General features: G+C 61.1%; 53 protein-coding genes (2 of these 53 running past the window's edge). 36 read left to right on the forward strand and 17 right to left on the reverse strand.

Going from position 1 to position 57,671, the window contains the following annotated elements; translation table 11 throughout:
* The 4 genes from ybeY to AC6JA3_RS10045 all read left to right on the forward strand — a co-directional run.
* Positions 1-437, forward strand: partial view of an rRNA maturation RNase YbeY gene (gene ybeY, locus AC6JA3_RS10030; RefSeq protein ID WP_089595199.1) — the 3' portion only. Its footprint begins 37 nt before the window's first position; 437 of the gene's 474 nt are visible here — the last part of the coding sequence; its start codon lies beyond the left edge, outside the window; the stop codon is at positions 435-437.
* On the forward strand, positions 434-1,765 hold the full coding sequence (locus AC6JA3_RS10035) for a hemolysin family protein (RefSeq protein ID WP_026540770.1): 1,332 nt from the start codon (positions 434-436) through the stop codon (positions 1,763-1,765). The genes ybeY and AC6JA3_RS10035 overlap by 4 nt, the downstream gene beginning before the upstream one ends.
* A 1-nt stretch (position 1,766) precedes the next feature.
* Positions 1,767-2,711, forward strand: coding sequence for a GTPase Era (gene era / locus AC6JA3_RS10040; protein WP_397334549.1), 945 nt, complete (start codon positions 1,767-1,769; stop codon positions 2,709-2,711).
* Between the two features lie 105 nt (positions 2,712-2,816).
* Positions 2,817-4,376, forward strand: coding sequence for an LCP family protein (locus AC6JA3_RS10045; RefSeq protein ID WP_347783348.1), 1,560 nt, complete (start codon positions 2,817-2,819; stop codon positions 4,374-4,376).
* A gap of 83 nt (positions 4,377-4,459) precedes the next feature.
* Here the strand turns inward: AC6JA3_RS10045 and AC6JA3_RS10050 are convergent, their stop codons facing one another.
* Positions 4,460-6,412 (reverse strand): M13 family metallopeptidase, encoded by a 1,953-nt coding sequence (locus AC6JA3_RS10050; protein WP_347783349.1) that lies wholly within the window; start codon positions 6,410-6,412, stop codon positions 4,460-4,462.
* Between the two features lie 249 nt (positions 6,413-6,661).
* Between AC6JA3_RS10050 and leuA the strand changes: the two genes are divergently transcribed.
* The 3 genes from leuA (at position 6,662) to AC6JA3_RS10065 (ending at position 10,068) form a co-directional block, all read left to right on the forward strand.
* Positions 6,662-8,401: a 2-isopropylmalate synthase gene (gene leuA, locus AC6JA3_RS10055; protein ID WP_347783350.1), complete on the forward strand. Its 1,740-nt coding sequence runs from the start codon at positions 6,662-6,664 to the stop codon at positions 8,399-8,401.
* A gap of 87 nt (positions 8,402-8,488) precedes the next feature.
* Complete coding sequence (gene recO / locus AC6JA3_RS10060) at positions 8,489-9,241, forward strand: DNA repair protein RecO (protein WP_026540765.1); 753 nt, start codon at positions 8,489-8,491, stop codon at positions 9,239-9,241.
* Positions 9,242-9,243: 2 nt separating this feature from the next.
* A complete protein-coding gene (locus AC6JA3_RS10065) occupies positions 9,244-10,068 on the forward strand; it encodes an isoprenyl transferase (protein WP_026546861.1) in 825 nt (274 codons plus the stop codon).
* Positions 10,069-10,083: 15 nt separating this feature from the next.
* Here AC6JA3_RS10065 and AC6JA3_RS10070 read toward each other — a convergent pair whose 3' ends face one another.
* From AC6JA3_RS10070 to AC6JA3_RS10080, 3 genes are read right to left on the reverse strand one after another with little or no spacing between them, the layout of a single operon-like run.
* Positions 10,084-11,157 (reverse strand): alpha/beta hydrolase, encoded by a 1,074-nt coding sequence (locus AC6JA3_RS10070; RefSeq protein WP_026546860.1) that lies wholly within the window; start codon positions 11,155-11,157, stop codon positions 10,084-10,086.
* On the reverse strand, positions 11,154-12,173 hold the full coding sequence (locus AC6JA3_RS10075) for an alpha/beta hydrolase (RefSeq protein ID WP_026540762.1): 1,020 nt from the start codon (positions 12,171-12,173) through the stop codon (positions 11,154-11,156). The genes AC6JA3_RS10070 and AC6JA3_RS10075 overlap by 4 nt, the downstream gene beginning before the upstream one ends.
* 9 nt (positions 12,174-12,182) lie before the next feature.
* On the reverse strand, positions 12,183-13,880 hold the full coding sequence (locus AC6JA3_RS10080; RefSeq protein ID WP_347783351.1) for an FAD-binding dehydrogenase: 1,698 nt from the start codon (positions 13,878-13,880) through the stop codon (positions 12,183-12,185).
* Positions 13,881-13,948: 68 nt separating this feature from the next.
* Here AC6JA3_RS10080 and AC6JA3_RS10085 point away from each other — a divergent pair, with 68 nt between their 5' ends.
* Positions 13,949-15,028 carry a quinone-dependent dihydroorotate dehydrogenase gene (locus AC6JA3_RS10085; RefSeq protein ID WP_223943175.1) on the forward strand — a complete coding sequence of 360 codons (1,080 nt, stop codon included), beginning with the start codon at positions 13,949-13,951 and terminating at the stop codon, positions 15,026-15,028.
* Between the two features lie 135 nt (positions 15,029-15,163).
* Here AC6JA3_RS10085 and AC6JA3_RS10090 read toward each other — a convergent pair whose 3' ends face one another.
* The gene (locus tag AC6JA3_RS10090) at positions 15,164-15,757 is read right to left on the reverse strand and encodes a DUF3043 domain-containing protein (protein WP_026540759.1); all 594 of its coding nucleotides are present in this window, start codon (positions 15,755-15,757) and stop codon (positions 15,164-15,166) included.
* Between the two features lie 115 nt (positions 15,758-15,872).
* Between AC6JA3_RS10090 and AC6JA3_RS10095 the strand changes: the two genes are divergently transcribed.
* The 5 genes from AC6JA3_RS10095 (at position 15,873) to AC6JA3_RS10115 (ending at position 21,060) form a co-directional block, all read left to right on the forward strand.
* Complete coding sequence (locus AC6JA3_RS10095) at positions 15,873-17,306, forward strand: dipeptidase (protein ID WP_026540758.1); 1,434 nt, start codon at positions 15,873-15,875, stop codon at positions 17,304-17,306.
* A gap of 175 nt (positions 17,307-17,481) precedes the next feature.
* Positions 17,482-17,871, forward strand: coding sequence for a HesB/IscA family protein (locus tag AC6JA3_RS10100; RefSeq protein ID WP_026540757.1), 390 nt, complete (start codon positions 17,482-17,484; stop codon positions 17,869-17,871).
* A gap of 183 nt (positions 17,872-18,054) precedes the next feature.
* Complete coding sequence (ctaC, locus tag AC6JA3_RS10105) at positions 18,055-18,927, forward strand: aa3-type cytochrome oxidase subunit II (protein WP_091551876.1); 873 nt, start codon at positions 18,055-18,057, stop codon at positions 18,925-18,927.
* Positions 18,928-18,937: 10 nt separating this feature from the next.
* A complete protein-coding gene (gene ctaD / locus AC6JA3_RS10110) occupies positions 18,938-20,662 on the forward strand; it encodes an aa3-type cytochrome oxidase subunit I (RefSeq protein WP_011774899.1) in 1,725 nt (574 codons plus the stop codon).
* Positions 20,659-21,060 carry a cytochrome c oxidase subunit 4 gene (locus AC6JA3_RS10115; protein ID WP_497920114.1) on the forward strand — a complete coding sequence of 134 codons (402 nt, stop codon included), beginning with the start codon at positions 20,659-20,661 and terminating at the stop codon, positions 21,058-21,060. Before ctaD ends, AC6JA3_RS10115 begins: the two co-directional genes overlap by 4 nt.
* A 99-nt stretch (positions 21,061-21,159) precedes the next feature.
* Here the strand turns inward: AC6JA3_RS10115 and AC6JA3_RS10120 are convergent, their stop codons facing one another.
* Complete coding sequence (locus tag AC6JA3_RS10120) at positions 21,160-21,453, reverse strand: HPr family phosphocarrier protein (protein ID WP_026546854.1); 294 nt, start codon at positions 21,451-21,453, stop codon at positions 21,160-21,162.
* 158 nt (positions 21,454-21,611) lie between these two features.
* Between AC6JA3_RS10120 and AC6JA3_RS10125 the strand changes: the two genes are divergently transcribed.
* A complete protein-coding gene (locus AC6JA3_RS10125; RefSeq protein ID WP_026540753.1) occupies positions 21,612-22,403 on the forward strand; it encodes a GntR family transcriptional regulator in 792 nt (263 codons plus the stop codon).
* 150 nt (positions 22,404-22,553) lie between these two features.
* Here the strand turns inward: AC6JA3_RS10125 and qcrB are convergent, their stop codons facing one another.
* The 4 genes from qcrB to ctaE form a co-directional block, all read right to left on the reverse strand.
* Positions 22,554-24,227, reverse strand: coding sequence for a cytochrome bc1 complex cytochrome b subunit (gene qcrB / locus AC6JA3_RS10130; protein WP_026540752.1), 1,674 nt, complete (start codon positions 24,225-24,227; stop codon positions 22,554-22,556).
* Positions 24,205-25,275 (reverse strand): cytochrome bc1 complex Rieske iron-sulfur subunit, encoded by a 1,071-nt coding sequence (gene qcrA / locus AC6JA3_RS10135; protein ID WP_026540751.1) that lies wholly within the window; start codon positions 25,273-25,275, stop codon positions 24,205-24,207. Before qcrA ends, qcrB begins: the two co-directional genes overlap by 23 nt.
* 97 nt (positions 25,276-25,372) lie before the next feature.
* Positions 25,373-26,161 carry a cytochrome bc1 complex diheme cytochrome c subunit gene (qcrC, locus tag AC6JA3_RS10140; RefSeq protein WP_026540750.1) on the reverse strand — a complete coding sequence of 263 codons (789 nt, stop codon included), beginning with the start codon at positions 26,159-26,161 and terminating at the stop codon, positions 25,373-25,375.
* Positions 26,162-26,249: 88 nt separating this feature from the next.
* Positions 26,250-26,888, reverse strand: a complete 639-nt coding sequence (gene ctaE / locus AC6JA3_RS10145; protein WP_035760670.1) for an aa3-type cytochrome oxidase subunit III — start codon at positions 26,886-26,888, stop codon at positions 26,250-26,252.
* 148 nt (positions 26,889-27,036) lie between these two features.
* Between ctaE and trpD the strand changes: the two genes are divergently transcribed.
* Entirely contained in the window at positions 27,037-28,101 is a 1,065-nt protein-coding gene (trpD, locus tag AC6JA3_RS10150) for an anthranilate phosphoribosyltransferase (protein ID WP_026540748.1), read from the forward strand.
* 12 nt (positions 28,102-28,113) lie between these two features.
* Here trpD and AC6JA3_RS10155 read toward each other — a convergent pair whose 3' ends face one another.
* Complete coding sequence (locus AC6JA3_RS10155; RefSeq protein WP_026540747.1) at positions 28,114-28,392, reverse strand: Lrp/AsnC family transcriptional regulator; 279 nt, start codon at positions 28,390-28,392, stop codon at positions 28,114-28,116.
* 71 nt (positions 28,393-28,463) lie between these two features.
* The gene (locus AC6JA3_RS10160) at positions 28,464-28,853 is read right to left on the reverse strand and encodes a DUF3054 domain-containing protein (RefSeq protein ID WP_026540746.1); all 390 of its coding nucleotides are present in this window, start codon (positions 28,851-28,853) and stop codon (positions 28,464-28,466) included.
* 191 nt (positions 28,854-29,044) lie between these two features.
* On the opposite strand from AC6JA3_RS10160, the gene AC6JA3_RS10165 reads away from it, so the two are divergent.
* The gene (locus AC6JA3_RS10165) at positions 29,045-29,485 is read left to right on the forward strand and encodes a VOC family protein (RefSeq protein ID WP_026540745.1); all 441 of its coding nucleotides are present in this window, start codon (positions 29,045-29,047) and stop codon (positions 29,483-29,485) included.
* A 64-nt stretch (positions 29,486-29,549) separates the two neighbouring features.
* On the opposite strand, the gene AC6JA3_RS10170 is transcribed toward AC6JA3_RS10165, so the two are convergent.
* A complete protein-coding gene (locus tag AC6JA3_RS10170) occupies positions 29,550-30,533 on the reverse strand; it encodes an Lrp/AsnC family transcriptional regulator (protein ID WP_026540744.1) in 984 nt (327 codons plus the stop codon).
* A 227-nt stretch (positions 30,534-30,760) separates the two neighbouring features.
* Here AC6JA3_RS10170 and AC6JA3_RS10175 point away from each other — a divergent pair, with 227 nt between their 5' ends.
* From AC6JA3_RS10175 to AC6JA3_RS10250, 16 genes are all read left to right on the forward strand, one after another.
* Positions 30,761-31,480, forward strand: coding sequence for an RNA polymerase sigma factor (locus tag AC6JA3_RS10175; RefSeq protein ID WP_051421514.1), 720 nt, complete (start codon positions 30,761-30,763; stop codon positions 31,478-31,480).
* Positions 31,481-31,558: 78 nt separating this feature from the next.
* Entirely contained in the window at positions 31,559-31,963 is a 405-nt protein-coding gene (locus AC6JA3_RS10180; RefSeq protein WP_026540743.1) for a tautomerase family protein, read from the forward strand.
* Between the two features lie 233 nt (positions 31,964-32,196).
* On the forward strand, positions 32,197-33,213 hold the full coding sequence (iolC, locus tag AC6JA3_RS10185) for a 5-dehydro-2-deoxygluconokinase (protein ID WP_347783353.1): 1,017 nt from the start codon (positions 32,197-32,199) through the stop codon (positions 33,211-33,213).
* Positions 33,210-34,172 carry a Cgl0159 family (beta/alpha)8-fold protein gene (locus AC6JA3_RS10190; RefSeq protein WP_026540741.1) on the forward strand — a complete coding sequence of 321 codons (963 nt, stop codon included), beginning with the start codon at positions 33,210-33,212 and terminating at the stop codon, positions 34,170-34,172. The genes iolC and AC6JA3_RS10190 overlap by 4 nt, the downstream gene beginning before the upstream one ends.
* A 6-nt stretch (positions 34,173-34,178) precedes the next feature.
* The gene (gene iolD, locus AC6JA3_RS10195) at positions 34,179-36,125 is read left to right on the forward strand and encodes a 3D-(3,5/4)-trihydroxycyclohexane-1,2-dione acylhydrolase (decyclizing) (RefSeq protein ID WP_026540740.1); all 1,947 of its coding nucleotides are present in this window, start codon (positions 34,179-34,181) and stop codon (positions 36,123-36,125) included.
* 40 nt (positions 36,126-36,165) lie between these two features.
* Complete coding sequence (locus AC6JA3_RS10200; protein ID WP_026540739.1) at positions 36,166-37,677, forward strand: CoA-acylating methylmalonate-semialdehyde dehydrogenase; 1,512 nt, start codon at positions 36,166-36,168, stop codon at positions 37,675-37,677.
* Positions 37,678-37,764: 87 nt separating this feature from the next.
* Positions 37,765-38,682 (forward strand): sugar phosphate isomerase/epimerase family protein, encoded by a 918-nt coding sequence (locus AC6JA3_RS10205; RefSeq protein WP_026540738.1) that lies wholly within the window; start codon positions 37,765-37,767, stop codon positions 38,680-38,682.
* An 88-nt stretch (positions 38,683-38,770) separates the two neighbouring features.
* Positions 38,771-39,784: a Gfo/Idh/MocA family protein gene (locus AC6JA3_RS10210; protein ID WP_026540737.1), complete on the forward strand. Its 1,014-nt coding sequence runs from the start codon at positions 38,771-38,773 to the stop codon at positions 39,782-39,784.
* Between the two features lie 9 nt (positions 39,785-39,793).
* Complete coding sequence (locus AC6JA3_RS10215; protein ID WP_026540736.1) at positions 39,794-40,669, forward strand: sugar phosphate isomerase/epimerase family protein; 876 nt, start codon at positions 39,794-39,796, stop codon at positions 40,667-40,669.
* Positions 40,666-42,102 (forward strand): sugar porter family MFS transporter, encoded by a 1,437-nt coding sequence (locus tag AC6JA3_RS10220; RefSeq protein WP_051421513.1) that lies wholly within the window; start codon positions 40,666-40,668, stop codon positions 42,100-42,102. Before AC6JA3_RS10215 ends, AC6JA3_RS10220 begins: the two co-directional genes overlap by 4 nt.
* Positions 42,103-42,338: 236 nt before the next feature.
* Positions 42,339-43,340, forward strand: coding sequence for a substrate-binding domain-containing protein (locus AC6JA3_RS10225; RefSeq protein ID WP_026540734.1), 1,002 nt, complete (start codon positions 42,339-42,341; stop codon positions 43,338-43,340).
* A 61-nt stretch (positions 43,341-43,401) separates the two neighbouring features.
* Positions 43,402-44,451, forward strand: coding sequence for an ABC transporter permease (locus AC6JA3_RS10230; protein ID WP_347783354.1), 1,050 nt, complete (start codon positions 43,402-43,404; stop codon positions 44,449-44,451).
* Between the two features lie 13 nt (positions 44,452-44,464).
* The gene (locus tag AC6JA3_RS10235) at positions 44,465-45,391 is read left to right on the forward strand and encodes an ATP-binding cassette domain-containing protein (RefSeq protein ID WP_026540732.1); all 927 of its coding nucleotides are present in this window, start codon (positions 44,465-44,467) and stop codon (positions 45,389-45,391) included.
* Positions 45,392-45,491: 100 nt separating this feature from the next.
* A complete protein-coding gene (locus tag AC6JA3_RS10240; RefSeq protein WP_026540731.1) occupies positions 45,492-46,490 on the forward strand; it encodes a Gfo/Idh/MocA family oxidoreductase in 999 nt (332 codons plus the stop codon).
* The gene (locus AC6JA3_RS10245) at positions 46,487-47,524 is read left to right on the forward strand and encodes a Gfo/Idh/MocA family protein (protein ID WP_347783355.1); all 1,038 of its coding nucleotides are present in this window, start codon (positions 46,487-46,489) and stop codon (positions 47,522-47,524) included. Before AC6JA3_RS10240 ends, AC6JA3_RS10245 begins: the two co-directional genes overlap by 4 nt.
* 50 nt (positions 47,525-47,574) lie before the next feature.
* The gene (locus AC6JA3_RS10250) at positions 47,575-48,609 is read left to right on the forward strand and encodes a Gfo/Idh/MocA family oxidoreductase (RefSeq protein ID WP_347783356.1); all 1,035 of its coding nucleotides are present in this window, start codon (positions 47,575-47,577) and stop codon (positions 48,607-48,609) included.
* 79 nt (positions 48,610-48,688) lie between these two features.
* Here AC6JA3_RS10250 and iolB read toward each other — a convergent pair whose 3' ends face one another.
* The 3 genes from iolB to AC6JA3_RS10265 form a co-directional block, all read right to left on the reverse strand.
* On the reverse strand, positions 48,689-49,582 hold the full coding sequence (gene iolB / locus AC6JA3_RS10255) for a 5-deoxy-glucuronate isomerase (protein WP_026540728.1): 894 nt from the start codon (positions 49,580-49,582) through the stop codon (positions 48,689-48,691).
* A 20-nt stretch (positions 49,583-49,602) separates the two neighbouring features.
* Positions 49,603-50,343, reverse strand: coding sequence for a GntR family transcriptional regulator (locus AC6JA3_RS10260; protein WP_026540727.1), 741 nt, complete (start codon positions 50,341-50,343; stop codon positions 49,603-49,605).
* Between the two features lie 476 nt (positions 50,344-50,819).
* On the reverse strand, positions 50,820-51,302 hold the full coding sequence (locus tag AC6JA3_RS10265; RefSeq protein ID WP_026540726.1) for a MarR family transcriptional regulator: 483 nt from the start codon (positions 51,300-51,302) through the stop codon (positions 50,820-50,822).
* A gap of 103 nt (positions 51,303-51,405) precedes the next feature.
* On the opposite strand from AC6JA3_RS10265, the gene AC6JA3_RS10270 reads away from it, so the two are divergent.
* Complete coding sequence (locus AC6JA3_RS10270; RefSeq protein ID WP_347783357.1) at positions 51,406-52,626, forward strand: FAD-dependent oxidoreductase; 1,221 nt, start codon at positions 51,406-51,408, stop codon at positions 52,624-52,626.
* 80 nt (positions 52,627-52,706) lie between these two features.
* On the opposite strand, the gene AC6JA3_RS10275 is transcribed toward AC6JA3_RS10270, so the two are convergent.
* Positions 52,707-55,100 (reverse strand): ATP-binding cassette domain-containing protein, encoded by a 2,394-nt coding sequence (locus AC6JA3_RS10275; protein ID WP_347783358.1) that lies wholly within the window; start codon positions 55,098-55,100, stop codon positions 52,707-52,709.
* Positions 55,101-55,231: 131 nt separating this feature from the next.
* Between AC6JA3_RS10275 and AC6JA3_RS10280 the strand changes: the two genes are divergently transcribed.
* The 3 genes in view from AC6JA3_RS10280 to AC6JA3_RS10290 are tightly spaced (at most 14 nt apart) and all read left to right on the forward strand, a layout consistent with a single transcriptional unit that may run on beyond the window.
* Entirely contained in the window at positions 55,232-56,368 is a 1,137-nt protein-coding gene (locus AC6JA3_RS10280) for a type III polyketide synthase (protein ID WP_026540723.1), read from the forward strand.
* Positions 56,365-57,072 (forward strand): class I SAM-dependent methyltransferase, encoded by a 708-nt coding sequence (locus AC6JA3_RS10285; RefSeq protein WP_026540722.1) that lies wholly within the window; start codon positions 56,365-56,367, stop codon positions 57,070-57,072. The genes AC6JA3_RS10280 and AC6JA3_RS10285 overlap by 4 nt, the downstream gene beginning before the upstream one ends.
* A 14-nt stretch (positions 57,073-57,086) precedes the next feature.
* A protein-coding gene (locus tag AC6JA3_RS10290) for an FAD-dependent oxidoreductase (protein WP_347783359.1) crosses the window boundary here: on the forward strand, positions 57,087-57,671 show its 5' portion. 546 nt of this gene lie beyond the right edge of the window; the window shows 585 of its 1,131 coding nt (coding positions 1-585); it begins with the start codon at positions 57,087-57,089; its stop codon lies off the right edge, out of view.

Below are 57,671 nucleotides of genomic sequence, written 5' to 3' on the forward strand. Positions count from 1 at the left end.
TGGACGAAGCCCAGCTGGTAACGTTGTCCCGCTTCATCTTCGAAAGGCTCTACATCCATCCGCAGGCGGAGCTTTCCATTCTCCTGGTGGACGAGCCTGCCATGGAGAAGCTCCACATCGAGTTGATGGATGAGCCTGGTGCCACTGACGTTCTTTCCGTGCCCATGGACGAACTGACCCCCGGAACTCCGGATAAGCCCACTCCGCAGGGCATGCTGGGGGACATTGCCATCTGCCCCCAGGTGGCCGAAGTCCAGGCACGCAACGCCGGCCACCCCACGCAGGATGAGATGCTGCTCCTGACCACGCATGGCATCCTTCACCTCCTTGGCTTCGACCACGCCGAACCTGAGGAAAAAGAAGAAATGTTCGGTTTGCAGCGGGAACTGCTGTCTGAATTCCTGGGCAAGGATGCCCCCATGGAGACCATGCAGTGACCTGGATCATCCTGGTCGGCATGGCGCTGGTTTTCCTCAGCTTTGTCGCCCTGCTGACAGCTGCCGAGGCTGCGTTCAATTTCCTGCCCCGGCATGAAGCCGAGCAATCAATAGTCCGCAGCAAGGGCAAAGCCCTCAGCGGGATACTGAAGGCCCCCATTGCCCATATGCGCGCGCTGCGTTTCTGGCGGGTGTGGTTCGAAATGGCCGCTGCCGTAGCCGTGGCTGTGGTGCTGCACAGCCTGCTGGACAACGTCTGGCTTGCAGGGCTCGCAGCCACCGGCATCATGGCCGTGATTGGCTTTGTGTTGGTCGGGGTGTCGCCACGGCAACTGGGCAGGGCACATTCCGGCCCGGTGGTCCGGTTCACGGCACCACTGATCCGTTTCCTCTGCTGGATTCTCGGACCCATCCCCGGCTGGCTCGTGGCTTTGGGCCAGGCAGTAGCTCCCGGCGCCCCCAGCGGCGACGACGCATTCGTCAGCGAAGAAGAGTTCCGCGAATTCGTGGACCGGGCGGCCGAGTCGGACATGATCGAGGACAATGAGGCCGAACTCATCCATTCCGTCTTTGATTTTGGCGACACTTTGGTACGTTCCGTCATGGTTCCCCGCACCGATATCGTCAGCATCGGCACGGGCTCGGACCTGGAGACGGCCATGGGCCTCTTTCTTCGGTCCGGGTATTCCAGGATTCCCGTCATCGGTGAAAATACGGACCAAATCCGTGGAATCCTCTATCTGAAGGACGTTGCAGCGGCCATGTACCGGGGCGAGCCCGGGCTGCAAGCGCACGACGTCGACTCGCTCGCCAGGGACGTCCGGTACGTCCCCGAATCAAAGCTCGTCAGCGACCTCCTCCGCGAATTGCAGCAGGAATCAACCCACGTGGCGATCGTGATCGATGAGTACGGTGGTACCGCCGGTCTGGTGACCCTTGAAGATCTCATCGAGGAAATCGTGGGCGAGATCGTGGACGAATACGATGCTGCCGCGGAAGAAGCGGTGGACCTTGGCGATGGAACATTCCGGGTCAGCGCCCGCATGAGCATCGATGACCTCGGCGAATTGTTCGACATCGATCTCGACGACGACGAGGTTGACACCGTGGGCGGACTCCTCGCCAAGGCCTTGGGGCAGGTCCCGATTGTGGGCAGTTCCGTTGATGTGGACGGAATATCGCTCAGGGCCGATAGGCTTGAGGGTCGCCGAAACAGGGTCAGCCATATCATTGCGGCAGCCATGCCAAAGGAAGACACTGACTTTGAAGACCTACTCGATGACGCCGACTCAACGCAACAGGGAGTTCCACGTGAGCAAGCAAAATAAGATGTTCGATGCCGATAGTGACTTCGGTGGCTTCCACGCAGGCTTCTCTGTACTGGTGGGCCGGCCGAACGCGGGCAAGTCGACTTTGACCAACGCCTTGGTCGGCCAGAAGGTGGCCATTACCTCGGCCAAACCGCAGACCACCCGGCATACGATCCGTGGCATCGTCCACCGCGACGATGCGCAGCTGATCCTGGTGGACACCCCTGGGCTGCACAGGCCCCGCACCTTGCTGGGTAAGCGCCTCAACGAACTCGTGGCTGACACGTTGGCCGAAGTGGACGCCATCGGATTCTGCCTGCCGGCCAACGAGAAAATCGGTCCCGGCGACAAATACATCGCAGCTCAGCTGGCTGCTGTGGGCAGGAAGCCGATCGTTGCCCTGGTGACCAAAACCGACCTTGTAGACCGTCAGGCATTGACGGAGCAGCTGCTCGCAGTCGCTGCCCTGGGACGGGACGTCCTGGGCGAGCAGGGCTGGGCCGACATTGTGCCCGTTTCCGCTGCGGACGGCTTCCAAGTGTCCACAGTCGCGGACGTCTTGATCAGCCACATGCCGTCGTCGCCACCGCTGTACCCGGATGGTGAACTGACGGACGAACCCGAGGCCGTCATGATTGCCGAACTTATCCGGGAGGCCGCCCTGGAAGGTGTCCGGGACGAACTTCCCCATTCCCTGGCCGTGGTGGTCGAGGAGATCGTTCCGCGTGAGGGCCGCACCGAGGACAACCCCCTCCTGGATGTTCGGGTCAACCTCTATGTTGAGCGACCCTCGCAGAAGGCCATCATCATTGGTAAGGGTGGAAGCCGGCTCCGTGAAGTTGGAACCAACGCCCGCAAGGGCATTGAGACCCTTCTTGGCACGAGGATCTATCTGGATCTTCACGTCAAGGTGGCCAAGGACTGGCAGCGCGACCCCAAGCAATTGGTCAAACTGGGGTTCTAGCGGCAGGGACACGCCCCGGCATCATGGAGACGCGATAAGGAACTTCCCAGACTCGGCAACTATGATTGCGGGAATCCACGTGTTTGAGGAAAGGTAAACCGAATAGTGCGACGTCGTGACGCCCGCCCGCAGGGCACCGGCACCGCTGACTCCATTGCGGGTCGCCATGGAGAGGATGCCGAAGGCACTCCCCGCCACATGAGGCCCCGCAAGGGCCTTCCGTTGTGGCTGAAGATCGTCACCGGCGTGGTCTCAGTGGCTCTGGTTGCAGGTGTTGCCTTTGCCGCATTTTGGTTCATCCGGTTGCAGAGCAATATCACCAAGGCTCCGCTGAGTGCAGGTGAAACCCGCGACAGCGGGGATGCCCTTGCCAACGACAAATCCGATCGCCTGCAAATCCTTATCCTCGGTTCCGATACCCGTGACGGGAAGAACTCGGAGTACGGAAGCACGGAAGACTCCACCGGCTACGGCCATTCGGACGTCATGATGATGCTGGATATTTCAGCAGACAACAAGCGTGTCAGCGTCATGAGCTTCCCGCGTGACTTGCTGGTGGATGTGCCCCAGTGCACGGACCGGACCAACAACCAGACGTTCCCCGCCCGCAGCGGCGTGATGATCAACGAGGCCATGGCTGAAGCGGGTATTGGTTGCGCCGTTGACACGGTGAACAAACTGACCGGCCTGGAAATCGACCACTTCATGATGGCTGACTTCAATGCCGTCAAGGAGTTGTCCCACGCTGTTGGCGGTGTCAATGTCTGCGTCAGTGACCCCGTATTTGATCCGGACTCACGCCTTCGCTTGCCGAAGGGTGATTCCTTGGTCGAAGGCGAACAGGCCCTGGCCTTCCTTCGGACCCGCCACGCTTTCGGCGATGGTGGCGATCTTGGGCGCATCAAGGGACAGCAGGCCTTCCTTTCATCCTTGACGAGGAAGCTTAAGGGCGAAGGAACGCTGGGCAACCCGCAGCGACTCCTGCAGATCGCCGACGTCGTCACCCAGAACCTCACCGTTGATGAGGGCCTCGCGTCGGTGCCTTCGTTGCTGACCATTGGCGGACGACTGAAGGACATCGATGTGTCCAAAGTTGCCTTCGTTGCCGTACCCACCCAGGCCGCAGCAGTGGATCCAAACAGGCTTGAGCTTGTTGAGCCACAGGCCTCACAGTTGTTTGCAGCCTTGCGTGCCGACCTTGACCTGACTACGCCCGGTGCGACGTCGTCTCCTGCCGCCACTGAAACTCCCGGAGCGCAGCCCACAGCCTCTACCCCCGCGGCCCCCGCCTATGACAAGGCCATCCAACCTGTCGCCGTCGCCAACGGCAGCGGCATTGCTGCACGTGCCCAGGAGATCATGGCCGTACTGACGGGCAATGGCTTCACCCAGGCTGTGTCCTATCTTGCAAACCCCGTGGACCAGACCGTGGTCTACTACGGAGCCGGCTTCGCGGACGTCGCCGCGGACGTCGCCGCGCTGTACGGCATTCCAGCTGCCCAGGTTCAGGAAGCGCCCGGCGTAGCAGGGGTACAGCTCTATGTCGGAACCGACTTCGGAACAGGCACCGCCTATGGAGCAACCTCGGTGCCCCCGGACGTGGTCAACCAGACCGCCAGCGACGCAGTCTGCCAAGAAGTCAATCCGCTGTACATCGACCAATAGGGCGGCACCAACGCCACCAACGCCACCGACGGGAAAGGCCGGGCCGGTTCTTCACGAACCGGCCCGGCCTTTTTCCTGCCGTTCTACCAGATGCTGACGCGGTCTCCGGGCTCCATCCACATGCCATCGGCTGGGCTGACCTCGAATGCTTCATGGAATGCGCCAAGGTTGCGGGCGATGGCATTGGTGCGGAACTCGTTGGGGGAGTGTGGATCCGTCGCCAGGCGGCGGATCGCCTCTTCACGCCGGATAACCTGCCGCCAACCCGCTGCCCAGGACATGAAGAAGCGCTGCTGGCCAGTGAACCCGTCGATCACGTCGGGCTCTTCGCCACCAAGACTGAGCAGGTACGCCTTGTAGGCAATGGTCAGGCCTCCGAGGTCACCAATGTTCTCACCGAGGGTGAGTTTGCCGTTGACCTTGTGTTCGGGCGCTGCATAAGGGGACAGGGCGTCGTATTGGGCCACCAATTTGGCGGTCAGTGCTTCGAAAGCGGTCCGGTCCTCTTCAGTCCACCAGTTGCGAAGTGCCCCGCTGCCATCGAACTGCGATCCTTGGTCATCAAAGCCGTGGCCGATCTCATGACCGATCACTGCCCCGATTCCGCCGTAGTTCACGGCATCATCTGCCTCCGCCGTAAAGAATGGCGGTTGGAGGATGGCCGCCGGGAAGACGATCTCATTGAGCATGGGGTGGTAATAGGCGTTGACGGTCTGGGGAGTCATGAGCCATTTGTTCAGGTCTACGGGTTTGCCAATTTCGTCCAGGTGGCGGTCGACATCAGCATCGTGGGCGCGCTCCACATTGCCCACCAGGTCTGATGGATCGATGACGACGGCAGAGTAGTCGATCCACTTTTCGGGAAAACCGATTTTTGGACGGAATGCTTCCAGCTTCTTGAGCGCCTCCTTCTTGGTTTCCCCGCCCATCCACGACAGGGAAGAGATGCTCTCACGGTAGGCCTCGATCAGGTTGGCAACCAGCGTCTCCATCCTCGCCTTATGGCCGGCCGGAAAGTGGCGCTCCACATATATCTGTCCGACGGCTTCGCCGAGGGCAGCTTCGACGACGGCCACGCCACGCTTCCAGCGCTCCTTGTTCCGGGGCGTGCCGCTGAGTGTGGTGCCATAGAACGCAAAGTTGGTGTTCACAAATTCGGACGAGAGGTATGGGGCCGCCGAGCTGAGCACCCTGAGCGTCAGCCATTCCTTCCATGTTTCCAAGGGCTCGGACTCCAGGAGCCCTGCTGCACCGGCGAAGAAGTCCGGGGTGCTGACAACGATCTCGCTGCGCTTGGTTGGGTCAACACGCGCTGCCTGGAACCATGTGTCCAGCAGCGGGAACAGTTCCGATGCCTCGGCTGCCGTCTTGAGGTTGTACGTCTTCTGGGGATCCCGCAGCGTGACATTGTCCCAATGGTGTGTGGCCAGGGCTGTCTCGAGGGCGAGGATGCGCGCCGCGGCTGCTTCGGAATCCGGGATATCTGCCAAGGCGAGCAACTTGGTGATGTACTCACCATAGGCCGATACGATTTCGGCAAACTTCTCTTCGCGGTAATAGGACTCGTCAGGCAGTCCGAGGCCGCCCTGCCCGATGTACAACAGGATGCGCTCGGGATTGCCGGCGTCGGGGGCCGGGTAGATGGAGAAGAGCCCGGAGACATCGGACCGGAACAGGCGGCCGATCAGGGCAGCGAATTCCTGGGTTGATTTCACGGCATGGACTTCCTCGAGCCGGCCACGGACCGGTTCTATGCCCTTTGCCTCTGCTGCTGCCTCATCCATGAAGCTCGCATAAAGCCCGCCAACCTGCTGCTCGACCCCGGTTGCCGACGCGCCTTTGCCTGCCGCTTCCTCGATGATCGCCTTGACGGCCAGTTCGGCTCCGTCCCGCAAAGCGGTGAACGTGCCTTCCAGCGGCCGGTCATCAGGGATGGTTGTGCTGTTGAGCCACGCGCCGTTGACGTGCTGGTAGAGGTCGTCCTGGGGCCGGACGCTGTGATCTATGTTCGAAAGAGTGATCCCCGACTGTGGCACTGTGGCTCCTTGTGTGGACACAGCAGCCGGCGTTGGCACCGTCGCTGCGTCTGCATAGTGGACGTTGCATGAGGTGTTGCACTGTCATCATACGCATCGTGTTACTGTGATTTTGTGCGTACGGCGATGCTTCTTCTTAGCTGCCGCGGCGGGGCCTGAAAGCTATCTGAAGCTGGGCCATCCTCGCCGCGGAGTTCCGTTGTGTCCGGCTAAGCTTTCATTTAGTTCTTACAGAAAAGGCCACACGTCATGCGTAATGCACAAAAGCCCTCCGGTATGCCGATTCACCGCTACCTGCCGTTCCAGGACCAAATCACCGTCGAAGTTCCTGACCGCACTTGGCCGGACAAAGTCATCACCAAGGCCCCACGTTGGTGCGCGGTTGACCTGCGCGATGGAAACCAGGCCCTGATCGATCCCATGAGCCCTGCCCGCAAGCTGAAGATGTTCCAGCTGCTCGTGAAGATGGGCTACAAGGAAATCGAAGTTGGATTCCCTTCCGCGTCGCAGACCGACTTCGACTTCGTACGCCAACTCATTGAAGGCGGCCACATTCCCGATGACGTCAGCATCCAGGTGTTGACCCAGGCGCGTGAGCACCTGATCGAGAGGACCTACGAGTCTTTGGTGGGCGCCAAGCAGGCGATCGTCCACCTGTATAACTCCACTTCCGTGCTGCAGAGGCGCGTGGTGTTCAACCAGGACGAAGACGGAATCCTGGATATCGCGTTGCAGGGCGCCCGCCTGTGCAAGAAGTACGAAGAGACGCTGGAAGATACCCACATCACTTATGAATACTCGCCGGAGTCCTTCACGGGAACCGAGCTCGAGTACGCCGCCCGCGTCTGCAATGCCATTGCCGATGTCTTTGAGGCCTCTGCGGACAACCAGGTCATCATAAACCTGCCGGCCACGGTAGAGATGGCCACCCCGAATGTCTATGCCGACTCCATCGAGTGGATGCACCGCAATCTGCATCCGCGCGAGGGAATCATCATTTCGCTTCACCCGCACAACGACCGCGGTACTGGTGTGGCTGCTGCCGAGCTTGGCTACCTGGCAGGTGCTGATCGAATTGAAGGCTGCTTGTTCGGCAACGGTGAGCGCACCGGCAACGTTGACCTGGTAACTCTGGGCTTGAATATGTTCGTGCAGGGCGTGGACCCCATGATCGATTTCTCCGACATCGATGAAGTCCGCCGTACGGTGGAGTACTGCAACCAGTTGCCGGTTCCGGAACGTTCGCCATACGGTGGCGACCTTGTCTTCACCGCGTTCTCCGGTTCGCACCAGGACGCCATCAAGAAGGGTTTTGAGGCCCTGGAGAAAGACGCCGCGGCAGCCGGCAAAACCATGGATGAGTTCACCTGGCAGGTCCCGTACCTGCCCGTCGATCCCAAGGACCTCGGACGCAGCTACGAAGCCGTTATCCGTGTCAACTCGCAATCAGGCAAGGGCGGGGTTGCCTACCTGTTGAAGAATGAGCACAACCTGGACCTGCCGCGTCGGGCCCAGATTGAATTTTCCGGAGTCATCCAGCGGCGCACCGACGCCGTGGGTGGCGAAGTCAGCGGCGCGCAACTGTGGCAGGTCTTCCAGGATGAATACCTGCCCTCCGATGAGGAGCAGGCCCAGTGGGGCCGTTACGCGTTGGGCAGCGTGAGCACCGAGACCGATGAATCCGGCGCCATGACAATGAACGCCAGCCTGCGGATCGACGGTGTGGAAGTTCGACGGACCGGGCACGGAAATGGTCCCATCGCTGCACTGCTGGACATCCTCCACCATGACGGCGTTGATGTCCGAGTGTTGGATTACAGCGAACACGCGCTGTCCGAAGGCGGCAGTGCCAGCGCCGCAGCCTACGTTGAGTGTGCCGTTGGCGAACGGGTCCTGTGGGGTGTGGGTATCGACCCCAGCACCACCACTTCGTCCCTCAAGGCTTTGATTTCTGCTGTGAACCGGGCTGTGCGGGACGCCCGGGCGTAAGGTATCCCACCGTGTGGTGACGGGAAATACCGTCACCACACGGTTCGGCAGTCGCCGAGCGGTCCAGTCATAGTGCGAAGATTAGTTGTGGCCAATCCGTCGTTTGCAGCACGGTCCTACAGGGACGATGCCGTGGTGCTCCGCACCCACAAGCTGGGCGAGGCGGATCGCATCATCACCCTCCTGACCAAACACCATGGGCAAGTGCGTGCCGTTGCCAAGGGCGTGCGGAGGACCAGCAGCCGTTTCGGAGCCCGCCTTGAGCCTTTCATGGTGGCGGATCTGCAGCTTGTCTCAGGACGCACTCTGGACATCGTCACGCAGGCCGTGGCCAAGGGTGCGTACGGCAGCAGTATTGCTGCCGACTATGGCCGGTTCACCGTAGCTGCAGCCATGACGGAAACCGCCGAGAAACTCACCGATGCCGATACCGAATCCGGGACCGCGCAGTACAACCTGCTGGTGGGCGCACTGGCCGCTTTGAGCCGTTCAGACCATCCACCCGAACTGATCCTGGACTCGTACCTGCTCAGGGCTTTGGCCACTGGAGGTTGGGCTCCCAGCTTTACTGATTGCGCCCGGTGCGGCCGGCCGGGTCCGCACACCGCCTTTGCCGCTCCTGTTGGTGGCATGGTGTGCAGCGACTGCCGCCCGCCGGGTTCGCCGGCGCCCGCTGCGGAGACTGTGGTGTTGCTTGGTGCTTTGCTGACCGGCAATTGGGGGGTTGCCGATGCCTCCGATCCGCGGCATCGACGCGAAGCTGCCGGACTGGTGGCCTCCTATCTGCAATGGCATTTGGAACGGGCGTTGAAATCACTCAAACACGTGGAGCGAAGCTGACAGTGGCACTTGGAAAGAAGAGCACGACGACGACGGCCAGGACGGCACCGGTTCTGGCCCCATACAAGCATTCCTCCGGTGCGGTGCCGCCCCGTATCCCGGAAGAACTCATTCCGCAGCACGTGGCAATTGTCATGGACGGCAACGGGCGCTGGGCAAACCAGCGCGGGCTGCCACGCATTGAGGGGCACAAAGCCGGAGAGCCGGCACTTCTTGATGTGATGGCCGGCGCGATCGAACTCGGAATCAAGTATGTCAGCGTGTATGCCTTTTCAACCGAGAATTGGAGGCGTTCGCCCGAGGAAATCCGTTTCCTGATGGGATTTAACAAAGATGTACTAAGACGCCAGCGAAACCAGCTTGACGAGTGGGGAGTGCGCATTCGTTGGGCCGGCCGGCGTCCAAAACTGTGGGGGTCGGTCATCAAGGAACTCGAGGAAGCCGAGGAATATACCAAGGCCAACGACACCTGCACGTTGACCATGTGTGTTAATTACGGCGGACGCGCCGAGATTGCCGATGCCGTCTCCGCCATCGCCCACGATGTCGCAGCGGGTCGCTTGAAACCAGGATCGGTGTCGGAGAAAACCATCCAGAAATACCTGGATGAGCCTGACCTGCCTGATGTTGACCTTTTCCTCCGCAGTTCGGGAGAGCAGCGGCTCTCCAATTTCCTGCTGTGGCAGTCGGCCTACGCTGAGTTCGTCTTCATGGACACGCTGTGGCCGGATGTCGACCGGCGGACGTTGTGGGACGCCGTCGAGATTTATGCCAAGCGCGACAGGCGCTATGGCGGTGCCGTGGATGCCGCCGCCGCGGGCAAGTAGCATGCCCCTGCTACATCAATAGGGGTACGCGGCCAGCCAGACAGCTACATCGCGATACGCCTGCTGCCGCACAGTGCGCCTTGACAGGAACACATCATGGAGTGCCCCCGGGTACCGGAAGACGGCGGTGCGGCGGGCCAAACCAAGCGCCCTCCGCGAGGTTTCCTCGACGTCGATGACCGCATCGGCACGCATCAAGTCAGGCGTCCATTCAGCTTGGATGCGTGTCCGGCCTGACAACAGGACCAAGACGGGTGCGTCGATATTGAGCTTTCGTTCCACGGCAGCGTGCCCGGCCAGGACGGCCTTGGTCCACCCGGCACGAATAGGGAACGAAGCCCGCGGGCGCCACAGGGGATCGAGGATCCATTCGCCATGTGCTTCATTGCTGACGCTCTCCCAATAAGCCGGCATCTCAGGAAAGCGGAACGGGCGCTTGGGATCGGTGCGTGCAAATGGTTCCACCAAGTGCATTGCGATGCTGCGGACGAGGCTGCTGCCCTGAAGCTCGAGCCATGGCGAATTCAAGACCAAAGTACCCAGGCGGCCCGGGTTGCGATCAGCCCAGAGCGCCGCTATGAGGCCGCCCAGGGAATGGGCCAACATGTGGATGGTCGGCGGCGCGGCGTTTCCGGTCCGAACAGCTACGTCCCGTTCCACCTCCAGCAGCGCCGCAGCCAGGTCCTCGTCGTAGGCATTGAGGTCCGTGACGTAGCCCGGGGTCTGCCCGGGCAAAAGGCTGCGGCCGAATTTCCGAAGGTCCAGTGCGTAGAAGTGAAAGCCCGACGCCGTGAGGTACTCCGCCAGCTCGGTCTGGAGGAAGTAGTCCGCCCAACCGTGCAGATAGAGGACAACCCGGGGTGCTCCGCCTGGGTCGGCCGCAACTGCCCGGCGCTTTCTCTTGGTGAAAGTTGACAGGAAGTCCAGGATGCCATTCTGGGAAGCCTGGGGTGCGGGTGGGGCGTACCGGATGAGGGTGGCATGGACGGGGCCTTCGTCGTCAGGCTTCAGTGGAAGGTCAAGGCATTCGTAACCGTGGCCCAGGACGTCCCGTCGCCATTGGGTCGGGCTCTCCTCTGTGGTGTTCATTCGTCCCCCTGATGAATGTCCGCCGGCACATCGGCCTGCATGAAACCTTTGATCCAGCGCGCGAGCCTGGCGTACGCGTCCTTCCGCACAGCAGGTGCCGAAAGGAAAACGTCGTGGAGGCCGCCGTCGATGCGTTCCAAAGTTACGCTCCGGCCCAGTGCCATGGCCCTGAGCGCAATGACGCTGACATCCAGCACGGCATCCGAACGGCGCATGGATTCGCGCCACACCATTCCATTGGCGCTGGCCGAAGATGTCAGGACAAGGACCGGAATATCCAGGTTCAGCCCGCGGGCAACCTGTGCATGTCCGGCGAATACGGCGCTGAGCCAGCCGGCGCGGACCGGGAAAGCCAGCGGCGGACGGTACTTTTCATCCAACGCCCATTCACCCTCCGCAGTGCTGCTGATGCTCCGGAAGTAAAAACCCCTCTCCGGCAGCCTCAGGACGGTTTCGGGCCGTAGTTTGGCAAGGGGAGCCACCATTGCCTGCGCCGTCCGCCGCACCAGCGAACTGCCGTGCATTTCCAACCAAGGGCTGTCAAGGATCAGGAACTGGACGGACTTCGGATGGCGGCTGGCCCACAGTGCGGCGATCAGTCCTCCCGTCGAGTGCCCCATCAGGGTCACTTTGCCCGAAAGCGAAGAACCGGCGTCGTCCTTGATGACGGCAAGCGCCTGGTCAATTTCGGCATCGTAGTCCATCAGGTTTGCCACGTAGCCGCCGGGCATGTCGCTCTGCAGGCTTCGGCCGTGATTGTGCATGTCCAGGGCGTAGAAATCGTAGCCTTGCCCGGCCCAGAACCTGGCAAGTTCGGTGTTGAAGAAGTAGTCGCTCCAGCCATGCAGAAACAGGACGGCGCCGTAGGAACGCGGAACCATGTCAGTTGGTTCAGTTGGGTGTTCTTCGGCCCTGTGCCGTATCAGGGTGGCATGGCGGATCACACCGTCAGGTCCTGAGGCATCAATGCCGCAGGATTGGAAGTCTGTTCCCAGGATGTCAGCCGTCCACTCCATGGCTTTAGCTTAGACACTGGCGGCCGCATCCCGCCCGGCTGCCCTCCCTGTGAACAGGCAGCCGCCAAGGAACGTGCCTTCCAGTGCCCTGTAACCGTGGATGCCACCACCGCCGAACCCTGCGGCCTCACCTGCCGCATAAAGCCCCGGGATGGGCAGTCCGTCGGCATCAAGGACCCGGGAGCGCAAGTCAGTTGCGAGGCCGCCCAGGCTCTTCCTCGTCACCACGGAAAGCCGGATTGCCATAAGGGGGCCATGGGAAGGGTCTGTGAGGCGATGAGGGGGAGCGACCCGCATCAGTTTGTCCGTGGCGAACCGGCGCGCTGCCCGGATCGCGGCAAGTTGGGGATCTTTACCAAGGCCGCTTGTAACTTGGCGGTCGCGGGCTTCGATCAATGATTCGAGCTTCGTCGCTTCGATGAAGGAGTTTCCCGCGAGGTGGTTCATCTGGGAGGCCAGTTCCGACGGCGATGATGCCTGGATGAAGTCGACGCCTTGATCGATGAAGCGCTGGATGGGCGTGTCGCTTGTTGGTCGTAAGCGGGATGCGAGCAGCCGGAGGTCTTTTCCTGTGAGATCGGGGTTCTGTTCCGACCCGGAGAGCGCTAGTTCCTTCAACGCGATGGTTCGGTTCAAGACGAACCATGAATATCCATGTCCCGTTCCCACGATGTGGCGCAGTGCTCCCAGCGAGTCAAAGCCAGGGAAGAGCGGTGCCGGTAATTGGCAGCCTTGGGCATCCAGCCACAGGGACGAAGGCCCGGGCAATATCCGGATTCCGTGCGCGGGCCAGACGGGGTCATAGTTGTGGATGCCTTCGGGGTAGTGCCACATCCGGTCGCCATTTATTAGGGCAGCTCCAACGGCCTCGACTTCCGGGAGGAACCGGCCGTCAACGGAGGCGGGCACTCCGCTCAGCATGTCAGCAGGGGCGTTGCCACCGGGCCATTGGCGGCGGACCGCTTCGTGGTTACCGCCGATGCCTCCCGTAGTGACCACCACAGCTCCGCCATGTGCCGTGAAGGCACCGACAGGCAGCCGCGAGGATGCCTGGCCCCGCACCGCCGTCGAGCTTTCAAGAATCTCGCCCGTCACGCCGGTGACCCGGCCTGCGGTCATGTCCACGGCAAGGGCGCGGTGCCTGAAGTGCAGGCTGATGCGGCCGGCTCGAACGCCCTCCATCACCTTCGCGAGGAAGGGTTCCACCAACGCCGGGCCCGTTCCCCAGGTGACATGGAAGCGGGGGACAGTGTTGCCATGGCCCTGGGCTCCGTAGCCTCCGCGTTCAGCCCACTGGACCAAGGGAAAGATACCGACTCCAAGGCTCCTGAGCCAGGCACGCTTCTCGCCCGCTGCGAAGTGGACATAAGACTCTGCCCACTGGCGGGCATTATTGTCCTGAACCCGGTCGAAGGCAGCTGAGGCAAACCAATCGGAGAGGGCAAGCTCGGCGCTGTCCCTTACGCCAAGCCGCCGTTGTTCGGGGGTGTCCACCAAGAAAAGGCCTCCGAAGGACCAATGGGCCTGGCCTCCCACTGAGGCCTCGGGTTCCTGGTCCAGCACAGCCACCGTCTTGCCGGCGGCATAGGCTGTGGCTGCGGACACCAGGCCCGATAAACCGGCACCCACCACCACGAGATCGGCGGTGATGCCGGCAGTGGTCCTGTTGATGCTCACATGATCTGCGTCACTATTAGTCGGCGGCATGCGTACATGCTAGCGGCATCGTCGGTCACGGGTTTGGTGAGTCGTCCGGAAACCGGAAAACTAGGACCATGCGTGTTTACCCCACATTCTTCAAGCTGGCCTTCTCCTGGATGGATGCCGAAAAGGCCCACAAAATCGGCTTCCAAGGGATCCGGGCGGCCCACCGCTCCGGCGCCGGCCGAATCCTTGCCCGGCTGACGGCACCTGAAGCCTCACTCCGGACAGAGGCGTTGGGCCTGACCTTTCCCTCGCCGTTCGGCCTGGCAGCTGGCTTTGACAAGGAGGGCCACGGCATCGAGGCCCTGGCTGAGCTCGGTTTTGGACACGTAGAGGTGGGCACCATCACCGGGCAGGCTCAGCCGGGCAACGAGCAGCCCCGGTTGTTCCGCCTTATTGAGGACCGCGCAGTGGTGAACCGCATGGGATTCAACAACGACGGCGCCGCGGCCGTTGCGCCGCGGCTCAAGTCCGCGCGGGCTGCCCTGCAAAGAAAACACCCGGACATCCGCCCGGTCATCGGTGTCAACATCGGCAAGACCAAAGCGGTTGAGCTCGAGGACGCCATTGAGGACTACCTCGTCAGTGCGCGCACCCTGGCACCCGCGGCCGACTACCTGGTAGTCAATGTCAGCTCTCCCAACACCCCTGGTCTCCGCCTGCTGCAGAACGTGGAAACCCTTCGGCCGCTCCTGCGTGCCGTGGGAGACGCCGCGGATGAAGCCGCAGGGCGGCACATTCCGTTACTGGTGAAGATCGCCCCTGACCTGTCCAACGAGGACATTGACGACGTCGCCCGGCTGGCGCTGGATCTTAGGCTGGACGGAATCATCGCCACGAACACCACCATTTCACGCGAGGGACTTGTTTCGGATGCGGCCAAGGTTCAGTCGCTGGGTGCCGGTGGCTTGTCGGGCGCTCCCCTTAAGCAGCGTTCCCTCGAGGTACTGCGCAGGCTCAAGGACGCGGTCGGTGATCAGCTTGTTCTCATCGCAGTAGGGGGAGTGGAGAGCGCCGCTGACGTCCAGGATCGCCTGAATGCAGGCGCGACCCTCGTCCAGGGCTACACAGCCTTCCTTTACGAGGGCCCCTTCTGGGCGTCCCGCATCAACAAGGGCCTCGCTAAAATCCGTTCGAACGCGGGACGGTAGGTCCCCGTGTACGGGCCGGCGGGTCCCTAACGCGGCGGCGAACGTCCACGCGTCCCTGCAGAGCAGGAGCCCAACGTAAAGGAAGACCCCGGACCAATGGTCCGAGGTCTTCCTGTTTCTGTTGGAGTGGGGGCGCTAGGCCGGGTATTGCCCGCGCTTCACCTGGGGCTTGGGAAGCCGGAGCTTACGGAACTGAAGGGCGCGCATGCAGCCGTACCAGACGGACCCGCGTTCCACCTCGCCGAACTTCGCGGTGAGCCGCTTCCGCAGCTGACGGGAAAGAATGAAGACGTCAACGAAGACCGCCAGGAACATGATCCAGAACCCAATGAGGACGTAGCTGATGCCGGCGCTCGTGGGAGGAATGATCAGGGAAATCACCACGAACAACAATGCCCCGAACATGAGGTACTCGCCCAGGCTGAACCGTGCGTCTACGTAGTCACGTGTGTAACGCTTCTGGGGTCCCTTGTCGCGAAGGGGCAGGAATTTCTCGTCGCCTGTATCCAGGGCCTGCCGCATTTTCTGGCGCTGGTCCTGGATGGCTACCCGCTCCGCAGCCTTGGAGGCCTTGCGGTCATTGGGAACCAGCGGGCGCTTGCGTGCTGCTTCCTGGTCCTTCCGCTTGGGGGTGGGGGTGCCCTTTCCGGCACCTGCCTCCGTGGCGGTGGCGTAGGCCTGGTCTACTACTGATTGAGCGCTGGGCTCTTCCTTTTTGCGTCCGAACACCCCTACAGAATACCCCTCGCGGAGGTGGCGCAGGTTACGTGGACCGCTTGCCGGGACCGACGGCGGCTGGCCGCGCCTGCCATCGCCGCCGAAACCACGGCGGTAAAGTGTGGCCATGACTTCAGCACATGCGGAGATCCCGCAGAACAAGCAAGGGCACGCCGGCACTACTGAAGTGGAGGCACTTACCGTAGCCGTCAACGATTCCTTCAACACCACTTTGGAATCCCTGAAAGACCTCGTCAGCATTCCGGGCATTGCCTGGGCAAGCTTCGACCCCAAGGAACTGGACCGCAGCGCCGAGGCTGTGGCCGCATTGGTCAAAGCGACGGGCATGGACGATGTCCGGATACTGCGGTGTGACAAGGCCGACGGCACCCCAGGTGGCCCGGCCGTCGTCGCGCGCCGTCCGGCCGCGGAGGGTAAGCCGACCATCCTGCTGTATGCCCACCACGATGTCCAGCCTCCGGGCGACAGCAGCCTGTGGAACTCTGAGCCCTTTGTGGCCGAGGAGCGTGAGGGCAGGCTGTACGGTCGCGGTGCGGCTGATGACAAGGCCGGAATCATGGCGCATCTGGCTGCCTACAGTGCCGTGACCAAAGTCCTGGGCGACGGATTTGGCCTGGGTGTGACGTTCTTCTTCGAAGGTGAGGAAGAAGCCGGCTCGCCCACCTTCCGGACCTTCCTGGAGGAGCACCAGGAGCTTCTGCGTGCCGATGTCATCGTGGTGGCGGACTCCAGCAACTGGAAAGTCGGTGTTCCCGCGCTGACAACCAGCCTCCGGGGGCTCGTGGATGGCACCTTCGAGGTACGTGTCCTGGACCACGCAGTCCATTCCGGAATGTTCGGCGGACCCGTGCTCGATGCTCCGACCTTGATCTCGCGGCTTATCGCCACCCTGCATGATGACGACGGCAATGTTGCCGTTGATGGTCTGGTGGCCCGTGACGACGTAGCAGTGGATCTGGCCGAAGAGGACTACCGGGCGGACGCTTCAGTGCTCGACGGCGTGAAGCTCGCCGGCAGCGGGACCATCGCTTCCCGCCTGTGGACCAAGCCTGCTCTGTCCATCATCGGCATGGACGTACCGTCAGTCGATGTTGCCTCCAATACCCTGATTCCGGCCGCGCGGGCAAAGTTCAGCATGCGCTTGGCTCCGGGCCAGGATCCGGATCTTGCCATGGAGGCGCTTAAGGCACACCTTGAGTCCCATGCGCCATTTGGGGCCAAAGTGACGTTCACTCCGGGGGAGCGGGGGAATGCCTTCTCCACCGATACTTCCTCGGCAGCTGCAAAGGTAGCCCTGTGGGCACTTGGCGAGTCATGGGGTGTCCAGCCTGTGGAAATGGGCATTGGCGGTTCCATTCCGTTCATTTCAGATCTCACGGACCTCTATCCGGACGTCCAGATTCTGGTGACGGGAGTGGAAGATCCCGATTCCCGGGCACACAGCGCCAACGAGTCCCTGCACATCGGAGACTTCCGGCACGCAGTACTGGCTGAAGCGTTGATGCTGGCCAGGCTTAATGCTGAGGGACTCGGGGACTGACCACTGCTCTCCCAAGGGAGGCAGGCAGGGAACAACACAATGCTGGGCGTGGTTACGTCAAGAGTTATAGCTAAGCGTCTGTGCGACGTAGCATTAGGTATAACCCGTATGTAATTGGGTAAGGGCGTGCAGCGTTCCGGCGCCGCCGCCAGGAGCTTCATAAGAAGGTAGGCCAATGAGCACTGCAACCAACGAAAACAGCACCGGAGAACAGCTCGTCGCCAACGACGAACTGGCCACGCACGAGGTCAATCTGACCGACGTCGCCGCAGGCAAGGTCCGCAGCCTCCTGGAACAGGAAGGGCGCACCGACCTTCGGCTGCGCGTTGCAGTCCAGCCTGGCGGTTGCTCCGGTCTGATCTACCAGCTCTACTTCGATGAGCGACTGCTTGATGGAGACGCTGTACGTGACTACGACGGCGTTGAGGTCGTAGTGGACAAGATGAGCGTTCCCTACCTCAGTGGTGCCAGCATCGACTTCGAGGACACCATTTCGAAGCAGGGCTTCACCATCGACAACCCGAATGCCGGCGGGTCTTGCGCCTGCGGTGATTCGTTCCACTGATGTGAGCCATCGCCGCATGTCGGCGCCACTTCGGATGGGTTTTAAACCAATCGGAGCCACGGCGCTGACATGTGCGCGAAAACCGCCTGATAGCGGTAAGCTCTACATCGGGTAGTAAAACTTTTAGTGTGCCCGGTGAGCCTTCGGCCTGCCGGGAGACAGCAACAAGAGGAAGGGCCGTCTGTGAGTTCGCAGAACCGAACCGGCAGCCGACGCATAAAGATCACATCGATCACTGGCTTGGCACTAGCCGGCGCGTTGGTTTTGACCGGATGTTCACCAGAGGTAGAGAAGGGTTGGCTGCCTACAGAGCGCGGCACGACCAACCACACTGACCGGATCATGGACCTCTGGGTCAACTCATGGATCGCCGCCTTGGCAGTCGGTATTATTACGTGGGGCCTCCTGGTCTGGTGCATCATCGCTTACCGACGCCGCAAGGGCACCACGGGATTCCCGAAGCAGCTCAGCTACAACCTGCCGCTTGAGGTCTTCTACTTGACCATCCCGCTGTTCATGGTGCTGGTGTTCTTCTACTTCACCGACCAGGACCAGCGTGCGATCGATGACCGCTCCCAGCCGGCCGACGTCGTTGTTGACGTCCGCGGCAAGCAGTGGGCCTGGGACTTCAACTACAAAAAGGGTGAGGTCGTCAACGAGGACCTCCACGAAGCCGGCGTTCAGGCCCACCTGACCGGCAACGAGGTCGACAAGGAACTGCTCCCCACGCTGTACTTGCCTGTTGGCAAGTCCGTGGACCTGGAGCTGAACTCCCGCGACGTCATCCACTCATTCTGGGTTCCCGCCTTCCTTCAGAAGCGCGACATGATCCCCGGCAAGACGAACTACATCAGGTTCACCCCCACGAAGGAGGGCACCTTCGATGGCAAGTGTGCCGAACTCTGTGGCGAGTACCACTCCGAAATGCTTTTCCGCGTCAAGGTTGTCTCCGAGTCTGAGTTCCAGACACACATGGACAAGCTTCGCCAGGAAGGCAACACGGGCCTCCTCGGTGCGGAATACGACCGCAACCCGAACCTGAACGAAACCAAGTAAGGGGAGCGACGTGGCTACGTACACTCAATCCGCACCGGGGGTCCTAGAAGCTCCCGTAGTTCCTAAATCCAAGGGACGCATTGTCGTCAACTGGATTACCTCCACCGACCACAAGACCATCGGGTACATGTACCTGATCGCGTCCTTCGTGTTCTTCTGCCTCGGTGGCGTCATGGCGCTGCTGATCCGCGCTGAACTGTTCGAACCCGGAATGCAGATCCTGCAGACCAAAGAGCAGTACAACCAGATGTTCACCATGCACGGCACCGTGATGCTCCTGATGTTCGCGACACCGCTGTTTGCCGGCTTCGCCAACGTGATCATGCCGCTCCAGATCGGTGCCCCCGATGTCGCCTTCCCGCGACTGAACGCCTTGGCCTTCTGGTTCTTCCTGTTCGGTTCCACCATCGCGGTGTCCGGTTTCATCACCCCGCAGGGTGCAGCCTCCTTTGGCTGGTTCGCCTATGCGCCGTTGTCGAATACCACATTCAGCCCCGGAGTCGGTGGAGACCTTTGGGTCTTCGGCCTGGCGCTGTCCGGCTTTGGCACCATCCTTGGTGCTGTCAACTTCATCACCACCATCATCTGCATGCGAGCCCCTGGCATGACCATGTGGCGCATGCCGATCTTCACCTGGAACACGCTTGTTACCGCGATCCTGGTGCTGATGGCCTTCCCGCCGCTGGCCGCCGCACTGTTCGCACTTGGTGCAGACCGCCGCTTTGGTGCCCACATCTTCGATCCCGAGAATGGCGGTGCAGTCCTCTGGCAGCACCTGTTCTGGTTCTTCGGCCACCCCGAGGTGTACATCATCGCCCTGCCGTTCTTCGGCATCGTTTCGGAGATCTTCCCGGTCTTCAGCCGTAAGCCGATCTTCGGTTACAAGGGTCTCGTATACGCGACCATTGCCATCGCGGCGCTGTCCGTCACTGTATGGGCACACCACATGTATGTGACCGGCTCCGTACTGCTGCCGTTCTTCGCCTTCATGACCATGCTGATCGCAGTGCCTACCGGCGTGAAGTTCTTCAACTGGATCGGTACGTTGTGGCAGGGTTCCATCACCTTTGAGACCCCCATGCTCTGGAGCATCGGCTTCCTGGTGACGTTCCTCTTCGGTGGCCTGACGGGTATCATCCTGGCCTCGCCACCGCTGGACTTCCACGTTTCAGACTCCTACTTCGTGGTGGCCCACTTCCACTACGTGGTCTTCGGCACGGTGGTCTTCGCGATGTTCGCTGGGTTCTACTTCTGGTGGCCCAAATGGACTGGAAAGATGCTCAACGAGCGACTTGGCAAGATCCACTTCTGGCTGCTGTTCCTCGGCTTCCACGGCACCTTCCTGATCCAGCACTGGTTGGGTGTAGAGGGCATGCCGCGTCGTTACGCCGACTACATGCCACAGGACAACTTCACCTGGATGAACCAGTTCTCCACGATTTCCTCCTTCGTTCTGGGTGCTTCGCTCCTGCCGTTCTTCTGGAACGTCTACATCACCTGGCGCAGCAACAAGAAGGTCGAAGTGGATGACCCGTGGGGCTTCGGTGCTTCCCTGGAATGGGCAACATCCTGCCCGCCGCCGCGCCACAACTTCACCTCCTTGCCCCGTATCCGCTCTGAGCGCCCGGCACTGGACCTTCACCACCCTGAGTTGGCCCAGGTCCACACCGCCGAGGCCCCGTCACCCGCAGCAGCTGTTTTGGGTAATGCCGACCAAAGGGACGTCAGCAAATGAAAATTGAATCGTGGCTCTTCGGAGCCGGAGTCTTCTTCTTCGTCCCGGTAGCCATCGCTTACGGCTTCCTGACGGAATGGAACGAATGGGTTGGTGTCCTTGGCATCCTCCTGGTCGGTGGCCTTGCCGGCATGATCGGCGCCTACCTGGGCTTCACTGGCAGGAGGATTGGGCTGCGTCCTGAAGACCGCCCTGACGCAGAGGTGCACGAAGGTGCCGGAGAGCAGGGACACTTCAGCCCCTGGAGCTGGTGGCCCTTGGTTCTTGGTCTGGCGTGTGCCGGTGGATTCCTCGGCCTCGCAATTGGTTTCTGGGTGACCTACGTCGCGGGCGGCCTTGCCATCGTGGCATTGATTGGTTGGGTCTTCGAATACAGCCGTGGAGACCACGCGCACTAGTTCGCATCAGCACCAGTAAGTTTTATAAGAAATGGGCCCCGCCATCCGGCGGGGCCCATTTTGCATACCTGCGATCGACTGCGGCTGCCAGATACGAGCTCAGCGGGCTTCTGTGGCCTCCAGGACGGCCGAAAGAGCTGTCAGTGCGTTCTCGGCTGCTGCAACGCTTTGCCCCGCTGCGAGGGAGTCTGGGGCGACCTCGAGTAGGACCTCACACCCGTGCCCGAAGTCCTCAGTCATGACTTCCAGCAGGGAACGCGCGTCAACCGGCCGACCATCGTGTTTGCGTATGGTGACCGCCAGCCCCGTGTCAGTCACAGCACGCACGAACACTGCTGCTGCCCGGGCATGTAATCCAACTTCCGCGGCAACGATGGCCCTCGACTCCGGCAACCTGGCTCCTTTGGTGAGTTGACGGATGGTCCGTCGCAAAATTGTCCATCCAAGCCTAGCTTCCAAGAACCGCCTGCTCCATACAGGGCTTACGTGGTCTAGACCTGAAGCACCGCTGAATTATCCTTGAAGCATGACTCAATTGTCGGACTGCTGCAGTGCCTGAGGCAGCAAGCATCGCGGGCGAGATTGATCGAACCAGCGGTACTCCAATTTATGTTCAGCTCCGTGAAATCCTTCGGGCGTTCATCGCGCAATCCTGCCCTCCGGGTTCTGCGCTCCCATCAGAGCGGGATCTCTCGGACCGTTTCGGTCTGGCACGGATGACGGTGCGTCAAGCCATTGACGCCCTCGTGGGTGAGGAGGTCCTCGAACGCGTAGTGGGGTTGGGAACTTTCGTCAGGAAGCCAAAACTGGACCTCCAAGTAAAACTGACATCATACAGCGAGGAAATGCAGCGGCGTGGCATGGTCCCTGCGGCGAAAGTCCTGAGCTTCGAGCAGATCTCGGCGAGTGCATTTCTTGCCCGGGAGCTTCAGCTGGAGGAAGGCACCCCACTGGTCCGGTTCAGGAGATTGCTGCTTGCAGACAATGAACCGATGAGCGTGGATGAGAATTTTATTCCGGCGCACCGGGTTCCGGGCCTGTTGGACGAAGCACCTCCAACGTCCCTCTACAACGTACTGAGCGAACGCTTTGGTTTGGTGATGGAGTGGGGCGAAGACATGATCGAGGCCACGGCGGCCTCCCCTTCCACTGCACGGCTGCTCAACGTCGACGTCGGAGCTCCCTTGTTGAAGATCCAACGCCATGCATTCGTGGCACGGGCGATGGTGGACTATTCCGTGTCCTACTACCGGGCCGACCGATACAAGCTCTGGGTGCCCCTGCAGCGCCCAGGCGTCAGGCCCACCCGCAATTACTCCTCCGGGTACCGTACACAGCCCTAGCAGGCACCGGAACGTTCCCAGGGCAAAACCAAGGCCGCGTTAGAGATCCTGACTGCAGTAACACGATGGCTATAAAGAACACCATGGCTATAAAGCAAATGGGAAGGGCCCGGTCCAATGGACCGGGCCCTTCCCATATTTACCCAAGCGTTAGTGGCTCAGGCTCTTTTGGTCTTCGCCAGCTTCAATGGCTTCATGGTGGCCATGCGCGTGGGCGGCTTCGAGCTCTGCCGGTGTTGCCGGAGCAACACGGTCCTCGAAGAACCACTTGGACAGCGCCGCACGCCGTTTTTCCTTGCGGGTGACAACGCCATGCTCGTTCGGTTCTGCCGGCAAGGGAGCCGGTGACTCGAACCCAACAAGCTTGTAGCGCTTGTACTCGTCCAGCGGAGCGTGGACCTCAATGAACTCACCGTGGGGGAGACGGACAATGCGTCCCGTTTCCCGGCCGTGCAGGGCAATCTCACGGTCCTTGCGCTGGAGAGCGAGGGCGATGCGCTTGGTCACTACGAAGGCGATGATCGGGCCAATGAAGAACAGTGTCCGCAGCCAGTAGGTCACATCGTTGAGCGAGACGTGGAAGTGCGTGGCGATGAGGTCCGAACCAGCAGCCGCCCACATCACGCAGTACCAGGTGAAACCTGCAACGCCGATCGCCGTACGGGTGGGGGCGTTGCGGGGACGGTCGAGAACGTGGTGCTCGCGGTTGTCCTTGGTGATCCAACGTTCGATCCACGGGTACATGAACAGAACGGTGAAGATGATGCCTGCGGGTACAAGGGCAGGAAGGAGGACGTTCAAGGTCAGCACACGGCCGAAGATGATCCATTCGAAGTGGAAGTCATTGACGACGCCAGGCATCAAGCGCAGAGCACCGTCAACGAAACCGATGTACCAGTCAGGCTGGGTACCTGCCGACACAGGGGAGGGATCGTAAGGGCCGTAGTTCCAGATCGGGTTGATCGTGAACGCCGCAGCCATCAGTGCCAGAACGCCGAAGACGATGAAGAAGAATCCACCGGCTTTGGCAGCGTAAACCGGGCCAAGCGGGTAGCCCACGACGTTGCCGTCGTTGCGTCCCGGGCCGGGGTACTGGGTGTGCTTGTGGACAACCACCATGAACAGGTGGATCACGATCATCAGGAGGATGAGCGCAGGAACAAGCAGGATGTGCAGCACGTAGAGACGGCCAATGATGGCTGTGCCGGGGAATTCGCCTCCAAAGAGGAAGAACGAGATGTACGTTCCGATCACCGGAATGGACTTGATAACGCCATCGATGATGCGCAGGCCGTTGCCGGAAAGCAGGTCATCGGGGAGCGAGTAGCCAGTGAAGCCGGCTGCCATTGCCAGGATGAGCAGCACACCGCCGACTACCCAGTTCATTTCACGCGGCTTGCGGAAAGCACCCGTAAAGAACACGCGCAGCATGTGGACACCCAGGGAGGCCACGAACAGCAGTGCCGCCCAGTGGTGTACCTGACGCATGAACAGACCGCCGCGGACATCGAAGGAGATGTTCAGGGACGAGCTGTATGCCACGGACATTTCTACGTTGTACAGCGGAGTGTACGAACCCTGGTAGTGGGTTTCCGCCATGGACGGATCGAAGAAGAAGGTCAGGAAGGTACCTGACATCAGCAAGATGACGAAGGAGTACAGCGCCACCTCACCGAACATGAATGACCAGTGGTCGGGGAAGACCTTCCGGCCGAACTCACGCAGGATGCCGGAGCCACCCACACGCTCGTCCACGAAGTTGGTGAAACTACCAACCTTGGTCTTCGGAACGAAGGGGGCTTCAGCTGTTGATGAGGCGCTCATGCTCGTCACGCTCCCAGTAACTCGGTCCTACAGGTTCTCTGAAGTCGCTGGTGGCGACGAGGTAGCCCTCTGCGTCAACTGCGATCGGCAGCTGGGGGAGCGGACGGCTGGCCGGCCCAAAGATGACCTTGCATTCCTGCGTGAGGTCAAATGTGGACTGGTGGCACGGGCACAGAAGGTGGTGCGTCTGCTGCTCGTAGAGAGCAACGGGGCAGCCAACGTGCGTGCAGATCTTGGAGTAGGCAACGATTCCGTTGTAGCTCCAGTTTTCGCGGCCCTCGGAGGGGTTCAAGGAGTTCGGGTCAAGGCGCATCAGCAGGACGACGGCCTTGGCCTTTTCGTTCAGCTTGCCCTCGTGGAGCTCGTTGAGACCTTCAGGGATGACGTGGAACGCTGAACCAATGGTGACATCGGAGGCCTTGATGGGGGTGCCATCAGGGTCGCGGGTCAGGCGCTTGAGCTTTCCGCCCTCCGGAGCCCACATGGTGTGTGCCAAAGCGTCGTCCGGGCGGGGGCCCAGGTCGCCGAAAATGGCGAGAGCAGGCAGCGGGGCAAGCGCAACGGCACCAAGAAGGGTGTTGCGGATCAGCGGGCGGCGCTTGATGCCGGTTTCCTCGACGATGTCGTCGACGATCCGGACAGCTGCCTGGCGATCCTCTTCCGTACGAATGGCGTGGCGTTCTTCAGAGACTTCGTGATCGGGCATGAGGGCCTTGGCCCAGTGCACGATGCCGGTGCCGATGCCAAGCATGGCAAAGGCCGTACCCAGTCCCAGAAGAAGGTTCTGGGTACGGATGGTCGCAATGGTGGTGTCGTCGCCCAGGTCGATGGCGAAATACGCCACCAGGAAGACCAGCGTGCCAATGACGGAGGTGCCAAACAGAATGGCTACCTGACGCTCGGCTCGCTTTGCGGCTACCGGGTCCGTGTCAGCCAGGCGCAAACGATGCGGAGGAAGCCCAGGATCCTGGAACTTCTCCACCTCATTCTGACCAGCCGTAGCTACGGTGCCCGAGTGGTTCGGACTGCCGTCACTATGGTTGCCCATAATTCGCCTCATCCTTCTCTCGTTGTCTCGGCCGGGGCCGAGTTATTTTCAGTTTCAAACTGCTGACAGTGCAGCAGAAGTTTTTGTCGTGTCCGGATCAGGACGTGCGGGACGTCAACCAGATGGTGAATGCGATGATGACACCCAGGCCGGCAATCCAGACGAACAAACCTTCGGATACGGGACCAAGCGATCCAAGATCCGCTCCACCGGGAGAACCGTTGGCTTCGATGGTCGTCAGGAAGGTGATGATGTCGCGCTTGTCTTCAGGGGTGATGTTGGAGTCATTGAAGACAGGCATGTTCTGCGGGCCGGTGACCATGGCCTCGTAGATGTGCTCCGGGCTGACACCTGCAAGTGCAGGAGCGAACTTGCCTCGGGTCAAGGCACCGCCGGCAGCGGCTGCGTTGTGGCACATGGCGCAGTTCACGCGGAAGAGTTCGCCACCGTTGGCGGCATCTCCCTTGCCGTCGAGAAGGTGCTCTTCGGGAATGGCCGGTCCGGCGCCAAGGGAAGCAACGTAAGCGGACAGCTGCTTGGTCTGCTCTGCGTTGAACTGGGCGGGCTTCTGCTGGGCCTGCGGTCCACTCATCTGCATGGGCATACGACCGGTGCCAACCTGGAAGTCAACGGCTGCAGCACCCACGCCGACCAGCGAGGGGCCGTCCTGGGTTCCGGACGCACCCATGCCGTGGCAGGTGGCGCAGTTGGCGGCAAAGAGCTTGCCGCCTTCTTCTACGTCACTGGCGCTGAAGCTTGTGGTGTCGGCCTTGGCCTGATTGACAGTTGTGGCAACGGCGTAGAGCCCACCAGTGAGGAGGAGGCCCATCAACAGCAGCGCAATGGCTGCCAGTGGGTGACGTCGCTTCTGCGATAGTGCCTTCACGTGGTGGTTCCTTTATTCGATCCTGCGTCGGCTCCGCGAGCCGCTTCTTGAAATTCTGCCTCTTGTAGAAAAAGAGTCAAAGCCGGGCTTACTTGAGGACGTAGATGACCAGGAAGAGGCCGATCCACACAACGTCGACAAAGTGCCAGTAGTACGAGGTGACGATCGCCGACGTCGCTTCAAAGTGTCCGAACTTCTTGGCTGCGAATGCGCGTCCAATGATGAACAGGAAGGCGATCAGGCCGCCAATGACGTGCAGGCCGTGGAAGCCCGTCGTCATGTAGAAGGCGGAGCCGTAGGCGTTGGAGGACAGGGATACGTGCTCGGAGACGAGCATGGCGTATTCCGTGGTCTGTCCGGCCACGAAGAAGGCACCCATAATGAAGGTCAGGACAAACCATTCAGACATGCCCCAGCGGGTGAATTGGAGTGGCCGTCCGGTGCGGCGCGGCTCCAGCCGCTCGGCGGCAAAAACGCCCATCTGGCAAGTAAACGAACTTGCCACAAGGACGATCGTGTTGACGAGCGCAAACGGGAAGTTGAGCTTGGCCGTCTCCTCGGCCCACATCAGTCCGGATGTGGAGCGCAGGGTGAAGTACATGGCAAAGAGGCCGGCGAAGAACATCAACTCACTGGACAGCCAAACAACGGTTCCAACAGAAACCAGGTTGGGGCGGTTCAGCGTCGGGTGCGCCGGGGTACTGGGGGCATGGGTCGCAGATGTCACAAGGACATTATGTCTGTAAAAGTCCAGAGTTCCCAATGCAAACCACCGATTCGGGAGACTTTTTCTACAAAGACGCGAAATCGCGCGGAAAAGTTCCCGGCTGTGTTCACATTGGTCATCGGCGTGGCAGGGTCGATAGCATCAGTGGGTGACTTCTCCGGCATCGGCACCTGCAGCCAGCAATACCTGGCCAGGGCTCATCTCAGCATTGATCAATGGCGACGACCTTGCTGCGGGCAATACAGAGTGGGCCATGAACATGATCATGTCCGGGGAAGCGACTCCGGCACAGATTGCAGGCTTCCTTGTGGCCCTGAGATCCAAGGGCGAAACAGTCGAAGAACTCGCCGGCCTGGTCGAAGCCATGGTCCAGCACGCCAACCCCATTGGGATTTCCGGGGAGAAACTGGACATCGTAGGGACTGGTGGCGACCGGCTCAATACCGTCAACATCTCCACGATGGCAGCGCTTGTTGCGGCAGGTGCCGGCGCCAAGGTGGTCAAGCACGGAAACAGGGCAGCATCCTCGACCTCCGGTTCGGCCGATGTGTTGGAGGCCCTGGGCGTTCGCCTGGATCTTTCCATCGAGCAGGTCGCCCGGAACGCAGAAGAGGCAGGAATCACATTCTGCTTCGCGCAGGTTTTCCATCCTTCTTTCCGGCACACAGCTGTGCCGCGCCGCGAGTTGGCCGTACCAACGGCCTTTAACTTCTTGGGACCCTTGACCAACCCCGCGCACGTTCAGGCCTCGGCCGTCGGAGTGGCAAATGTGCGGATGGCTCCGCTGGTGGCCGGCGTGCTGGCCCGCCGGGGGAGCCGTGGACTGGTGTTCCGTGGTGATGACGGGCTCGATGAACTCACACCAACCGGGCCGTCCACTGTATGGGAAATCCGGAACGGCGTCGTCACGGAACAGGTATTTTATCCAGCCGACCTTGGCATCGGCCCTTCCACGGTTGCCGATCTGCGCGGAGGCGATGCTGCGGCGAACGCCGGAGTTGTCCGCGACATCCTTGAGGGAAAGACAGGTCCTGTGCGGGACGCCGTGCTCCTCAACGCGGCCGCGGGCTTGGTTTCCTTTGACCTGCAGGCCGAGGGGACACTCACCGAGCGCATGCGCAAGGCCTTCGCCAGTGCTGCTGAGTCGGTTGACTCCGGCAAGGCTTCCGAAGTCCTCGCACAATGGACTGAACTCAGCCGGAGTGAAGGCTAGGCAGGCGCGCGCCTACTCGAACCCGAGGGCAAACGCCGCGTCGAGGTCGTGCTGCGAATACGCCCGGAAGGCGATGTGGGTGGTGGTGTGGACCACGGAACCCACTTTGGACAGTTTGTCCGCGATAACGTCCGCCAACTCTTCGTGCTTGGTAACTCTGGCCACGGCTATGAGGTCCCATTCGCCCGTGACGGAGTAGACCTCACTGATGCCTTGGATGGCAGAGATCTGCTCGGCGGTCTCCGGGATGCGTGAGGCATCTGTTTTGATCAGGACGAAAGCGGTGATCACGTGGGGCCTTTCCGAAAATGCATCATTGCGGACTGCTTCAGCCTAGTGCATTTGCAGGTGGCAGGCCCTGTTCAGGGGCGGCGTTGCCGCGTTCGGGCCACCCTCGCCGCGAAAGCCACGATGAGCCGGTAGCCGAGCAGGAAAACCGCAAGGCTGACCAACGCGACGAGCACGAAAGGCAGCACCACCGTTTGGCCGGTCACAGCCCTGAGCAGCATTCCCACCAGTACTGTACTGACCCACACCAGGACGCCAGTCGGCCATGCGGCCAAGGGTGAGCGCCAGGCGCGGGCTGCGAGCCAGGCCAGCGCTGCTCCGGCCAGGAAGGGCCACGCTGTGGTGAAGGCGCCGGCAAGAATATCCCCGCGCGCATGCGCGTCCCTGCCAATGGCTGCGAAGACAAGGATCAACAGGACGTCTGCAATGGCCGCGGGAATCCACAGCCGTGATGGTGAAAGCATGCCTATGACATTATCCGGGCTTGCACCCGGGAGCGAAGCCGGGCCCGTTTGCGTGGTGCGGGCATTTACCCCCCTGTAAATGGTGTACGACGGCGGCTGAAGGATTTGGGGGACAGGTGCCACCTGCCGCTGTTAGCATTGCGGCACTGTGACCAAACCAACACCATCAGCCGTCCAGAAGGAGACCGTCCATGACAACCCGACTCAATCCCTACATCTCATTCCGGGATAACGCCCGGGAAGCGATCACCTTTTATGAATCCGTTTTCGGTGGCGAACTGAATATCAGCACCTTCGGCGACTACCAGGCGAGCCAGGATCCTGCCGAAGCCGACAAAGTCATGCATGCCATGTTGGAAACCCCGGGCGGATTGACCCTCATGGCGGCAGACACACCCAACGGCATGTCTTTCAATCCTGGAGACAACATCTCAGTGTCATTGAGCGGCGAAGCGTCTGACGAAGGTGAACTCCGGGGCTTCTGGGACAAGCTGGTCGACGGCGGCACTGTCACTGTTCCCCTTGAGGCGGCGCCCTGGGGCGATACGTTCGGGATGTGTATCGACAAATTCGGTATCGGCTGGCTGGTCAACATTGCCGGCACCCAGCAGGGGGAGCCGCAGACTGCATAGTGTCCGGTGGGGCAAAAATGCTTGCCCCACCCACCGCGGGGAGCCGGGCATGTTGCCGAACAGTTCATGCGGTCCGCTTCCCGCTGGGATCAAGCCGGTGGCCCATGTGTTTTGGGGTCCGAAGGACGATTGACCGGTCCATGATTTCGGCAAAGGGCAGTCGCTCTCCCAATTGCCGCTCAAGAAGGGTCATGTCTTCGACCCGGCGAAGCCACACCGTCATGATGATGGAGTACATCCCGCCCGTAGTTGTGACCATCCGCACCTCTTCCAGGGTCGACAACCTCCGGGCCACTACTTCCACCTTGGTGGCGGGGACCCGCATGAAGTACCAGACGTTCACTGGCCAAGGGGTGTAGGACCTGGCGACTTCCAGCCGCAAGGTCAAGCGGTTTTCGGCAACGACCGCGGCCAGGGCGTTCCTCGCCTTCGCAGGACTTATCCCAAGCGTGTTGGAAATGTCTGCAACGGGGATGCGGCCATCGAGCTTGAGGAGCAGTGCCAATTGTTTCTCGTGTTCGGCAGTGATCCCGCGGCCCGTCGATGTGGGCTCCGGGAGGTTACGTTCCAACAGCCGGGATTCCGTGTCGTGGAGTGACCGGAGCCGCCACTGCTTGGCGTCGGACAAAAGCTTGATGGCCCTGTGCGTCCGGGTGCTGCGGATCCCCTCGACGGTGCAAAGCCGTTCGAGCAGAAAGTAGCTCAGCTCGGCCTCTGTGGAGCACAGCAAGGTAACAAGCAGGTCCCTTCCCCCGGCGGTTTGGTGGATGGTCATCACCTGTGGATCGCCGGCGAGTTCTTCTGTGGCGCGGAGGATGCTGGCTGGCGCACAGTCGATCTCTACGACGGCCCCGGAGTATTTGGTCCCCAATCCAGGGTAGGACGTCACCCACGCCAATCCGGCTTCCTTCAGTGCGGTCCACCGCCTCGAAAGCGTTGCGGCATCGGCCCCGACTATAGGAGCAAGCGCTGCCCATGGGGCGCGGGGACGGATCTGCAGTGCGTGCAACAAGCGGAAATCCCGCTCGTCGAGTTCATATTCCTGCATTGACTCCCTAATTCTCGCTAGAAACGTGCATTCTGTGCGTATCTAATCATTGACTGCCTAGTTTGGGTGCGCTCAACACTCCATTCCGAAAGGCAGAAATGTCGCACCAACCCGCAACTCCGGCAGTGCAACCCCCAGCGCCGGGGGTTGGTACATCCGCCGGGCGGGTTGGACGGGCAGGCCGGACTGCGACTACGCCACATCGCGGGGATCCGCATGAGTTTCACTTGGTTGACCTGGTCCGCCGGGGGGACCTCGCCGCGTTCAGCGAACTGTATGAATCCCATCTTGCGGTGGCCGGCTATGTAGCTCGTGCGGAGACTGACAACGCCAGCGACGCGGAGGATGTGGTGGCCGAGGCATTCGCCTCGGTACTGGAGGCTTTGCTCGCCGGCAAAGGGCCAAGGGAGTCCTTTCAGGCCTACCTGACCACTACGGTCAGGCGGATGGCCCACCGCAGGAATGTCCGCAGCAGGCGGAATGCGACCCTGGGCTACGGCAGCGCCATGGATGATCTGGTCCTGGACGACAACTCGACCATCAAGGCCTTTGAGGCTACCGTCCTGATGCGCGCATTCCGTTCCTTGCCCACGCGCTGGCAGGCCGTTCTCTGGTGCGTCGAAGTTGAAGGCCTGAAACCTGCGGCTACCGGCCGGGTGATGGAGTTGAGCCCCAACGGAGTTTCCTCATTGCTGATCAGGGCAAGGGAGGGTTTGCGCCAGGCGTACCTGCAGGAACACGTGGCACAGACTCCCGATGACCCCTGCATCGATTATTCCCGGCACTTCGGCAAATACGTGCGGAACGCAGTCCGTAAGGCCGCGCGGCAACGCATAGCCAGTCACGTGGTTGCGTGTGCCCGCTGTGCTGATGTTCTGGTTTACCTCAAAGAGATCGACGAAGCCATGAACGAGCGGCCCAAGGGTGATGCCGCGACGGTGAGCTGACGCGGGAGAAAGCAACGCATCTTGTCCCACCCTTCGTAGTTTGTTAGTATGACAGGACAAACTTCCAGAGGGGTAAAAATGCCATTGGTTCGAATCGACCTCAACGCCGGCAGGAGCCCGGAAGAGCTGGGGCAAATCAGTAGAAGCATCCATGAGGCAATACTCGCCGAGTATCGCATTCCGGAGCGCGACTACTTCCATATCGTCACCGAGCATGCGCCGGGTCAAATTTTCGCCCAGGATGCGGGGCTCGGGTTTGAGCGTTCGTCGAATGTCGTCATGATCCAGATCTTCACCCAGGAAGGCCGCAGCCGTGAGGCCAAGCAGTCCCTTTTTGCGGCCATAGCGGCGCGATTGGGTGAGGTTGGCGTTGCGGGCGAGGATGTCTTCCTTGGCTATGTCGAAAACACGGCTGGTGATTGGTCCTTCGGCTTTGGCCGCGCCCAGTACCTCACGGGGGAGCTTGCGGTTCCCGCCAAATAGCCGGCCCACCCAAGCCAGGCCGCCGGAACCATATTCCGGGGGTCGGGGGGTTTGGCCTGCGGTCACTTTATGGAGCGACCAGGTTTCGTTGTAAATATGTCAGTACAAACCTTTGACAGGACATAAAATCTGGTGCAAAGTAGTCATGTGGCCCCGCTCACTGAGGGGTGGCAAGGCATTGGGGCCCAGCGCTCAAAGGTTCAGAGCTCACAAGAGAAAGGTCAACGATCATCGTGACCCACGAACTGCTTACGATCGGGCGCATCAGCGTTGATATCTACCCGAACGACATTGGCGTCGACCTGGAGGATGTTACGTCCTTCGGCAAATACCTTGGGGGGTCACCTTCCAACGTGGCCGTCGCCGCCGCACGTCATGGTCGCCGGGCGGGAATCATCACCCGAACCGGCGATGACGCTTTCGGCAACTACCTTCACAGGGAGCTGCATAAGTTCAAGGTGGATGATTCCTTCGTCTCGCCGGTCAAGGAGTACCCCACGGCCGTCACGTTCTGTGCAATCAAGCCGCCGGAAGACTTTCCCCTCTACTTCTACGGCCGATTTCCCACGGCTCCGGACCTGCAGATCAAAGCTGATGAGCTTGATCTCCAGGCCATCCGGGATGCCGGGATTTTCTGGTCAACCGTCACAGGGCTGTGCCAGGAGCCAAGCCGCGGGGCGCACCTGGCAGCGCACCAGGCCCGCCCGCGGGCAGGACTCAAGGATGGCCAATTCACCATCCTGGATCTTGACTACCGTCCCATGTTCTGGGCCTCGGAAGAGGAGGCCCGGGCGGAGGTTTCCAAGATTCTTCCGCACGTCACCGTTGCTATCGGTAACGACAAGGAATGTGCTGTTGCCGTGGGAGAAGGCACCCCCGATGAGCAAGCCGACCGCCTGTTGGCGGCCGGCGTCGAAATTGCCGTGGTCAAGCTTGGGCCGGAGGGTGTTATGGCCAAGACGCGCACCGAACGCGTCGTTTCGGTTCCTGTCCCCGTGGAAACCCTGAACGGCCTGGGCGCAGGCGATTCCTTCGGGGGCGCTTTCTGCCATGGATTGTTGTCAGGCTGGCCGCTTTCGGAAGTCCTGGATTATGCCAATGCCTCGGGCGCGATCGTGGCATCACGCCTTTCCTGTGCCGATGCCATGCCGACGCCGGATGAAGTCACCTCGCTGCTGGCCGACCGTGGCCGGCCTGTACCCGGCACAGGTCTTTCGGCGTCCAGTCTTGCAGAAGGAGCAGTGCGATGAGCCTGAATGAGGACCCCCGCCGTTATGAACACTTGAGCCGTGTCCGGTTGGAAGATCCGGAGGCGGTAGCCCGGGCTGCGGCCACCCGACGCAGACACCCAGGCCTCAAGCACGGTAAGCAGAATTTCATCGTTGCCGCTGATCACCCGGCCCGGGGTGCCTTGGCCGTTGGTACCCAGCCTATGGCCATGGCCGATCGGCGCGATCTGTTGGATCGGCTGCAGGTTGCCCTGGCGAACCCTGCCGTTGATGGCATTTTGGCCTCACCTGACATCATGGATGACCTCCTGCTGCTCGGCGCTTTGGAGGGAAAACTCGTCTTCGGGTCCATGAACCGCGGGGGACTGGCCGGACTGGTCAATGAATTTGATGACCGCTTTACCGGGCATACCGCTGCAGCGCTGGAAGCACTCGGAGCCGATGGCGGCAAAATGCTGACACGCATCTGCCTGGGTGACCCGGACACCGTGGCCACCTTGGAAGCAACGGCCAAGGCGATCGACTCTTTGGCTGAGCGGAAGCTCATTGCCATGGTTGAGCCCTTCCTTTCGGTGCGTGATTCCCATGGCAAAGTACGTAACGACCTCCGCGCAGATGCGGTTATCAAGTCAGTGGGCATAGCAGAAGGATTGGGTTCAACCAGCGCCTATACCTGGATGAAGCTGCCTGTGGTCGATGAGATGGAACGCGTCATGGCCTCCACCACGCTGCCCACCGTGCTGCTGGGTGGAGACCCCACCGGGACCCAGGACGAGATCTTCACCAGTTGGCAGGCAGCCCTTGCACTGCCCGGAGTCCAGGGACTCACGGTCGGGCGGACCCTTCTCTACCCCGCTGACGGCGATGTCGCCGGCGCCGTCGCGACTGCCGCCTCCTTGCTGAACAACAGCGGGCCCCGGTCCGTCGCTTCAGAAGACCGGGGCATATCAGACCGTATCCCAGTGAAAGTATCGGAGTAGCCAGCAATGGGTACAACAACCCGTCGAATGACTGTGGCGCAGGCCGTAGTCGAATTCCTGTCCAAGCAATACACCGTGGATTCCATTAACGGCGTGGAGTACCGTGAGCGGCTCATTCCGGGAACGTTCGGCATTTTCGGCCACGGCAATGTGGCTGGTGTGGGCCAGGCATTGAAGCAGTACCAGGCTGCGGACCCTGGAATCATGCCTTACTACCAAGGCCGTAATGAGCAAGCCCAGGTACACCAGGCTGTCGGCTACGCCCGGCATACGCGCCGCCGCCAGACGTTCGCGATCAGCACCTCGATTGGTCCGGGGTCTTCAAACCTTTTGACCGGTGCTGCATTGGCTACCACCAACCGCCTTCCCGTGCTGTTGTTGCCGAGCGACACCTTCGCAACCCGCGCGGCAGACCCGGTTTTGCAGCAGCTCGAGCTCCCGTATGCGTACGACATCACTGTCAACGATGCCTTCCGTCCACTGTCCAGGTTCTTTGACAGGGTTTCCCGCCCGGAGCAGTTGTTTTCTGCATTCCACCACGGCCTGCGCGTCCTGACGGACCCGGCTGAGACCGGCGCAGTGACCATTTCGTTGCCGCAGGATGTCCAGGCCGAGGCGTTCGAGGTCCCTGAGGAATTCCTGTCCGAGCGCGAATGGCGGATACGCCGCCCCGAAGCGGAGGATGACGATATCAGCCGTGCGATGGAGGCTATCCGCGCCGCCAAGCGCCCGCTGATCATTGCCGGCGGTGGTGTCCTTTACGCCTACGCCAACGAGGAACTTGCCAAATTCGCCGAGTTGACGGGTATTCCCGTAGGAAACACTCAAGCCGGTGTCGGCGTCCTTCCGTGGGACCACAAACAATCTGTCGGTGCAATCGGTTCCACCGGTACGACGGCGGCCAACGCCATTGCAGCCGAGGCGGACCTCGTCATTGGCATCGGCACGCGTTACGAGGACTTCACCACCGCGTCCCGCACCGCGTTCCAGAACCCTGACGTGAAGTTCGTGAACATCAACGTGGCGCCGATCGACGCCTACAAGCACGGCACCACGCTGCCGATCGTCGCTGACGCCCGCAAGGCCCTGGTTAAGCTCAACAGTGCCCTGGGCGGTTACCGGGTCGGTGCCGATCTCGAAGAAAAAACGGCAAGCGAAAAGAAGCGCTGGAACGCAATCGTGGACGAGGCTTTCGAGACCCGGCACACGCCGTTGCCGGCCCAAAACGAAATCATCGGGGCCACGAACAACGCCATGGACGACCACGACGTAGTCATCTGCGCCGCGGGTTCGTTGCCCGGTGACCTGCACAAGATGTGGCGGGTCCGGGACCCGTTCGGGTACCACGTGGAATACGCCTATTCCTGCATGGGCTACGAGATTCCAGGCGGCCTGGGCGTCAAGCGCGCAGCGCTGGCCGAAGCTGCAGCGGGCGGCGTCGACAGGGATGTGGTGGTCATGGTGGGGGACGGTTCCTACCTGATGATGCACACCGAACTGGTCACCGCCGTCGCCGAACGCATCAAGCTGATTGTCGTGCTCATCCAGAACCACGGCTATGCCTCCATCGGTTCGCTCTCCGAGTCCCTCGGCTCGCAGCGTTTCGGCACGCAGTACCGCGTCCTGGACGCTGAGCGGCACAGCTTCGACGCCGGTGAGAAGCTTCCCATCGACCTCGCCACGAACGCCGAGTCCCTCGGCGCGAAGGTCATCCGGATCGAACCGGGAGAGCACGTCATCGAAGCCCTCGGCGCCGCCATCAAGGAAGCCAAGGCTGCCCCGGAAACGGGCCCGATCGTGATCCACATTGAGTCCGATCCTCTGCTGGACGCGCCGGACTCCGAGTCATGGTGGGACGTTCCGGTCTCAGCTGTTTCTGATCTCGAATCCACCCAGCAGGCCTACCAGACCTACACCCAGCACAAGAACCGCCAGCGCAAGCTGCTCGGCTAACCGCAGCTCTTAGAGCCACAGACCATTAGGAAGTCCGCACATGTCGACGACGACCACATTGACCACCATCCACCACTTCATCAACGGCGCCGAAACCACCGGCGAAGGCGACCGCACCCAGCCGGTCTACAACCCCGCGACGGGCCAGGTATCCGCGGAACTGCGCCTGGCCAACGAGGCAGACCTGAATGCCACCGTCGCAGCGGCCCGCAAAGCAGCTGACTCCTGGGGCGACATTTCCCTGGCGAAGCGCACCGCAGTGCTGTTCAAATTCCGCGAGCTCGTCGCAGCGCACGTGGATGAGCTCGCCGAGCTGATCACCGCCGAGCACGGCAAGGTCCTCTCCGATGCCAAGGGCGAGATTGGCCGCGGCCTGGAAGTGATCGAGTTTGCCTGTGGCATCCCGCAGCTGCTCAAGGGTGACTACTCGGACCAGGTCTCCACCGGGATCGATGTCTTCTCCTTCCGCGAGCCCCTGGGCGTCGTCGCCGGCATCACGCCGTTCAACTTCCCCGTCATGGTCCCGCTGTGGATGGCACCCATGGCAATCGCCACCGGTAACGCCTTCATCCTCAAGCCCTCCGAGCGTGATCCGTCCGCCTCGATGCTTCTGGCTAAGCTGTGGAAGCAGGCAGGGCTGCCCGATGGCGTGTTCCAGGTTCTTCATGGCGGCAAGGAAACCGTGGACGGATTGCTGACACACCCGGACGTGGACGGCATCTCCTTTGTCGGCTCCACCCCGATTGCCCAGTACGTTCACGAGACCGCCACCAAGCACGGCAAGCGCGTGCAGGCTTTGGGCGGGGCGAAGAACCATGCAATCGTGATGCCCGACGCCGACCTCGACAACGCCGCCGACCACCTGGCCGCTGCCGCCTTCGGTTCCGCGGGGGAGCGCTGCATGGCTATCTCAGTTGCCGTCGCCGTCGGCGATGCTGCAGACTTGATCGTCAAGAAGGTCGAAGAACGCGCCCTGGCAGTGAAGGTCAAGAACGGGACAGAACCCGACGCCGAAATGGGTCCGGTCATCACCCCGGCCTCCAAGGAACGGATCGTCAAGATCGTCACCGAAGCCGAAACCGCCGGTGCCGCCATGGTGGTGGATGGCCGCGATCTGGTAGTCCCCGGCCATGAAGACGGTTTTTGGGTGGGTCCCACGGTGATCGACCACGTGAAGACCGAAATGACCGCCTACACCGAGGAAATCTTCGGGCCGGTCCTGGTGGTGGTGCGCGTGGCAGACCTTGAAGAAGGCATCGCGCTGATCAACTCCAACCCCTACGGCAATGGCACTGCGATCTTCACCTCTTCGGGTGCGAACGCGCGGAAATTCCAGCGTTCGGTGACTGTGGGCATGGTGGGCATCAACGTGCCCCTGCCAGTCCCGGTGGCGTACCACTCCTTCGGTGGTTGGAAGAACTCCCTCTTCGGAGACAAGCACATTTACGGACCCGAAGGCGTGTCGTTCTACACCCGCGGCAAAGTCATCACCTCGCGCTGGCCTGAACCGACCCACGCCTCCGGCGCGTCCTACAACTTCCCGTCCAACTAAAAACATCCAGCCCCTCCGCCACCCCGCCGCGCAACAGCGGCAGGGACCCTGGCGGCCCGGCTCCAAGAAGAGGAAGACAACGTTGTCATGACTGATGTCGAGAACAAGCTGATCATCGGTACTGCCCCCGACTCGTGGGGTGTCTGGTTCCCGGACGATCCCCAGCAGACTCCGTGGGAGCGGTTCCTGGATGAAGTTACCGAGTCCGGCTACAAATGGATTGAACTGGGGCCGTATGGCTATTTGCCCAATGACCCGAGCCGGCTTGCTGATGAATTGAAGCAGCGCGACCTCAAAGTCACGGCGGGTACGGTCTTCACGGCATTCCACCGTGGTGCCAAGCAATACGACGAAGCGTGGGAGCCGGCCCGAAAGGTGGCCGAACTCACTGCTGCCATGGGCGGTGAACACATTGTGGTCATCCCCGCGATGTGGCGGGACGACGTCACCGGCGAAGCAGTGGAGAACGGCGAGCTCACGGACGAGCAATGGGCTGACCTGTTTGCAGGCCACAACCGCATGGGCAAGGTCCTGTTGGAGGACTTCGGACTGCACCAACAGTTCCACTCCCACGCCGACTCCCATGTTGGCGCCCAGAAGGACATTGAAACCTTGCTGGAGGCCACGGATCCCCGGTACCTGAATCTTTGCCTGGACACGGGGCACGCTGAGTACTGCGGCGCGTCCAGCCTTGAACTCATCAAGAACCACCCGGACCGCATCGGATACCTGCACCTGAAGCAGATCAATCCCGAGGTCCTGGCCGAGGTCAATGAAAAGAACATGACGTGGGCAGCGGCCAACCTGGCCGGCGTCATGACCGAGCCGCCAAACGGCTTGCCTGATTTGCGTGCTGTCATCGAAGCTGTCGAAGCCCTGGACCGTCCGATCTTTGGCATCGTGGAACAGGACATGTACCCCGTAGCCTTCGACGTACCGATGCCGATCGCCAAACGAACCCGCAATTACCTGCTGTCCTGTGGATCCCGCACCCGCGTCCAGTAGCACGGTCAAGTAACAGCGGCCAGCAACAGCGACCGCTAACAGCGTCCAGCAACAGCCACCCAAGAAGAACTTCACGAAGGAAAATACAGTGACCAAGACTCTCCGCGTTGCCGTTATCGGTGCGGGCCGCATGGGTGCGGACCACATCAAGCGCCTCAGCACACGTATCCATGGCGCTGAAGTCGCCGCCGTCGTCGACGTCGACCTCGCACGGGCGCAGTCTGCAATTGAAGGCATTGACGGTGCCGTTGCGCTGGCCAGCGCTGAGGAGGCACTGAACAACGGCGACGTGAACGCCGTCCTGATCGCGACCCCGGGGTTCCTCCACGAGGAAATCCTCTACAAGGCTTTGGAGAAGAACTTCCCGATTCTCTGCGAGAAGCCCCTCACCCCTGACGCCGAAAGCGCCTGGAAAGTTGTCCAAGCGGAACAAGCCCTGGGCCACAAGCTCATCCAGGTCGGCTTCATGCGCCGTTTTGATGCTGAGTACTCGGCTTTGGGTGCGATGGTCCGGAACGGCGGGTTGGGGGAGTTGCTGATGCTCCACCACCAGCACCGCAACCCCAGCACGCCCGAGGGCTTCACCAACGAAATGCTCATCAACGACTCCGTGGTCCACGAGTTCGACGCGATCCGCTACTTCACGGGTGAGGAAATCACCTCTGTGCAGGTCCGTCTTGGCAAGCCCACGCGCAGTGCGCCCAACGGACAGCACGATCCCCAGCACGTGCTGCTGGAGACCGAGTCCGGTGTGTTGGCCGACGTCGAGATCTACGTCAACGCCAAGTTCGGCTACCAAGTAGCCACACAAGCCTCTTTCGAAGACGGAATCGTCAGTATCGGCGGGGACGCCGGACCCTACATCCAGACCGCGGGCAAGTGGGGCGGCAACGTCACACCAGGTTTTGAAGACCGCTTTGGGGCGGCGTACGACGTCGAGGTGCAGTCATGGGTTGACTCCGCCCTCCGCGGAGAAATCGGCGGCCCCACCGCCTGGGACGGATACGCCACCGCTGCCTGCTGTGAGGCCGGCGTGGAGGCCCAGAAGTCCGGCGAGAAGGTCAAGGTCCGCTTGAACACCAAGCCGGATCTCTACAAGTAGGGATGGACCATGAAGATTGCCCTTGATCCCACACCGTTTCACCATAGCCACGGCCTGCTGGATTTCCCGCGGGTAGCTGCCGACCTTGGCTACAAGTACCTTCAGATGACTCCCCATGCGGACCTCATTCCGTTCTACAACCACCCCAAAGCGGATGATGAGTTGGTGGCCAAGCTGAAGGCCGCGTGCAAGGACGCCGGCGTCGAAATCGCCTCCGTCCTGCCCGTTCTGCGCTGGTCCGGACCCGACGAGGACGCACGGGAAGCAGCCGTCCGCTACTGGAAGCGGGCCATCCAGATTGCAGTGGACCTCGGTGTCCAGACCATGAACACTGAGTTCAGCGGCCGACCGGAGAAAGCCGAAGAGTCCGAGCGCGCGTTCTACCGCTCCATGGAAGAGTTGCTGCCGATCATTGAACGCGAAGACATGGACGTACTCATAGATCCGCATCCTGATGACTTCGTGGAGGACGGGTTGGCGGCACTGCGCGTCATCCGGGGCGTCAACTCACCGAACATCGGCATGGTGTACGTGGCTTCGCATTCTTTCCATATGGGCAACAAGCCCCTGGAGATCATGCGGGCGGCCGGCGACAAGCTGCGCTTGGTCCACGTCTCGGACACCATGAACCACCATGCCTCCCACGGACTTCGCTACATCACCAACCCACCAGGCAACGCAGTCCGCGTCCACCAGCACCTCAAAATCGGCGACGGCGACGTGAACTGGGATGAGTTCTTTGGCGGGCTGAAGGAGATCGGGTTCCTGGACAAGGAGAACACCGTCATGGTTTCCTCAGTCTTCGCCGAGGATGAGAATGCGGAGGAAGTCTCCGTCTACCAGTTGGAGACAATGAAGCAGCATATTCAAAAGGTCAGCGCGTGAGCGCTCCATTGCCTTCGGAGACCGCTGCGAAGCCGGTAAACCACCGGAGGGCACTCCGGACCGTGACGATCATCTCCACTTTTGGAGGGCTCCTCTTCGGCTACGACACCGGCGTCATCAACGGCGCCTTGCCGTACATGCAGGAGGACCTGGGCCTCACGCCCTTGACCGAAGGGCTGGTGACCTCTTCACTGCTGTTTGGCGCCGCGTTTGGAGCCCTTTTGGGTGGAAGGCTCGCCGACCGGCACGGACGGCGCAGGATGATTATGGTCCTTGCCATGATCTTCCTGCTGGGAACACTTGCCTGTACTTTCGCTCCGAGCACGGAAATCATGGTGGCTGCCCGGTTCATTCTTGGCCTGGCCGTCGGTGGTGCCTCGGTTACGGTGCCGGTCTACCTTGCTGAAGTTTCTCCCAGTGCCCGCCGTGGCAGGATTGTCACCCAGAACGAGCTCATGATTGTCACTGGGCAACTGCTGGCTTTTATCTTCAATGCCTACCTGGGGAACACGTTCGGGGAAGCGGGCGGAATCTGGCGTTGGATGCTGGTGATCGCAACGCTGCCGGCGATCGCCCTTTGGATTGGCATGAACTTCATGCCCGAGAGCCCGCGGTGGCTTGCTTCCATAGGGAACTTCGGGGAGACCCTGAGCGTCCTTCGGCGGATTCGGTCACAGGAAGAGGCCAGGGTTGAATTCGAGGACGTCAAAGCCATGGCCGTGGAGGACTACAAGTCCAAAATGGGTTCATGGAAGGACCTGGGCATTCCTTGGCTCCGCAGGATTTTCGTGGTGGGCCTTGGCTTGGCTGTGATCCAGCAAATTACCGGCGTGAACTCGATCATGTACTACGGCACCCAGATATTGGCGGAATCAGGATTTGGGCGGGAGGCTGCCCTGACGGCGAATATTGCCAACGGCGTCATCTCCGTCCTGGCAACCTTTGCAGGGATCTGGCTCCTGGGGAAGGTCGGCAGGCGGAAGATGCTCATTACCGGGCAGATTGGCACTACAACTGCCCTCCTGCTCATTGGGATCTTCTCCTTGGTGCTTCCTGAAGGGACTGCGCGCGGGTTTGTCATCCTGGCCTTGACGGTCACCTTCCTCGCGTTCCAGCAGGGTGCGATTTCCCCGGTTACGTGGCTGATGCTCTCGGAAATCTTCCCCCTCAAGATCCGAGGTCTGGGCATGGGAGCTTCTGCCTTTGTTTTGTGGATAGTCAACTTCCTGGTGGGCTTTGGCTTCCCCCAGCTACTGGCGGCTATTGGTCTTTCGAATACCTTCTTCGTCTTTGCGGTGCTCGGCGTCGCTGCCATCACCTTTGCCGCGAAGTTCATCCCGGAAACCAAGGACAAGACTCTTGAGGACCTGGAGCACTATTTCAAGAACGTCGCCGGCAAGGCATCAGTGCCGGCGGCTCCGACGGGCCCCTGAGCACAACAACCAAGTCTTCAAACAAGCCACGAAAGGGCAGCACCGCTGGTATCAGCGGTGCTGCCCTTTTTGTCGAATGATGCCACCATTCAATGGAGTAACTGGATATTACGTGATTACATCCTAATGTCAGGACAAACTATTGACTTATGTGCCGTGGATCACCATGATCAATGTAGGCGCAATCCGGTGGCTGCAAGGTGGCAGCCCGGAGCTGAAATCAAAGGAGATTCATCGTGGGAAAGTTTTCCTGGCGTAAAGCGGCCGTGGTGGCCGCAGTAGTCCCGCTGCTGGCTCTTAGCGCGTGTTCGAGCACGGGCGGCAAAACCGACTCAACCGGCGGCGGTGCCGGTGGGGGACAGGTCGCCTCGACGGAGCGCATCAAAGTAGCGCTCATTACCCACGCCGCCCCCGGCGACACTTTCTGGGACATTCTCCGCAAAGGCGCCGAGGAAGCTGCTGCAAAGGACAATGTGGAACTTCTCTACACGTCGGATCCCGAAGGCGGGCGGCAGGCCCAACTGATTCAGCAGGCCATCGACCAGAAAGTGGCCGGTATCGCTGTCACCCTGGCCAAGCCGGACGCCCTGAAGGATGTGCTCAAGAAGGCGGCCGATGCTGGTATCCCCGTGGTCAGCCTCAACTCCGGTGCAGATGTGTGGAAGCAGGTGGGCGCTTTCACCCACTTCGGCTCCGACGAGAACCTGGCCGGCGCGGCGGTGGGAGAAAAGCTCACTTCCCTCGGGGTGAAGCATCCAATTTGCGTGATTATGGAGCAAGGCAACGTCGCTCTTGATTCACGGTGCGCAGGCGTCAAGTCGAAAGTCCCGGGCACCGAAAACCTCTTCGTGCAGGGCACGGACATGACCCAGGTTTCCTCCACAGTAACGGCCAAGCTTCAGGCAACACCGGACGCAGACGCCATCATCGGCCTGGGTGCACCCTTTACCCTGACCATCAACAAGGCAGTGGAATCGCTCGGCCTGCAAAGCAAAGTCAAGGTTGCATCATTTGACATGAACGGCGAGCTCGCGCAGGCCATCATCGATGGCAAAGTGGCGTTCACCGTTGACCAGCAGCCGTGGCTTCAGGGCTACGGCGCCGTTGACGCGCTGTGGCAGGTCAAGCGTGGCGGATTCCATGTTGGCGGCGGCCTTCCTGTTCTGACGGGTCCCTCGATCATCGATCAGTCCTCGGCCCCCGACGTCCTCAAGTTCGCCAAGGAAGGTATCCGCTAAGGATTCCCCCAAGCAGGTTCCCGGGCTTTCGTCCGGGGACCTGCCCTAGCAGGAGAAAGCCATGACACAGACCTTATCCAAACCCCCCCTTCCCCTTCGTGATGAACGTATCGGCAGGCGCAATCCACTTCAAAAGCTGTTGGGCCGGCCGGAAGTGGGCGCCCTTGTGGGGGCAATAGTCCTCTTCATCTTCTTTGCATTGGTTTCGCCCACATTCCTGCAACCCGCATCATTTGCCACAGTCCTCTATGGAAGCTCCACCATTGGAATCATGGCTGTAGGTGTTTCCCTGCTGATGATTGGCGGAGAATTCGACCTTTCCACCGGTGTTGCGGTCATTAGCTCAGCCCTCACGGCATCCATGTTCAGTTGGTACTTCAGTACCAACGTGTGGGTCGGTGTGGGCCTGGCATTGGTGGTGTCGCTGGCCATCGGCTTCATCAACGGCTGGATCCTGATGAAGACCAAACTTCCAAGCTTCATCGTCACCTTGGCCACGTTCCTGATGCTGACCGGCCTGAACCTGGGGCTGACAAGGATGATCGGCGGTGGAGTTTCATCGCCCTCCATCTCAGACATGGATGGTTTTTCCTCAGCTCAAGCTGTCTTTGCCTCCTCCGTCAACCTGGGTGGAGTCGAAGTCAAGATCACCGTCTTCATGTGGGTTGCCCTCGTCGCTGTCGCCACCTGGGTTCTCATGCGGACGCGCGTAGGTAACTGGATCTTTGCCGTCGGTGGAGATGCAAATGCTGCCCGTGCAGTAGGTGTTCCGGTCAAGGCCACGAAGATCGGACTCTTCATGGGCGTTGGCTTCTGTGGCTGGATCCTGGGCATGCACAACCTCTTCGCCTTTGACTCAGTACAGTCCGGCGAAGGTGTGGGCAACGAGTTCCTTTACATCATCGCCGCAGTCATCGGCGGTTGCCTCCTGACCGGTGGCTACGGCTCGGCCGTGGGCGGCGCTATCGGCGCGTTTATCTTCGGCATGGCCAACAAGGGCATCGTGTATGCGCAGTGGAACCCGGACTGGTTCAAGTTCTTCCTGGGCCTGATGCTGCTTCTCGCCACGATCGTCAACCTCATCGTCAAACGCCGCGCTGAATTGAAGTAAGGGGCACACGGAAATGAATGCCAAAGCAATCGACCAGGAAACGCTGCTGCAAAATGAGCGTGATCCACTCACCCACACACCCGTCCACCTCCTGTCCTTGGATGGGGTGGGCAAGCACTACGGCAACATCATCGCGCTCAGTGAAGTAACCATGGCCGTGGACAACGGCCGCGTGACCTGTGTGTTGGGCGATAACGGTGCAGGCAAGTCCACACTGATCAAAATCATCGCCGGACTCCACCAGCACGACGAGGGCGTCCTGAACATCATGGGCGAGGAACGGAAGTTCAGTTCCCCCCGTGATGCCTTGGACGCAGGCATCGCCACTGTCTACCAAGACCTTGCAGTGGTACCGCTGATGCCGATCTGGCGCAATTTCTTCCTCGGATCAGAGCTCACTAAAGGCTTCGGGCCGTTCAAGTCCATGGACGTCGAGCAAATGAAAGCCATCACGCTCAAGGAACTGGCCGAGATGGGTATTGACCTGCGTGACGTGGAGCAACCCATCGGGCAGCTCTCCGGCGGCGAACGCCAATGTGTCGCCATCGCCCGGGCCGTGTACTTCGGTGCAAAAGTCCTCATTCTGGACGAACCCACCGCAGCATTGGGCGTCAAGCAGTCGGGCGTGGTGTTGCGCTACATCCTCCAGGCCCGCGACCGCGGCCTCGGCGTCATCTTCATTACCCACAACCCGCACCATGCTTTCCCGGTGGGAGACCGCTTCCTGCTGCTCAAACGCGGCAAGTCCATTGGCTACTACGACAAGAAGGACATCACCCTGGACGAGCTCACCGCCCAGATGGCCGGTGGCGCGGAGCTTGCCGAACTCGCCCACGAGCTGGAGCAACTGGGCGGGCACGGGGATGTGGTCAAGGCAGTCAAGGCCGAGGTGGCCGACGTCGATGTCACAGTAAGTTCCGGCGGCCCGAAACACGGGTAATGCCGGCAGGCGGCGGGGTGTTCCGGAGCTGGTCCGGAACACCCCGCGCTGCTGTGCGCATCACCTGTACCCACTACTCCCACCATCAGAAGGGAACACCATGCCAATCCGGGTAGGCGTCATTGGCGCTGGAATCATGGGTGCTGACCACATCAGAAACCTCTCAACCACCATCGGCGGAGCCGAAGTCACTTTTGTTGCAGACCTCGACGCCGGTCGCGCGGCTGCAGCTTCCCCCGCCTCAGCACGCATCACGACGGACCCGTCGGAACTGATCAACTCCAGTGAGGTGGACGCCGTCGTTGTTGCCTCACATGATTCCACGCACGCCGGTTTGGTCCTGGAATGCTTCGAGGCGATGACGCCGGTGCTGTGTGAAAAGCCGCTGGCACCCACGCTTCTGGAAAGCCTGGAAGTGGTGGCTGCCGACGCCGACATGGTTGCCGCCACAGGTACCTCACTCCTGTCCCTGGGCTTCATGCGCCGCTTTGATCCTGGCTACGTGGCTCTCCGAAGTGCTGTGGAAACAAGGTCCCAAGGGGAGCCCCTGATGGTCCATTGCGTCAGCCGGAATGCTGCGGCGGCTCCGGGCGCCACCTCCGAGTCAGCCATCACCAATTCGGCCATTCATGAGCTGGATATCATTCCATGGCTTTTGGGGTCCCCGGTTACCGAAGTGTCGTGGCAGGCAGGCAAGAGCACCCGAAATGGTGGAGACGGCTTGCAGGACCCATCGTTCATGACACTCCGTACCGCGGAAGGAACACTCACTACGCTGGAGCTCTACCTCAACGCCCGGTACGGCTACACCACGCGCTGTGAGGTGGTCTCCGAGCTGGGGACGACCAGTTTGCAGGAGCACACCCTTCTCAGCATCGAACAGGACGGGACCAGGCAACAGATCATCCCCCCTGACTGGCGCCCCCGCTTTGCCGATGCCTACCGCCTCCAGCTGCAGGCATGGATCTCAGCCTTGGCCCGTGGAGAACAGCCGCCCCTCGCCGGAGCGCAGGACGGACTGAATGCGGCCCTTATTGCCCAAGCCATGATCCAGTCCCTCCACAGCAATGGCGCGTCGACCAAAGTCAGCTACTCATGACCACGGCTTCACTTCCGCTGTCCCGTGTTCCGGACCCCAAAGATGCGCCGGCGCTTCGCTGGGGAATCATGGGGCCGGGGTGGATAGCTGAACGGTTCGCCCAATCGGTCCAGGCGCATACCGGGCAGGTGATCACCGCCGTCGGGTCCCGTTCGCTGAAGCGGTCCAAAGCGTTTGCGGAGAAGTTCAACCTTCCTGCCGCCTACGGCAATTATCAGGACCTTGTTGCAGCACCGGAGGTGGACATTGTGTATGTCTGCACACCACACACCGCCCATCACGCTTCCGCCCTGATGGCAATCGACGCCGGAAAGCATGTCCTGATCGAGAAACCTTTGGGCCTCAATGCCAGCCAGGCACGGGACATTGCCCTGAAGGCAGAGTCAGCGGGGGTATTTGCTGCCGAGGCCATGTGGACCTTTTTCCTGCCGAAGTTTGATGTGATCCGGCAAATCCTGCAAGCCGGCATGCTGGGAACCATCACCACTGTTGTTGCCGAATATGGCGAGCACTTTGACCCCTCCCATCGCATCTTCCGTCCCGAACTGGCCGGAGGGCCCCTGCTTGATCTCGGCACATACCCGCTGGCCCTCGTCACAGAGGTGCTGGGGAGTCCGCGGGAGTTGCACGCCCTCGGTCAGCCCCACAGGACAGGCGTAAACGCCCAGTTGTCGGCCATCATGACGTTCGACGGCGGTGCACAGGCGACCGTGAACACCCACCTGCACAACTTCACCCCGACAACCGCAACGATCGTTGGTACCGAAGCCACCCTGGTGATCGAAGGCCCGTTCAACATGCCGGGCGCATTCGAAGTCAGATTCCCTGACGGGTCCAAGCTCCCCTATGACGAAGCATCGGCCGGCCATTTCGAAGGCCTGCACTATGAGGCGGCAGCGGTAGCGCGCTCCATTTCCAGTGGCCACTTCCAAGCGAGCCAAAGAACGCTGGAAGCATCCATCCGAACTCTCGACGTCGCGGACGAAATCCGGCGCCAGCTGGGGATTGTGTTCCCGGGCGAGCACGATCAGTAAGCCACGGCTACCCCGAGCCACCACCCATAATTTTCTCCGGAAGGAACATCATGAAAGACATCACACTCGGCTTGGTCGGCGTGGGGCGCATTGGCGTCATGCATGCGAAGAACATCACCGCTTTGAATCCGGAACTGCATCGCCGGGGAGTAAACGTACGGCTACGCCTCACTGACGTCGCCGCTGACCATGCGAGGACGGTCGCGGAGGAACTTGGGGCAGAGTTCGTGGAGTCGGTGGCGGAACTGGTCGGCTCCGGGGTGGACGGCTTGGCCATAGCCACCGGAACGGGCACCCACCCCGAGCTCATTCGGGTTGGTGTGGACGCCGGGATTCCGGTCTTCTGCGAGAAGCCGGTGGCCATGAACGTTGGTGACGCGTTGCCGGTGCTCGAGTACATCAGGGCCAATAACGGCGTGGTGCAGATCGGTCATCAGCGTCGCTTCGATGCCGGCTACCTCGAAGCACGACGGGCGTATCAGGCCGGCGAGCTTGGTTGGATACATTCCCTGCGTGCCGTCACGTGCGATATGACGCCGCCGCCGGTGGAATTCCTCGCCTCATCCGGCGGCTTGTTCCGTGATTGCTCGGTCCATGACTTTGACATCCTCCGGTGGCTGACGGGGAGGGAAATCGTTGAGGTGTATTCGAAGGGCTCGAACAACGGGGACCCGGCCATTGGTGGAGTGGGAGATGTGGATACGGCCCTGGCCGTTGTAACTTTCGACGACGGCACTGTAGGAACGGTCTCGGCCAGCCGTTACAACGGGGCCGGGCACGATGTCCGGTTGGAGATCCAGGGTTCCAACAATTCGGTCATGGTGGGCCTGGACCCGAAGACCGCCATGGTTTCTGCTGAACCGGGCATCACCTTCCCGGATGGGCACCCGCACCAGATCTTCGCCGAGCGTTTTGAGGCGGCGTACCACTCCGAAATGGCGGCGTTCGTTGAGTTGATACTGGGGGAGCGGAAGAATCCCTGCACACCCGAAGACGCTGTAGCGGCATCGCGGGTAGCGGATGCAGCGCAGGAATCGCTGGTGACGGGAGCGCCGGTCAGAGTGGCGCTGGCAGTCAAGCTCTGACCAAAGAGAAGAGCCTCCGCCTGAATCTAAGGGATTCAGGCGGAGGCTTCTCTTTCTTGCAGGGCGGGACCGGGCCGGATCAGACGCCGAACGGCAGGCGCGGGTCGATGTCCTGGCCATCCCAGCTCTGCCGTACCCAGCCATGGTGCGGGTCATCGCTGATGAGCCACTCGCGGACAGGGCCCGGCCCGGCCATCACGTTGAGGTAGTACAGGTCATAGCCCGGGGCGGCCATGGCGGGGCCATGCCAGCCATAGGGGACCAGGACCACATCACCGGTGCGGACCTCCGCCGCGACGTCAATGGGACGATCGTCAGAGGCGTAGACCCGCTGGTAGCCAATGGCGTCGGCATCCGAAGGTGCCCCGGAGCCGGCGGCAACCTGCGTCTCGAAGTAATAGATTTCCTCGAGGTGGGTTTCGCCATCCTTTTCTTCATCGTGCTTGTGCGGGGGATAGGATGACCAGTTTCCAGCGGGGGTAATGACCTCGCAGACAATGAAACGGTCCGCTTCCAGTGCCGCAGGCGTGCCGAAATTGTGGACCTGCCGTGAGCAGTTGCCGGCCCCACGCAATTCGACCGGAGTCTCGGCGGCGGCAATAAGCCGTGTGGGGTACGAGGCCTGTGCCGGCGCAGTCGCCACGGCAACCCGGCCGCCGTCGACCGTTGTAATGGAAACGGCCTTGCCGGTGCCCGAGTACAGGACGTCGCTGGGGCCGCTGAAGACGGAGGGCCGTCCTGCGAGGGCGTGGTCGACGCCGTCCACGGTCACAGTGAAGGATCCGTTGAGGGGGACCACAATCCGTTCTTCATTGGCAGCTGGAAGCTCGACGGCGGAGCCCGCGGCCAGTGTGGCGACCTTCAGTCCTGTATGCGCCCAGCCGTCCACTGTTGTTGTGGAATCCGATGTTCCAAGGGAAATGTCCCAGTTGCCCTGGGCTGCAGTGCCCAGCGGGTAGACCCAATTGGTCATGGTAGGGGAGTCCTTTGCGGTTAGCGCTGTACGAGGGTCATTTCAAAGCTGTAGGAGTCGGCGCGGTAGACGTGATGGCCCGTCTCCACGCGCCGCCCCGTGTCATCCACTGCCGTACGTTCCATGGTCACCAGGGCGGAGTTGACGTCCGTATCCAGGAGGGGTGCCTGGTAGTCGTTGGCGATCATCGCGCCAATTCGCTGCGTCGCCAAGCGGAAGTTCACGCCGCCTCTGCGGAGAATCGCGTAAAGGCCTTCACTGGCCAACATGGCTTCATCCATGGCGGCAATGTCATCCCGCACCCAGTTCTCCATCAACGCCAGGGGCTTTCCGCCCACTTTGCGCAGGCGGGTGAAGTGGTAGACCTTTGAACCCGCCGGAAGTTGCAGCGTGGCCAAAGTGGGAGCGTCTGCCTCCATGTGGGAGAAGCTCAGAACTTCCGTGGTGGGCTTCTTGCCGTTGTTGGTGAGGTCATCGAACAAGCTGGACAGTTCCAGCGGCCGGCGTACCTGGCTGGAAACCACCTGGGTCCCCACGCCACGTTTACGGACCAGCAGGCCGGATCTGACCAACTCGTCCATGGCTTTGCGCATGGTTGGCCGGGACAGGTTCAGCTGCGCCGCGAGGTCGATCTCGTTGTCCAGCCGGCTCCCGGGCTCCAGGACACCGCTGTGGATGGCTGCCTCGATGCCCTGGACCACCTGGTGATAAAGGGGCACGGGGGAGGAGCGGTCGATGTTAAGACCAAGTTGATTCGCCACTGAATGTTCCCCACGTTCCAGGTTCCCGCCGCTGCGCCGGTGCCTGCGGCGTTCGCGGTATGTCACCCTTTGTTCTTTTGATAGGACATGCTGTTCTTTTTTCGATACTAGCAGGCGTGCGTGGAGGGTCAAGTAAGTTCGTCGCTCGGCCTGTGGACAAGGAAGAGCCGCCATGTCCTGACGTCAGCCCAGTAAACGGCATGCGGAACGAGCCGCTTCTTATGTTCATCATGCGCCCGTGAATTTGCCGTGCGGAACTTGATGTGCCAAACGTCAGGGAGGGCTTCAGGCCAGTGTGGCGTGGAAGGGGTGCTTTAGGGCGTTCTGCATGAGCCGGTGGGCTGCTTTAGGGCGTTCTGCACGAGCCGATGGGCGGTGAATGCCCGGTCTGCGGGGAGGGCCTCTTCCGCTTTACTTTACATAATGTAGATTATCGGCGTTATGGAAGAAGGTCCGGGAGGGGCGGCGGTTTCGCGTCAAAGTCCTTCGCGCCCCAAGCGTGCAGCCGCGTTCTTTTGGATCTCGGCGGCCTTTGCTGAGTAGTCGGCAATAACGCGCAGTTCCTGATCGCCGTAACCCTCAAGCAGGGCGGCCAGTCCGTTCATGAAGTCCAGGAAATATGGCGTCGCGGCTGTCACCTGGTCGCCGACCAGTTCTATCAGGACCTTCCGCTTGTCCTCGTCATGCCTGACCCGGCGGGCAATTCCCTTGCTTTCCAAGCGCTGCATCAGGCCGGTCACCGATGCCGGCGCCAGGCCCGAGTGCTGACCGAATTCGCCCGCCGTCATTGGCCCGAGCCGCAGCAGGATGTCAATGGCTTTGCCTTCGGTTGCGGATAATCCGCGAAGTTCGGAGAGCTTCGTGTGGAACATGACGGCCGCCGTCGAAAGCTCCCGCCCGGAGGCGTAAACCGCTTCGAGCAGGGCTTTTCGGGCATCCGGGTCGCTGTCTGACTGCATGCACCGAGGCTAGCAAGGTATTTCGCAATTCCGAAAGGATTGACGGCCTACGGTCACAGCGATATATTTCGTTCGACCGAACGAAATAACTTTGGAGGCCCTGATGTTCAATTGCATGGTTATAGGCGCCGGCATTGCCGGACTCTCAAGTGGCATAGCGCTGCACAAGGCCGGCCACCGGCCAGTCATCTTCGAAGCCTACGGAGTGCCCTCCGATGGCATCGGCGGCTTCCTGACGGTGGCCGTCAATGGTTTTGATGCCCTGGACACCCTTGGGCTCAAAGGCGCGGCGGGCCGGTTGGGTTTCAGCACTCCCCTGATGTCCATGTACTTGGGAAGCAGCGGCAAGCACCTTATCGACTTCGACTACGGCGGGTCCCTGCCTGACGGCACCACCGCCCGCACCATGACCCGCTCCGAGCTGTACGCGATGCTGCGGGAAGAAGCCGGCCGGCGGGGCATCGGCATTGTTTACGGCAAAAGGTTGACCGCAGTGGAGGAAACACCCGACGGCGTGAGCGCCGTTTTTCACGACGGAACCACTGCGCATGGAGACATCCTGGTTGGTGCCGATGGCCTTCACTCACGGGTCAGAACGCTGATTGACCCCGATTCGCCGGAACCAAGGAACATTCCGTTGCTCAACACGGGCGGAATACTCCCGGCAGGGGTTCTGCCGCCCGGGCTGCTGGACATCGAAGCCGGGCGAATGAAGATGGTCTTCGGCAAGCGCTGCTTCTATTGCTACATGCAGGATCCTGACGGCCGGATCTGGTGGTTTGCCAACCCCCTGCAACGGTCCTCTGAAGATCCCGCCACATTGGACGCGGGGGCCCGTAAGGCGTGGCTGACCAACCTCGTCGCCGGGGACCGCACCATCATGGCGGCCATCATTACCGCCACGGATGACATCATCAGGCCTTACACCACTTCGGACTTTCCAAGTATTCCCCGCTGGCAGCGCGACAGGCTTGTCCTGGTGGGCGATGCCGCCCACGCAGCTTCGCCGTCGTCGGGGCAGGGAGCTTCGATGGCCATCGAAGACGCAGTCACCCTGGGCCGTTCCCTTCAAGGCCAGGAGCAGGGTTCACTCCCGGAGGCGCTGGCTCGATATGAGAACGAGCGCCGGTCGCGGGCGGAATCGGTAGTGGAATGGGGACGCCGAAATGCGGCGCCGAAAATCCGAGGCCAGTTCAAGCGCGTCTTCGAGGACCTGGTCCTTCCGGCGGTCTTCCGGGGAATTGCCCGCAGATCGGAGGACACCTTCGATTGGGTGTATCGCCATCACATCCAATGGGACACCGCGACGTCGGACATCGCCTGAGCGGAAAGGGGTCAGCAAATGCGGGCGCGGCTGCACTTCGGGCCGGGACGGACCGGGCCGGCCCGAAGCGCTTGGAGTTCTCAGGCGCCCACGTAAGCGGCCAAGTGCTTGCCCGTCAGGGTCGACTTCCCAGCCACAAGCTCTGCCGGTGTTCCAGCGAAGACGATGTTGCCGCCGTCGTGACCTGCACCTGGCCCGAGGTCGATAATCCAGTCAGCGTGAGCCATGACGGCTTGGTGGTGCTCGATCACGATGACGGACTTGCCAGATTCGACCAGACGATCCAGCATTCCGAGGAGGTTCTGGACGTCAGCCAGGTGCAAGCCGGTAGTTGGCTCATCCAGGATGTAGATATCGCCCTTCTCGGACATTTGCGTGGCCAGCTTCAGCCGTTGCCGCTCACCGCCGGACAGGGTGGTCAACGGTTGCCCCAGCGTGAGGTAGCCGAGGCCAACATCTGCCAAGCGGACCAGCACTTTGTGCGCCGCCGGAGTTTTGGCTTCCCCCTCGCTGAAGAAGGCTCCTGCTTCATTCACGGACATTGCAAGCACTTCTGCAATATTGCGATCCCCCAGCTTATATTCGAGAACCGAGGCCTGGAAGCGCCTTCCCTCGCACTCTTCACAGGGCGACTCCACAGTGGCCATCACGCCCAGATCCGTGTAGATCACCCCGGCGCCGTTACAGGTGGGGCAGGCGCCTTCGGAGTTGGAACTGAACAACGCCGGCTTCACGCCGTTGGCCTTGGCGAACGCCTTCCGGATTGGTTCCAGCAGTCCTGTGTAGGTGGCGGGGTTGCTTCTGCGCGACCCACGAATGGCGCCCTGGTCTATCACCAAAACGCCCTCGCGCGTCGCCACAGAGCCGTGGATCAGGGAACTCTTGCCGGAACCGGCCACACCGGTCAGGACACAAAGAACGCCGAGGGGAATGTCTACGTCGACGTTTTTGAGGTTGTTGGTGGAGGCTCCCCGAATCTCCAAGTGGGTGGATGAAGTGCGAACTTTCTCTTTGATGGAGGCACGGTCATCGAGGTGGCGTCCGGTGATGGTCGCACTCCCCCGCAGTCCGTCCAGATCTCCCTCGTAGCAGACGGAGCCGCCGCCGGTTCCTGCGCCGGGCCCAAGATCAACCACGTGATCGGCGATCGCAATTGTTTCCGGTTTGTGTTCCACCACCAGGACCGTGTTGCCCTTGTCCCGCAATTGCAGCAACAGCTGGTTCATCCTTTCGATGTCGTGCGGATGGAGTCCAATGGTGGGTTCATCAAAAACGTAGGTTACGTCGGTGAGGGATGATCCAAGGTGCCGGATCATCTTGGTCCGTTGCGCCTCTCCCCCGGACAAGGTGCCGGCGGGACGGTCGAGGGAGAGATACCCCAGGCCGATCTCCTTGAAGGAATCCAGGAGGTGCTGGAGGCCCTTCAGGAGCGGTGCCACCGAGGGCTCATGGAGTTCGCGGATCCAGTCGGCGAGGTCGCTGATCTGCATGGTGCAGACATCTGCGATGCTCTTGCCCTTGATCCTGGACGAGCGTGCCTCGGGGCTCAACCGCGTCCCCTCGCACTCAGGGCACGTGGTGAAGGTGATGGCACGCTCAACGAACGCCCGGATGTGCGGCTGTAAAGCGTCCACATCCTTGCTGAGCATCGACTTCTGGATCTTGGGAATCACGCCTTCGTAGGTGAGGTTGATGCCTTCCACCTTGATTTTGGTGGGTTCGCGGTACAGGAGGTCGTGGAGCTCCTTCTTGGTGAACTTGGCGATGGGTTTATCCATGTTGAAGAAACCGGAACCGCTGAAGATCCGTCCGTACCAACCATCCATGGTGTAGCCGGGAATGGTGAGCGCACCCTCGCTAAGGGACTTGGTGCCGTCATAGAGTGCCGTCAGGTCGAAGTCGTTGACGGAGCCCATCCCTTCACACCGTGAGCACATACCGCCCAAGCGGCTGAAGGTGGCTTTTTCCGTCTTCGTTTTGCCCTCGCCCCGCTCAACGGTGATGGCACCACTGGCCTTCACCGTGGGGACGTTGAAGGAGTAGGCGTTGGGTGAGCCGATGTGTGGCTGGGCCAGGCGGCTGAAGAGGATCCGCAGCATGGCGTTGGCGTCCGTGGCGGTGCCCACGGTTGACCGCGGATTCGAGCCCATGCGTTCCTGGTCAACGATGATCGCCGTCGTCAGGCCTTCGAGCATATCCACGTCCGGGCGGGCCAGCGAGGGCATGAATCCCTGCACGAATGCGCTGTAGGTCTCGTTGATCATGCGCTGCGACTCTGCGGCGATGGTTGCAAAAACCAGCGAACTCTTTCCCGAACCGGAGACACCCGTGAACACCGTGAGCCGGCGCTTGGGAATCTCAATGCTGACGTCCTTCAGGTTGTTCTCGCGCGCACCCTGGACCCTGATGAGATCGTGGGTGTCAGCGACATGCGACGCGGGAGAATCCGTGTCAGTGCTCGCAGCAATAGTCATCATTTCTCCATCTGTGGGGCGGCGCTGCCCAACAGTCCCCCGTCGGCGTCGCCTGGCTATCCGTGACCAACCTCGGTCAGTTAGTTCGATTCTGCCATTGTCTTCCACCGTTTACTCGCTAAGAATGAAGCATGCCGGTATACGTGAGGTCCCTTGAAACCGCAGTTCCGCCAACCATCCTCGTCCAGCAGCAGGCCCGTGAAGTCTTCGCTTCCCAACCGGGCCTGACACGGCTGGGAACGCGCCTTGTCAGCACGTGCTTTGACTCAGCAGCCATCGATACCCGTTACACGGCGGTTGCCGAACTCAGCCTTGATGCCCATTCGGAGAATCCGCAGTTCTTCGACCCCGCGACCAACAGGGTCCTCAGCCCGAGCACCAAGGTACGCAACGAAATCTTCGCAACCGAAGCAACCAAGTTGTTCGTGGAGGCAGGAAAGACGGCAGTAGCCCAGGCTTCGGGTATTGACCTCGATGACATCACCCACGTCATCACCGTCTCGTGTACAGGGTTTTTCAACCCCGGACCCGACTACAAGGTTGTCAGGGCGTTGGGCTTGAACCCGGCGGTTCAGCGCTACCACCTCGGTTTCATGGGCTGTTACGCAGCATTCCCCGCCCTCAAAGCCGCCAAACAGTTCTGTGTTGCTGATCCCGAGGCCGTGGTCCTGGTGATCTGCGTGGAACTCTGTTCCCTCCATGTACGCACCTCAAACGATCCCGACACCATCATGGGATCAGCCATCTTCGGTGATGGCGCGGCAGCGGCCATCGTGACGGCGAAAGAACCGGAAGGACCCGAACCGGTCATCAGGCTGGACCACTTCGAGACCGTACTCACACCCGTAGGTGAGGAAGCCATGGCGTGGAACATCGGCGATGAAGGATTCGAAATGGTGTTGGGCTCCTATGTCCCGCACATTATCGAGGAACACATCACCGGTGCCCTGGAACCGCTCCTCGCCAAGGAACCGGAGTTGGCCGGGCTGCCGTACCGTGACATTACCCATTGGGCCATCCATCCGGGCGGCCGCAGCATCCTGGACAAGGTGGAGTCCAAACTGGAACTGACCCAGGAGCAGTTGGTCCCGGCCCGGGAAATACTGCGTGAGTACGGGAACATGAGCAGCGCCACGGTGCTCTTTGTCCTGAAGTACATGCTGGGCGTTCCCGCCAGCGAACGTGAGGAGCGGATCTGTTCCATGGCGTTCGGTCCGGGTCTGACGGTGGAGACGGGCCTCTTTACCCTTCTCTCCCCCGATCTGTGAGTCCTTGGGGGTCCCTTCGAGAGCGGGACCTGTATGCGGTTGAGGAGATGGACAAGACTGACTGCGACCCCCAACGGCTCACCCGGACCTATGCCAGGTTTCCGGTGGTCAACAGGCTGCTTTCCGGTTGGCGCCGAACCTACGTCCGCAGAATCCGGCCTGTGTTGGCGGCGCAGGGGTCGGCGTCCCTCCTGGATATTGGTTGCGGCAGTGGTGACGTTGCGCGCAGCCTCGCACACTGGGCCCGGAAAGACGGTTTCCTCCTCACTGTGACAGCGATCGATCCTGATGCCAGGGCCTTCGCCTTTGCCACCGGAACCGGCTCGGCCCAGGGTGTCACCTACCGTCAGGCCCACAGTTCCGAATTGGTGGCCGAGGGCAAGGTCTTTGACTTCGTCATCTCCAACCACATCCTCCACCACCTCGATTCCGGGCAACTCGCCGGTGTCCTGAGCGATTCCGAAGCCCTCAGCCGAGGCCTGGTGCTCCATAACGATCTCAAACGAAGCAACCTCTCCTACGTACTGTTCATGATCGGCTTCTGGCCCTTGGGACCAGGCTCCTACATTTGGGGCGACGGCTTGGTGTCCATCAAACGCAGTTACACAGCCCAGGAGCTGGAATCCACCGTTCCGGAGACCTGGAGCGTCGAGGCAAACGGTCCTTGGCACCACCTGCTGGTCCATGGGCCGGAGCGGCCTTGAGCCAGAGGGGGAAGATGTTTGACGTCGTGATCGTCGGTGCCGGTCCGGTGGGCCTGTTCATGGGGGCACTGTTGTTGCAGCGGGGTCACCGGGTGCGGATCCTGGAACGGAGGACCAGCCGCAGCGGGAGTTCGCGCGCCATCGGCATCCACCCTCCGGCGTTGGCGGAACTGGCCCGCGCGGGGGTTGCCGGGGAGCTGATTGCCGCCGGAGTCCATATCCGGAGAGGCGTTGCCTACAGCCGGCGTCGCATGGTGGCCCAGCTGGCGTTCGACGGCGATCCCGCCTTCCCCTTCATCCTCGCGGTACCGCAGGCGGTGACCGAGAGGGTCCTGGAGGAGGCAGTTCTTGAACTGGACGCCGAGGCAATTGTCCGGGGAGCGGACGTCCAGGAAGTAGTGGACGACTTCAGGTCGGTTCGGGTCGCAGCGGATTCCGCCGCTGGTGCCCTGGAGTTCCGCGCCCGCCTGGTGGTGGCCGCTGATGGAGCCCATTCAGCGGTCCGCCAACGGATCCTTCCACACCTGCCTGCACGGAGCTATCCGGATAGCTACATCATGGGAGATTTCGCTGATGCCACCGGTCACGGTACCGACGCT

The sequence above is a fragment of the Arthrobacter sp. TmtSoilC79 genome (assembly GCF_059739405.1).

What these genes read in the sequence shown, in the direction of transcription:
- era (WP_397334549.1), top strand. Translation starts at nt 1,767, where the DNA reads ATGTTCGATGCCGATAGTGACTTCGGTGGCTTCCACGCAGGCTTCTCT.
- leuA (WP_347783350.1), top strand. Translation starts at nt 6,662, where the DNA reads ATGCGTAATGCACAAAAGCCCTCCGGTATGCCGATTCACCGCTACCTG.
- AC6JA3_RS10070 (WP_026546860.1), bottom strand. Translation starts at nt 11,157, where the DNA reads ATGAACACCACAGAGGAGAGCCCGACCCAATGGCGACGGGACGTCCTG.
- AC6JA3_RS10075 (WP_026540762.1), bottom strand. Translation starts at nt 12,173, where the DNA reads ATGGAGTGGACGGCTGACATCCTGGGAACAGACTTCCAATCCTGCGGC.
- AC6JA3_RS10080 (WP_347783351.1), bottom strand. Translation starts at nt 13,880, where the DNA reads ATGCCGCCGACTAATAGTGACGCAGATCATGTGAGCATCAACAGGACC.
- AC6JA3_RS10085 (WP_223943175.1), top strand. Translation starts at nt 13,949, where the DNA reads ATGCGTGTTTACCCCACATTCTTCAAGCTGGCCTTCTCCTGGATGGAT.
- AC6JA3_RS10095 (WP_026540758.1), top strand. Translation starts at nt 15,873, where the DNA reads ATGACTTCAGCACATGCGGAGATCCCGCAGAACAAGCAAGGGCACGCC.
- AC6JA3_RS10100 (WP_026540757.1), top strand. Translation starts at nt 17,482, where the DNA reads ATGAGCACTGCAACCAACGAAAACAGCACCGGAGAACAGCTCGTCGCC.
- AC6JA3_RS10115 (WP_497920114.1), top strand. Translation starts at nt 20,659, where the DNA reads ATGAAAATTGAATCGTGGCTCTTCGGAGCCGGAGTCTTCTTCTTCGTC.
- qcrB (WP_026540752.1), bottom strand. Translation starts at nt 24,227, where the DNA reads ATGAGCGCCTCATCAACAGCTGAAGCCCCCTTCGTTCCGAAGACCAAG.
- qcrA (WP_026540751.1), bottom strand. Translation starts at nt 25,275, where the DNA reads ATGGGCAACCATAGTGACGGCAGTCCGAACCACTCGGGCACCGTAGCT.
- AC6JA3_RS10160 (WP_026540746.1), bottom strand. Translation starts at nt 28,853, where the DNA reads ATGCTTTCACCATCACGGCTGTGGATTCCCGCGGCCATTGCAGACGTC.
- AC6JA3_RS10165 (WP_026540745.1), top strand. Translation starts at nt 29,045, where the DNA reads ATGACAACCCGACTCAATCCCTACATCTCATTCCGGGATAACGCCCGG.
- AC6JA3_RS10170 (WP_026540744.1), bottom strand. Translation starts at nt 30,533, where the DNA reads ATGCAGGAATATGAACTCGACGAGCGGGATTTCCGCTTGTTGCACGCA.
- AC6JA3_RS10180 (WP_026540743.1), top strand. Translation starts at nt 31,559, where the DNA reads ATGCCATTGGTTCGAATCGACCTCAACGCCGGCAGGAGCCCGGAAGAG.
- AC6JA3_RS10190 (WP_026540741.1), top strand. Translation starts at nt 33,210, where the DNA reads ATGAGCCTGAATGAGGACCCCCGCCGTTATGAACACTTGAGCCGTGTC.
- iolD (WP_026540740.1), top strand. Translation starts at nt 34,179, where the DNA reads ATGGGTACAACAACCCGTCGAATGACTGTGGCGCAGGCCGTAGTCGAA.
- AC6JA3_RS10200 (WP_026540739.1), top strand. Translation starts at nt 36,166, where the DNA reads ATGTCGACGACGACCACATTGACCACCATCCACCACTTCATCAACGGC.
- AC6JA3_RS10205 (WP_026540738.1), top strand. Translation starts at nt 37,765, where the DNA reads ATGACTGATGTCGAGAACAAGCTGATCATCGGTACTGCCCCCGACTCG.
- AC6JA3_RS10215 (WP_026540736.1), top strand. Translation starts at nt 39,794, where the DNA reads ATGAAGATTGCCCTTGATCCCACACCGTTTCACCATAGCCACGGCCTG.
- AC6JA3_RS10230 (WP_347783354.1), top strand. Translation starts at nt 43,402, where the DNA reads ATGACACAGACCTTATCCAAACCCCCCCTTCCCCTTCGTGATGAACGT.
- AC6JA3_RS10235 (WP_026540732.1), top strand. Translation starts at nt 44,465, where the DNA reads ATGAATGCCAAAGCAATCGACCAGGAAACGCTGCTGCAAAATGAGCGT.
- AC6JA3_RS10240 (WP_026540731.1), top strand. Translation starts at nt 45,492, where the DNA reads ATGCCAATCCGGGTAGGCGTCATTGGCGCTGGAATCATGGGTGCTGAC.
- AC6JA3_RS10245 (WP_347783355.1), top strand. Translation starts at nt 46,487, where the DNA reads ATGACCACGGCTTCACTTCCGCTGTCCCGTGTTCCGGACCCCAAAGAT.
- AC6JA3_RS10250 (WP_347783356.1), top strand. Translation starts at nt 47,575, where the DNA reads ATGAAAGACATCACACTCGGCTTGGTCGGCGTGGGGCGCATTGGCGTC.
- iolB (WP_026540728.1), bottom strand. Translation starts at nt 49,582, where the DNA reads ATGACCAATTGGGTCTACCCGCTGGGCACTGCAGCCCAGGGCAACTGG.
- AC6JA3_RS10265 (WP_026540726.1), bottom strand. Translation starts at nt 51,302, where the DNA reads ATGCAGTCAGACAGCGACCCGGATGCCCGAAAAGCCCTGCTCGAAGCG.
- AC6JA3_RS10270 (WP_347783357.1), top strand. Translation starts at nt 51,406, where the DNA reads ATGTTCAATTGCATGGTTATAGGCGCCGGCATTGCCGGACTCTCAAGT.
- AC6JA3_RS10275 (WP_347783358.1), bottom strand. Translation starts at nt 55,100, where the DNA reads ATGACTATTGCTGCGAGCACTGACACGGATTCTCCCGCGTCGCATGTC.
- AC6JA3_RS10280 (WP_026540723.1), top strand. Translation starts at nt 55,232, where the DNA reads ATGCCGGTATACGTGAGGTCCCTTGAAACCGCAGTTCCGCCAACCATC.